Annotated in this window: 57 protein-coding genes and 1 other annotated feature; of the genes, 31 read left to right on the forward strand and 26 right to left on the reverse strand. The window is 70.4% G+C overall.

Features of this window, described 5'->3' with window-relative positions:
• Window positions 1-427 precede the first annotated feature (427 nt).
• Genes RISW2_RS07365 through RISW2_RS07375 form a run of 3 tightly spaced genes read right to left on the reverse strand, consistent with a single transcriptional unit; the run spans window position 428 to window position 3,371 of the window.
• Window positions 428-1,930 (reverse strand): tripartite tricarboxylate transporter permease, encoded by a 1,503-nt coding sequence (locus tag RISW2_RS07365; RefSeq protein WP_043768635.1) that lies wholly within the window; start codon window positions 1,928-1,930, stop codon window positions 428-430.
• Between the two features lie 6 nt (window positions 1,931-1,936).
• Window positions 1,937-2,383, reverse strand: coding sequence for a tripartite tricarboxylate transporter TctB family protein (locus RISW2_RS07370; RefSeq protein ID WP_043768637.1), 447 nt, complete (start codon window positions 2,381-2,383; stop codon window positions 1,937-1,939).
• Window positions 2,384-2,390: 7 nt separating this feature from the next.
• The gene (locus RISW2_RS07375; RefSeq protein ID WP_043768640.1) at window positions 2,391-3,371 is read right to left on the reverse strand and encodes a Bug family tripartite tricarboxylate transporter substrate binding protein; all 981 of its coding nucleotides are present in this window, start codon (window positions 3,369-3,371) and stop codon (window positions 2,391-2,393) included.
• Between the two features lie 265 nt (window positions 3,372-3,636).
• On the opposite strand from RISW2_RS07375, the gene RISW2_RS07380 reads away from it, so the two are divergent.
• Complete coding sequence (locus tag RISW2_RS07380; RefSeq protein ID WP_043768643.1) at window positions 3,637-4,137, forward strand: GNAT family N-acetyltransferase; 501 nt, start codon at window positions 3,637-3,639, stop codon at window positions 4,135-4,137.
• Window positions 4,138-4,636: 499 nt separating this feature from the next.
• Here RISW2_RS07380 and RISW2_RS07385 read toward each other — a convergent pair whose 3' ends face one another.
• On the reverse strand, window positions 4,637-4,972 hold the full coding sequence (locus RISW2_RS07385; RefSeq protein WP_043768646.1) for a DnaJ family domain-containing protein: 336 nt from the start codon (window positions 4,970-4,972) through the stop codon (window positions 4,637-4,639).
• Between the two features lie 292 nt (window positions 4,973-5,264).
• Window positions 5,265-5,324 (forward strand) — a sequence feature (sul1 is cis-regulatory element that is thought to sense ions involved in sulfur or methionine metabolism; They are found in Alphaproteobacteria).
• Between the two features lie 69 nt (window positions 5,325-5,393).
• Here RISW2_RS07385 and RISW2_RS07390 point away from each other — a divergent pair.
• From RISW2_RS07390 to RISW2_RS07405, 4 genes are all read left to right on the forward strand, one after another.
• The gene (locus tag RISW2_RS07390; RefSeq protein WP_043768649.1) at window positions 5,394-6,875 is read left to right on the forward strand and encodes a SulP family inorganic anion transporter; all 1,482 of its coding nucleotides are present in this window, start codon (window positions 5,394-5,396) and stop codon (window positions 6,873-6,875) included.
• 13 nt (window positions 6,876-6,888) lie between these two features.
• Window positions 6,889-7,740 carry a universal stress protein gene (locus RISW2_RS07395; RefSeq protein ID WP_043768651.1) on the forward strand — a complete coding sequence of 284 codons (852 nt, stop codon included), beginning with the start codon at window positions 6,889-6,891 and terminating at the stop codon, window positions 7,738-7,740.
• 208 nt (window positions 7,741-7,948) lie between these two features.
• Entirely contained in the window at window positions 7,949-9,400 is a 1,452-nt protein-coding gene (locus tag RISW2_RS23440) for a sensor histidine kinase (RefSeq protein WP_084615285.1), read from the forward strand.
• A complete protein-coding gene (locus tag RISW2_RS07405; RefSeq protein WP_051491853.1) occupies window positions 9,397-9,783 on the forward strand; it encodes a response regulator in 387 nt (128 codons plus the stop codon). Before RISW2_RS23440 ends, RISW2_RS07405 begins: the two co-directional genes overlap by 4 nt.
• A 54-nt stretch (window positions 9,784-9,837) precedes the next feature.
• Here RISW2_RS07405 and RISW2_RS07410 read toward each other — a convergent pair whose 3' ends face one another.
• The 6 genes from RISW2_RS07410 to RISW2_RS07435 form a co-directional block, all read right to left on the reverse strand.
• Window positions 9,838-10,614: a sulfite exporter TauE/SafE family protein gene (locus tag RISW2_RS07410; protein ID WP_043768905.1), complete on the reverse strand. Its 777-nt coding sequence runs from the start codon at window positions 10,612-10,614 to the stop codon at window positions 9,838-9,840.
• A gap of 402 nt (window positions 10,615-11,016) precedes the next feature.
• Window positions 11,017-11,298, reverse strand: a complete 282-nt coding sequence (locus RISW2_RS07415) for a hypothetical protein (protein ID WP_043768653.1) — start codon at window positions 11,296-11,298, stop codon at window positions 11,017-11,019.
• A gap of 140 nt (window positions 11,299-11,438) precedes the next feature.
• A complete protein-coding gene (locus tag RISW2_RS07420) occupies window positions 11,439-11,702 on the reverse strand; it encodes a hypothetical protein (RefSeq protein WP_043768655.1) in 264 nt (87 codons plus the stop codon).
• Window positions 11,703-12,268: 566 nt separating this feature from the next.
• On the reverse strand, window positions 12,269-12,643 hold the full coding sequence (locus RISW2_RS07425) for a DUF983 domain-containing protein (RefSeq protein ID WP_043768657.1): 375 nt from the start codon (window positions 12,641-12,643) through the stop codon (window positions 12,269-12,271).
• Between the two features lie 82 nt (window positions 12,644-12,725).
• Window positions 12,726-13,337 (reverse strand): exopolysaccharide biosynthesis protein, encoded by a 612-nt coding sequence (locus tag RISW2_RS07430; RefSeq protein WP_043768659.1) that lies wholly within the window; start codon window positions 13,335-13,337, stop codon window positions 12,726-12,728.
• Between the two features lie 97 nt (window positions 13,338-13,434).
• Window positions 13,435-13,734: a hypothetical protein gene (locus RISW2_RS07435; protein ID WP_043768661.1), complete on the reverse strand. Its 300-nt coding sequence runs from the start codon at window positions 13,732-13,734 to the stop codon at window positions 13,435-13,437.
• A gap of 267 nt (window positions 13,735-14,001) precedes the next feature.
• On the opposite strand from RISW2_RS07435, the gene RISW2_RS07440 reads away from it, so the two are divergent.
• Together RISW2_RS07440 and RISW2_RS07445 are read left to right on the forward strand one after the other, a co-directional pair.
• Window positions 14,002-14,190, forward strand: a complete 189-nt coding sequence (locus RISW2_RS07440) for a hypothetical protein (protein WP_043768664.1) — start codon at window positions 14,002-14,004, stop codon at window positions 14,188-14,190.
• A gap of 224 nt (window positions 14,191-14,414) precedes the next feature.
• On the forward strand, window positions 14,415-15,260 hold the full coding sequence (locus RISW2_RS07445; RefSeq protein WP_043768666.1) for a calcium-binding protein: 846 nt from the start codon (window positions 14,415-14,417) through the stop codon (window positions 15,258-15,260).
• Window positions 15,261-15,841: 581 nt separating this feature from the next.
• On the opposite strand, the gene RISW2_RS07450 is transcribed toward RISW2_RS07445, so the two are convergent.
• Both RISW2_RS07450 and tkt read right to left on the reverse strand, forming a co-directional pair.
• Complete coding sequence (locus RISW2_RS07450) at window positions 15,842-17,056, reverse strand: PQQ-dependent sugar dehydrogenase (RefSeq protein WP_425277786.1); 1,215 nt, start codon at window positions 17,054-17,056, stop codon at window positions 15,842-15,844.
• A gap of 111 nt (window positions 17,057-17,167) precedes the next feature.
• Complete coding sequence (tkt, locus tag RISW2_RS07455) at window positions 17,168-19,183, reverse strand: transketolase (protein WP_043768671.1); 2,016 nt, start codon at window positions 19,181-19,183, stop codon at window positions 17,168-17,170.
• 282 nt (window positions 19,184-19,465) lie between these two features.
• On the opposite strand from tkt, the gene RISW2_RS07460 reads away from it, so the two are divergent.
• Together RISW2_RS07460 and RISW2_RS07465 are read left to right on the forward strand one after the other, a co-directional pair.
• Entirely contained in the window at window positions 19,466-20,002 is a 537-nt protein-coding gene (locus tag RISW2_RS07460) for a hypothetical protein (protein ID WP_043768674.1), read from the forward strand.
• Complete coding sequence (locus RISW2_RS07465) at window positions 20,002-20,418, forward strand: cell division protein ZapA (RefSeq protein ID WP_043768676.1); 417 nt, start codon at window positions 20,002-20,004, stop codon at window positions 20,416-20,418. Before RISW2_RS07460 ends, RISW2_RS07465 begins: the two co-directional genes overlap by 1 nt.
• A 90-nt stretch (window positions 20,419-20,508) precedes the next feature.
• Here the strand turns inward: RISW2_RS07465 and grxD are convergent, their stop codons facing one another.
• The 4 genes from grxD to RISW2_RS07485 form a co-directional block, all read right to left on the reverse strand.
• On the reverse strand, window positions 20,509-20,877 hold the full coding sequence (gene grxD, locus RISW2_RS07470) for a Grx4 family monothiol glutaredoxin (RefSeq protein ID WP_043768682.1): 369 nt from the start codon (window positions 20,875-20,877) through the stop codon (window positions 20,509-20,511).
• A gap of 112 nt (window positions 20,878-20,989) precedes the next feature.
• Window positions 20,990-21,232 carry a BolA/IbaG family iron-sulfur metabolism protein gene (locus RISW2_RS07475; protein WP_043768684.1) on the reverse strand — a complete coding sequence of 81 codons (243 nt, stop codon included), beginning with the start codon at window positions 21,230-21,232 and terminating at the stop codon, window positions 20,990-20,992.
• Window positions 21,233-21,316: 84 nt separating this feature from the next.
• On the reverse strand, window positions 21,317-22,126 hold the full coding sequence (gene xth / locus RISW2_RS07480) for an exodeoxyribonuclease III (protein ID WP_043768686.1): 810 nt from the start codon (window positions 22,124-22,126) through the stop codon (window positions 21,317-21,319).
• A gap of 92 nt (window positions 22,127-22,218) precedes the next feature.
• Complete coding sequence (locus tag RISW2_RS07485; protein ID WP_043768688.1) at window positions 22,219-22,542, reverse strand: HesB/IscA family protein; 324 nt, start codon at window positions 22,540-22,542, stop codon at window positions 22,219-22,221.
• Between the two features lie 127 nt (window positions 22,543-22,669).
• Here RISW2_RS07485 and RISW2_RS07490 point away from each other — a divergent pair, with 127 nt between their 5' ends.
• Together RISW2_RS07490 and RISW2_RS07495 are read left to right on the forward strand one after the other, a co-directional pair.
• A complete protein-coding gene (locus RISW2_RS07490; protein ID WP_043768689.1) occupies window positions 22,670-23,830 on the forward strand; it encodes a deoxyguanosinetriphosphate triphosphohydrolase in 1,161 nt (386 codons plus the stop codon).
• A 125-nt stretch (window positions 23,831-23,955) separates the two neighbouring features.
• On the forward strand, window positions 23,956-25,794 hold the full coding sequence (locus RISW2_RS07495) for a cation:proton antiporter (RefSeq protein ID WP_043768691.1): 1,839 nt from the start codon (window positions 23,956-23,958) through the stop codon (window positions 25,792-25,794).
• 7 nt (window positions 25,795-25,801) lie between these two features.
• Here the strand turns inward: RISW2_RS07495 and scpB are convergent, their stop codons facing one another.
• The 6 genes from scpB to moaA all read right to left on the reverse strand — a co-directional run bounded on the left by scpB (window position 25,802) and on the right by moaA (window position 32,235).
• Window positions 25,802-26,482, reverse strand: a complete 681-nt coding sequence (gene scpB, locus RISW2_RS07500; RefSeq protein WP_043768693.1) for an SMC-Scp complex subunit ScpB — start codon at window positions 26,480-26,482, stop codon at window positions 25,802-25,804.
• Window positions 26,479-27,282 (reverse strand): segregation and condensation protein A, encoded by an 804-nt coding sequence (locus tag RISW2_RS07505; RefSeq protein ID WP_043768695.1) that lies wholly within the window; start codon window positions 27,280-27,282, stop codon window positions 26,479-26,481. The genes scpB and RISW2_RS07505 overlap by 4 nt, the downstream gene beginning before the upstream one ends.
• A complete protein-coding gene (locus RISW2_RS07510) occupies window positions 27,282-28,292 on the reverse strand; it encodes a glycoside hydrolase family 3 N-terminal domain-containing protein (protein WP_043768697.1) in 1,011 nt (336 codons plus the stop codon). The genes RISW2_RS07505 and RISW2_RS07510 overlap by 1 nt, the downstream gene beginning before the upstream one ends.
• Window positions 28,289-29,302 (reverse strand): SPOR domain-containing protein, encoded by a 1,014-nt coding sequence (locus tag RISW2_RS07515; RefSeq protein ID WP_244437525.1) that lies wholly within the window; start codon window positions 29,300-29,302, stop codon window positions 28,289-28,291. The genes RISW2_RS07510 and RISW2_RS07515 overlap by 4 nt, the downstream gene beginning before the upstream one ends.
• Window positions 29,303-29,390: 88 nt before the next feature.
• Window positions 29,391-31,136 (reverse strand): arginine--tRNA ligase, encoded by a 1,746-nt coding sequence (gene argS / locus RISW2_RS07520; RefSeq protein WP_043768701.1) that lies wholly within the window; start codon window positions 31,134-31,136, stop codon window positions 29,391-29,393.
• 91 nt (window positions 31,137-31,227) lie between these two features.
• Window positions 31,228-32,235, reverse strand: a complete 1,008-nt coding sequence (gene moaA / locus RISW2_RS07525) for a GTP 3',8-cyclase MoaA (RefSeq protein WP_043768703.1) — start codon at window positions 32,233-32,235, stop codon at window positions 31,228-31,230.
• Window positions 32,236-32,313: 78 nt separating this feature from the next.
• On the opposite strand from moaA, the gene RISW2_RS07530 reads away from it, so the two are divergent.
• Complete coding sequence (locus RISW2_RS07530; protein ID WP_043768706.1) at window positions 32,314-32,808, forward strand: hypothetical protein; 495 nt, start codon at window positions 32,314-32,316, stop codon at window positions 32,806-32,808.
• 13 nt (window positions 32,809-32,821) lie between these two features.
• Here the strand turns inward: RISW2_RS07530 and glmS are convergent, their stop codons facing one another.
• Window positions 32,822-34,636, reverse strand: coding sequence for a glutamine--fructose-6-phosphate transaminase (isomerizing) (gene glmS, locus RISW2_RS07535; protein ID WP_043768707.1), 1,815 nt, complete (start codon window positions 34,634-34,636; stop codon window positions 32,822-32,824).
• A gap of 2 nt (window positions 34,637-34,638) precedes the next feature.
• Complete coding sequence (gene glmU / locus RISW2_RS07540; RefSeq protein WP_043768709.1) at window positions 34,639-35,991, reverse strand: bifunctional UDP-N-acetylglucosamine diphosphorylase/glucosamine-1-phosphate N-acetyltransferase GlmU; 1,353 nt, start codon at window positions 35,989-35,991, stop codon at window positions 34,639-34,641.
• 113 nt (window positions 35,992-36,104) lie between these two features.
• On the opposite strand from glmU, the gene RISW2_RS07545 reads away from it, so the two are divergent.
• Window positions 36,105-36,785 carry an HAD-IA family hydrolase gene (locus tag RISW2_RS07545; RefSeq protein ID WP_043768711.1) on the forward strand — a complete coding sequence of 227 codons (681 nt, stop codon included), beginning with the start codon at window positions 36,105-36,107 and terminating at the stop codon, window positions 36,783-36,785.
• Complete coding sequence (locus RISW2_RS07550; RefSeq protein ID WP_043768712.1) at window positions 36,782-37,999, forward strand: DegT/DnrJ/EryC1/StrS family aminotransferase; 1,218 nt, start codon at window positions 36,782-36,784, stop codon at window positions 37,997-37,999. Before RISW2_RS07545 ends, RISW2_RS07550 begins: the two co-directional genes overlap by 4 nt.
• A 28-nt stretch (window positions 38,000-38,027) precedes the next feature.
• On the opposite strand, the gene RISW2_RS07555 is transcribed toward RISW2_RS07550, so the two are convergent.
• Entirely contained in the window at window positions 38,028-38,495 is a 468-nt protein-coding gene (locus tag RISW2_RS07555) for a pyridoxamine 5'-phosphate oxidase family protein (RefSeq protein WP_043768714.1), read from the reverse strand.
• Between the two features lie 157 nt (window positions 38,496-38,652).
• Here RISW2_RS07555 and RISW2_RS07560 point away from each other — a divergent pair, with 157 nt between their 5' ends.
• The 8 genes from RISW2_RS07560 (at window position 38,653) to RISW2_RS07595 (ending at window position 47,821) form a co-directional block, all read left to right on the forward strand.
• Complete coding sequence (locus RISW2_RS07560; protein WP_043768716.1) at window positions 38,653-39,816, forward strand: isovaleryl-CoA dehydrogenase; 1,164 nt, start codon at window positions 38,653-38,655, stop codon at window positions 39,814-39,816.
• Window positions 39,817-39,895: 79 nt separating this feature from the next.
• Window positions 39,896-40,378: a lysozyme inhibitor LprI family protein gene (locus RISW2_RS25625; RefSeq protein WP_043768718.1), complete on the forward strand. Its 483-nt coding sequence runs from the start codon at window positions 39,896-39,898 to the stop codon at window positions 40,376-40,378.
• 64 nt (window positions 40,379-40,442) lie between these two features.
• On the forward strand, window positions 40,443-40,769 hold the full coding sequence (locus RISW2_RS07570) for a hypothetical protein (protein WP_043768719.1): 327 nt from the start codon (window positions 40,443-40,445) through the stop codon (window positions 40,767-40,769).
• 7 nt (window positions 40,770-40,776) lie between these two features.
• On the forward strand, window positions 40,777-42,348 hold the full coding sequence (locus RISW2_RS07575) for an AMP-binding protein (protein ID WP_043768721.1): 1,572 nt from the start codon (window positions 40,777-40,779) through the stop codon (window positions 42,346-42,348).
• 31 nt (window positions 42,349-42,379) lie between these two features.
• The gene (locus RISW2_RS07580; protein ID WP_043768722.1) at window positions 42,380-43,984 is read left to right on the forward strand and encodes a carboxyl transferase domain-containing protein; all 1,605 of its coding nucleotides are present in this window, start codon (window positions 42,380-42,382) and stop codon (window positions 43,982-43,984) included.
• A gap of 136 nt (window positions 43,985-44,120) precedes the next feature.
• Window positions 44,121-46,067, forward strand: coding sequence for an ATP-binding protein (locus RISW2_RS07585; protein ID WP_043768912.1), 1,947 nt, complete (start codon window positions 44,121-44,123; stop codon window positions 46,065-46,067).
• A gap of 90 nt (window positions 46,068-46,157) precedes the next feature.
• Window positions 46,158-47,033, forward strand: coding sequence for a hydroxymethylglutaryl-CoA lyase (locus RISW2_RS07590; protein WP_043768724.1), 876 nt, complete (start codon window positions 46,158-46,160; stop codon window positions 47,031-47,033).
• Window positions 47,030-47,821: a crotonase/enoyl-CoA hydratase family protein gene (locus tag RISW2_RS07595; RefSeq protein ID WP_043768726.1), complete on the forward strand. Its 792-nt coding sequence runs from the start codon at window positions 47,030-47,032 to the stop codon at window positions 47,819-47,821. The genes RISW2_RS07590 and RISW2_RS07595 overlap by 4 nt, the downstream gene beginning before the upstream one ends.
• 636 nt (window positions 47,822-48,457) lie before the next feature.
• On the opposite strand, the gene RISW2_RS25460 is transcribed toward RISW2_RS07595, so the two are convergent.
• A complete protein-coding gene (locus RISW2_RS25460) occupies window positions 48,458-48,652 on the reverse strand; it encodes a hypothetical protein (protein WP_051491854.1) in 195 nt (64 codons plus the stop codon).
• Between the two features lie 166 nt (window positions 48,653-48,818).
• On the opposite strand from RISW2_RS25460, the gene RISW2_RS07605 reads away from it, so the two are divergent.
• The 9 genes from RISW2_RS07605 (at window position 48,819) to RISW2_RS07640 (ending at window position 54,509) form a co-directional block, all read left to right on the forward strand.
• Window positions 48,819-49,184, forward strand: coding sequence for an NADH-quinone oxidoreductase subunit A (locus RISW2_RS07605; protein WP_043768727.1), 366 nt, complete (start codon window positions 48,819-48,821; stop codon window positions 49,182-49,184).
• Window positions 49,184-49,708, forward strand: coding sequence for a NuoB/complex I 20 kDa subunit family protein (locus RISW2_RS07610; protein ID WP_043768916.1), 525 nt, complete (start codon window positions 49,184-49,186; stop codon window positions 49,706-49,708). Before RISW2_RS07605 ends, RISW2_RS07610 begins: the two co-directional genes overlap by 1 nt.
• A gap of 10 nt (window positions 49,709-49,718) precedes the next feature.
• Window positions 49,719-50,327: an NADH-quinone oxidoreductase subunit C gene (locus tag RISW2_RS07615; RefSeq protein ID WP_043768729.1), complete on the forward strand. Its 609-nt coding sequence runs from the start codon at window positions 49,719-49,721 to the stop codon at window positions 50,325-50,327.
• Entirely contained in the window at window positions 50,328-50,486 is a 159-nt protein-coding gene (locus RISW2_RS24510) for a hypothetical protein (RefSeq protein WP_156943792.1), read from the forward strand.
• Window positions 50,486-51,706, forward strand: a complete 1,221-nt coding sequence (locus RISW2_RS07620; protein ID WP_043768918.1) for an NADH-quinone oxidoreductase subunit D — start codon at window positions 50,486-50,488, stop codon at window positions 51,704-51,706. The genes RISW2_RS24510 and RISW2_RS07620 overlap by 1 nt, the downstream gene beginning before the upstream one ends.
• A gap of 61 nt (window positions 51,707-51,767) precedes the next feature.
• On the forward strand, window positions 51,768-52,118 hold the full coding sequence (locus RISW2_RS07625; protein ID WP_156943793.1) for a hypothetical protein: 351 nt from the start codon (window positions 51,768-51,770) through the stop codon (window positions 52,116-52,118).
• Between the two features lie 39 nt (window positions 52,119-52,157).
• Complete coding sequence (gene nuoE, locus RISW2_RS07630; RefSeq protein WP_043768731.1) at window positions 52,158-53,282, forward strand: NADH-quinone oxidoreductase subunit NuoE; 1,125 nt, start codon at window positions 52,158-52,160, stop codon at window positions 53,280-53,282.
• Between the two features lie 128 nt (window positions 53,283-53,410).
• Window positions 53,411-54,199: an endonuclease gene (locus RISW2_RS25465; protein WP_211238682.1), complete on the forward strand. Its 789-nt coding sequence runs from the start codon at window positions 53,411-53,413 to the stop codon at window positions 54,197-54,199.
• A gap of 49 nt (window positions 54,200-54,248) precedes the next feature.
• Window positions 54,249-54,509, forward strand: coding sequence for a DUF5337 domain-containing protein (locus RISW2_RS07640; protein ID WP_043768733.1), 261 nt, complete (start codon window positions 54,249-54,251; stop codon window positions 54,507-54,509).
• Window positions 54,510-54,513: the final 4 nt, after the last annotated feature.

Below are 54,513 nucleotides of genomic sequence, written 5' to 3' on the forward strand. Positions count from 1 at the left end.
GGCACCAATGACTTAGCCGGTTCAGTTTGGTTCCCGGCGTCGGTTAAGCCCGCACCCGCAGCTCACTTTCACGCTCCGTGCTCGTTCCCTTCCCAGCGATTCCCGGATGCGGATTAGGTTCGGCATTCATGCGCCGATCGTGTGAGGGTCAGGCAGAGCTCCGCCGTCTTCGCATTGGCTTCCTGCTCCCGCAGGATGCCAATGATCTGTTCCTCGATGAACTCCAATCACTTCACAATTCGGTCCTCTCCTTGGGCCGGACTTCAGTAGTACGATGGAGGAGCTATCGCGGGGCAGAGCGCGACGAGTGCATTGAGCGTACGGAGATCAAGGAATGTGACGTCTGATTTTGGGCGTATTGGTCATTCGCTGCTGTCGCCGAAAAAAGCCGAGCCACAAGCGTCCGGACGGGCAGGGCGCTGGCAAGTTACGCCCCAGGCGCTTCCTTGCGACGGCGTCGAACCGCCTGCGCCGCAGACAGGATGAGCAGACCGGCGATCGCCGCCACGAACGCAGCCGAGATCGGGCGTTCGAGGAACACCATGGGATCGCCGCGGCTGATCAGGAGGGCGCGGCGCAGGTTGGTCTCGATCAACGGTCCTAGCACGAACCCGAGCAGGAGGAGCGCGGGGCTGAAGCGCGCGAGCGCCAGGAGATGGCCGGCCAGACCGATCGCCGCGACGGCCACGATGTCGTAGGTTAGACCCCGCACGGAATAGACGCCGAGGCAGATGAAGATCAGGATCGCCGGGTAGAGCCAGCGGAAGGGGAGCCGCAGAAGCGAGACCCAGATGCCGATGAGCGGCAGGTTCAGGACCAGTAGGAGCAGGTTGCCGATCCCGAAGCTGGCGACGAGGCCCCAGAACATCTCGGGCCGCGCGTCGAGCATCATGGGTCCCGGCTGCACCCCGTGGATGACCAGCGCGCCCAGCATCAGCGCCATGATCGGATCCCCGGGAATGCCCAGCGTCAGGGTGGGCACGAAGGCGGTGATCGCGGCCGAGTTGTTGGCGGCCTCCGGCCCGGCCACGCCCTCGATCGCGCCCTGGCCGAAGCGTTCGGGCCGGCGCGCGATGCGCCGCTCCATGGCGTAGCTCAGGAAGGACGACAGCGTCGATCCGGTGCCCGGCAGCGCGCCGAAGAAGCTGCCCATGCCGCTGCCGCGCAGGGTCGGGAAGAGCATGCGCGACAGGTCGTCTCGCGTAGGGGCCATCTGGCGGAAGCTAATCCGCCCGGTCACCGCCTGGCGCTCGGGATCGCGGACGTTGCCGATGACCTCGGCCACGCCGAACAGGCCCATCGCCAGCGCCACGAGGTTCACTCCGTCCAGCAGCTCGGTCTGTCCGAACGTGTAGCGCATGGCCCCCGAATTCACGTCCGTGCCGATGCAGCCCAGCAGCATGCCGAGGACGATCATGGCGAAGCCCTTGGCCGGCCTCGCACTGCCGATCGTCGATGCCGCGACCAGCCCCAGCACCATCATGGCGGCGTAGTCCGCGGCGCCAAACGCCACCGCCGCGCGCGAGAGCCAGCCGGCCAGCATCACCAGCACCACGATGCCGATGATCGAGCCGGCGAAGGACGACACCATCGCGGCGAAGAGCGCAGGCCCCGCACGCCCGTCGCGCGCCATCGGGTAGCCGTCGAGGGCCGTCACGGCCGATTGCGGGGTGCCGGGCAGGCGCATCAGGATCGACGCGACCGCGCCGCCGTACTGCGCGCCGTAATAGACCCCCGCCAGCATGATGAGCGCGGCCTCGGCCGAGATGTAGTAGGTGATCGGCAGGAGCAGCGAAATCGCGGCCATCGCCCCGATCCCGGGCAGGACGCCGACGAAGGTCCCAAGAAGGACGCCCAGCAGGCAGTAAACCAGAACGCCCGGCTGCAGGGCAAAGGCCAGCCCGGTCAGAAGTCCGTCCCACGTCCCCATGCGCGCTCAGACCCCGCGCGGCCAGAGGGGCAGCGACATCTGCAGCCCCGCGCGGAACACGAGAAGGGTGAGCAGGGTGACGATCCCCGCGAGGCAGAGCCGCCATGTCCAGCCGCGCTGCGGCGCGGCCAGGGACGCGATCAGCACGGCCGCGAAGGATGCCGCCACGATTCCGAGCGGCCGCATCCCCAGTCCGAAGACAAGGATCGACGACAGCACTGCGATGGCGGCCGCGGGCTCGAAGGATATCGCGTCGCCCGCCCGGCGCAGGCCCGGCAGCGCCACGACCAGCCCGAAGGCCGCCAGCAGGAGGCCCAGCGCAACGGGAAAGGCGCCGGGTCCCATCTGCCTGAGCGAGCCCAGGTCGTAATGGAGCCACGCCCAGCCCGCTGCCGCCGCGCCGATCGCAGCGAGAGCGAAGCCACCGCAGATGTCGGCCCAGTCACGCCGCATCGCCGGATTACTGCGCCTCGATCCGGTCGATCACGCCACCCCACATCTCGGTATCCGCGGCGATGCGCTCCTGCATCTCCTCCGCCGTGCCGGGGGCCGCCTGCCAGCCGATCGCCAGGAGCTGCTCCTGAACGGACGGGGTCGCGAGGATCTCGGCGATCTCGGTGGTCAGGCGCTCGATCACCGCGGGATCGGTGCCCGCCGGCGCGATGAACCCGTTCCAGAGCTCGGCCCGGAAGTCCTCCGGCATGCCCGCCCGGCCCGCGATCGGGGCGACGTCTGGCGCCTGGGCAAAGGGGTCGGACGAGGTGATGCCGAGCATCCGCATGTTGCCGCCCTCGACATGCGGCATCGCGGCCGAGGGCGCCATGAAGCCCGCGTCGATCTCGCCGCCCATGATCGAGGTCGTGACCTCGGCATAGCTTGCGAACGGGACATGCAGCATGTCGACGCCCGCCTCGTCGGCGAACAGCTCCGCCGTCAGGTGTGCGCCCGACCCCTGGCCCACCGAGCCGTAGGCGATGGCCTCGGGATCCGCGCCGGCCGCCTCGACGAAGCCGTCCAGATCCTCGATCCCGGACGCGGTCGAGACGGCGAGGACCAGCGGCGACGTGGCGATCAGGGTGACGGGCGCGATGTCGGAGGCCACGTCGAACCCGGTATCCCCCATCATCCGGGGCGCCGTGGTCAGCGGTCCGTTGATCGTCGTGCCGAACGTGAGATCATCGTCACCGGCATTGGCCAGCATCTGCTGGATGCCGATCACACCCCCCGCACCCGGACGGTTCTCGATCACGACGGGCTGCCCCAGGCGCTCGGCCAGCGGGTCGGTGATGATGCGCGCAAGCGTGTCAGGTGACGAGCCCGCGGGGAAGCCGACATAGACATGCAGAGGCCCCGAGGGCCAGCCGTCCTGGGCGAAGGCGGGCGCGGCAGCAAGGGCCAGCGCACAGCCGAGGACGGCGCGGCTTGTGATGCGAATGGTCATCGGCGGGTCTCCTCATCTTGGTGCGCGCAACGAACACCACTTCCGCGCCCAGGGCAATGGCTGCAGGTGCGGCGCCTCGAGATGCCCGCCCGGCTGCGCGCGGATCGCAGCCGGGGCCCCGGGACCGGCCGGGCCCCGGGCAGGGGGACGGCCCGATTTGTCCGGCCGGCCGGACCCCGCGCCGCACCGCGCCGGGCCGCATCGCAGCCGACGCAGGCATTGATCCGGGACGCGGATGATGTAGGCAGACGCAAAAGGCTCGCCGATGACAGAGATCCCGACGCTCACCACGTCTCGCCTGACCCTCCGGCCCATGCGGGCGGAGGATTGGACCGGCTACCACCGCCTGATGGCCTCGGAGCGTTCGATCCACATGGGCGGGCCGTTCTCCCTGGCCCGATCCTGGGGAATGTTCTGCGCGGACCACGCCCAATGGAGCCTGTTCGGATGCGGCGCCCTCATGATCGAGGATGCGGTCAGCGGCGACTGCCTCGGACAGGTCGCGATCAATTCGGGGCCGCTGTTCCCCGAATGCGAGCTCGGATGGTTCGTCTATCCCGAGGCCGAGGGGCACGGCTACGCCTACGAGGCGGCCATGGCCTTGCGGGCATGGAGCCGTGACGTCCGGCACCTCGAGACGCTGGTGAGTTACGTCGATCCCGACAACACCAGATCGGCCAGGCTCGCGGAACGGCTCGGCGCGACGCTGGATGCGGCCGCACGGCGGCCTGACCCGTCGGATCTGGTCTACAGGCACTACGGCTAGGGACCGCTTAGGGCTCGGACCCGAGCATCACCGGCTCGTCGCACCGGGCGTCAGCCGCGTCCGCATGCCCTCTAGTCCCGCATTCCTCCGCAAGCCATCGCATCGCGGACCCCGTGTCGACGATCCGTCATGTCGGGTCGCTGCGGCAGGTCCGCTTCGGTCCCAGTTTACATCGTCGACGGGCTGCAGCGACGGGCCCTCGCGCCAGCTGTCCAAAGACGAACCTCAACTTCACAGATCTTGCCCTAGGAATTCGTCCGCGCTGAGTGCCTGAGGTGACGGAAGGCCGAGGGTAGGGGCAATTCTACCGTTTCCGTCCCGACCTGTGCGCGACGAGTCTTTGCAGGTCGTCAAAGTCCGCTGTGCCGACCTCTGGCATTCTTGTCAAAGATGTCTGGCTGCTGACAGCCCGAACCGGTCGTTAACTTTTGGCGTGGGAAAGGAGCCGGTCCACGCGGTGTGTCTAATGCCCCGCTGCGGAAGAGCGGAAGCCATCCGGTCAAGTGGACATGAAACGGCGTCTCGCCTCCACGGCCATGTTGTAGCGTTGTTGAATGTCAGCGATCAGCGCCATTGCAACGCGTCTGGCGTCATCGCCCTCGGCATCTCGATAGCTCTGCTTCGCCGCATCCAGCAGTTTCTTTAGCCTGAACTCTTCGGGCAGTGCGCCTGCTTCCGCCATGATCCGGACCGCAACAGCCGTTGCCATGTCTGTGAAGGCCTGGCCGGAACGGTCAGGCAGCGGCTTCCCCTCGCCCTCGAGGTTTCGAAGCTTGCCCTCCGCCAGGGCCTTTTGGATTTGCCGTTCAACAAGGCGTTCAAGGGTTTGAGCCATGCCGCATTCTCGCTTTACCACCGGTCGACGCCGTTCGGACGAACATGCGCCAACGCTCTGATCCTGTCGATCATACACCGCACAGGCCCAACTTGCAGCGCCGGGCCGCAGTTTCGATTGCCGGCGCCACGCGGGCCGCGGCGCGCGGTCTGCAGGCAGGGTGCCGCAGTAGTCCGCCCGAGAAACGGGCGTCCTCGATCCGGGGCGCTGTGCAATGCGCGGATCGGATACCCGGCATGCCGTGCGCGGACTTGTGCTTTCTGTTTGGGGTGGCTACGGGGCGGGCAGATCATCTGGACCTGGGGTGAAACTCCCCGGGTGGCTCTCCCGGCCGCCGATCCGCCGGGCTAACCAAGACACTCTGAAAAGATGACCGGTGGGGCAGGACTGCTGAGCCGGACAGGAACGGGACATCTCGACCATGAATCTCACCGCCTACCGGCGCCAGTGGCTCGGTAACGTGCGCGGCGACCTGCTTTCGGGTCTCGTCGTCGCGCTCGCCCTCATCCCCGAGGCGATCGCCTTCTCGATCATCGCCGGCGTGGATCCGAAGATCGGACTCTACGCCTCGTTCTCCATCGCCGTGGTCACCGCCATCGCCGGCGGCCGGCCCGGCATGATCTCGGCCGCGACCGCGGCCACGGCCGTGCTGATGGTGACGCTCGTGGCCGAGCACGGGCTGCAATACCTCCTCGCGACCACGGTGCTCGCCGGTCTCCTGCAGATCGCCGCGGGCTTCGCGCGGCTCGGCCACCTGATGCGCTTCGTCTCGCGCTCGGTGATGACGGGCTTCGTCAACGCGCTCGCGATCCTCATCTTCATGGCGCAGATCCCCGAGCTCACGGGGGTGCCGTGGCTGACCTATCCGCTGGTCGCGGCCGGCCTTGCGATCATCTACCTCTTCCCCTACCTGACCCGCGCGGTGCCGTCGCCGCTGGTGACGATCATCGTCCTGACCGTGGTCGTGTTGGTGATGGGCTGGGACGTGCGCACCGTGGGCGACATGGGCGCGCTGCCCGACACGCTGCCGGTCTTCCTGATCCCGGACATCCCGCTCACCTTCGAGACGCTGACGATCATCCTGCCCTACGCGGCGGCCGTCGCCGTCGTGGGCCTGCTCGAGAGCCTGATGACTGCGAACATCGTGGACGACCTGACCGACACGAAATCCGACCGGAACCAGGAATGCGTGGGCCAGGGCCTGGCCAACACGGCGACAGGCTTCATCGGGGGCATGGCGGGCTGCGCGATGATCGGCCAGTCGATCATCAACATCAAGTCGGGCGGCCGCGGCCGGCTGTCCTGCTTCGCGGCGGGTGTCTTCCTGCTCTTCATGGTGGTGGCGCTCGGCGATCTCGTGGCGCGGATCCCCATGGCGGCGCTGGTGGCGATCATGATCATGGTCTCGATCGGCACGTTCTCGTGGTCCTCGATCAAGCAGCTCAGGACCCACCCGCGGTCGTCCTCGATCGTGATGATCGCGACCGTCGCGGTGGTGGTCTACACCCACAACCTCGCCATCGGGGTGCTGGTGGGCGTGCTGCTGTCAGGCCTGTTCTTCGCCGCCAAGATCGCGCAGCTCTTCCGGGTCACGTCGTCCCTGTCCGAGGACGGGCGCGTGCGGACCTACCACATCGAGGGGCAGCTCTTCTTCGCCTCGGCGGAGGATTTCATGGACGCCTTCGACTTCAGGGAGGCCGCCGACCGCGTGGTGATCGACGTGAGCCGCGCGCATATCTGGGACATCTCCTCGGTTGCCGCGCTCGACATGGCCGTGCTCAAGTTCCGCAGGGACGGCTCCGAGGTCGAGATCGTCGGCATGAACGCGGCGTCCGAGACCATCGTCGACCGGCTTGCGGTGCACGACAAGCCCGGCGCGATGGACAAGCTGATGGCGCATTGAGGGAGGAGACGTCATGACCAAGAAGATCATCGCCCTGGTGGACGGGTCCGTCTATGCACGCAGCGTCTGCGACCATGCCGCCTGGATTGCCGGTCGCGGCGTCCACGCCGTCGAGCTGATGCACGTCCTCGGGCGGCGCGAGGGCGGCGCGGGGTCGGACCTGTCGGGCGCGATCTCGCTCGGAGCGCGCAGCGCGCTGCTGGAGGAGCTCTCCAATCTCGACGCGCAGCGGGCGAAGCTGGCGATCACGCGCGGCCGGGCCATCCTCGAGGACGCCAAGGCGCTTCTCGACGATGCGGGCATCCGCGCGAGCGAGCATCTGCGCCACGGCGACCTGATCGAGGCGATCTCCGAGAAGGAGGGCGACGCCGAGATGATCCTGATCGGCAAGCGCGGCGAGGCCGCGGATTTCGCCAAGGGGCACCTCGGCTCGAACCTGGAGCGGGTCGTCCGCGCGGCGTCGAAGCCCCTCTTCATCGCGTCTCGGGCGTTCCGCCCGATCGGCAAGGTGCTGATCGCCTATGACGGCAGCGCGAGCGCCATGCGCGCGGTCGATCACGTGGCGCGCTCGCCGCTCTATGCGGGGCTCGGGATCCGGATCGTCACGGTCGGGTCGGCGACGGACGCCGCGCGGAAGGGCCTCGAGGACGCCAAGGCCATGCTGTCGGCTGCGGGGCTCGACGCCGAGACCGGCATCCTCCCCGGCCAGCCGGAGGAGGCGCTCGGCAAGCTCATCGAGGAGGCCCGGTTCGATCACCTGGTGATGGGCGCCTCCGGGCATTCGCGGCTAAGGTCGCTTTTCGTGGGCTCGACGAGCCTCGAGATGATCCGCACCTGCAAGGTCCCGATCCTGCTGGTGCGGTGACGTGGCGGAAGACCCGCGGGCGCGGCCCCGGCCGCGCCTGCACGCCCGGGGCCCTCCGTCCAAGCAAGTGACGCCCGGCACGGGAACAATGCGCGGAGGCGCCGGTTACCGTGGGCCAAGGACGGCCGAGTGGCTGGTCCCGCCTGCTGACCTATGATCTGGAACCAGCATTGTCGGACAGAGCGGATGCGGGGGATGGACGGTCACCATGGTTGGCGCAGTTGAAACCTTGGGGGGGCATCCCCTGCGCGACGCGGTCTTCGACGCCGCGCCGCATGCCTATCTGGTCCTCGATCCGGACTTCGTCATCGTCGACGTCAACCAGCAGTACCTTGACCTGACCGGGACCCGGCGGGTGGACCTGGTGGGCGCGGTGATGTTCGATGCGTTCCCGGACAATCCCGACGACCCGACGGCCGACGGCGTGCGCAACCTCCGGCTATCGCTGGAGACGGCGCGCTCCACCGGGCGCCCGCACGCGATGGCCGTGCAGAAATACGACATCCCCCTCCGCGGGCCCGGCGGCGGCTTCGAGGAGCGGTACTGGAAGCCCCTGAACACGCCGGTCCTGCGGGCGGACCGGGTCGTGGCGCTGATCCACCACGTGGTCGACGTCACCGACGAGACGATCTTCCACCGCGACCAGGCGATCCGCCTGCGCTCGGCCCAGCGGCTCGACGATCTCGCGTTCTGGGAATACGACCCGCGCACCGGGACCATCTTTGCCTCGCGCGCCTTCGCGAGCATGCTGGAGCTGGCCGAGCGCGAGGGGACGCTGCCGGCGCACGACTGCTTCGCCCGGATCCACGCGGACGACCGGGCCGGCGTCCACGACGTGTTCGACCAGGTCATGGACGCGCCGGAACACACGAGCGTCGCCTTCACGAACCGCCTCGTGCTGCCGGGGGGCGGTGCGCGCTGGATCTCCTCGCAGGGCGAACTCGTCCGGGACCATCGTGACGCCCTGCCGCGCTTCGTGGTCGTGACGCTGGACATCACCGCGTCCAAGCAACGCGAGGAGCAGCTGTCCGAGGCGCTGGAGGATCGGGACCGCCTGCTCGCCCAGAAGGAGGCGCTGCTCGGCGAGGTGAACCACCGCATCAAGAACAGCCTGCAGCTGGTGGCCAGCATCCTGAACACCGACGCGCACCGCTCCGGCCATGGCGAGGTGCGCGAGCGGCTCGAGCGGGCAGCGGCGCGGGTGCGGGCGGTCACCTCGGTGCACGAGATGCTCTACCGCTCGAACGAGGTGACGACGGTCGCGTTCGGAACCTATCTCCGCGAACTCTGCAAGAACCTCGCCGATGGCGACGCGGGCACGGCGAGCGTCGAGATGCAGTGCGATGCGGCCGACCTGCACCTGCCGACCGACAAGGCGATCCCGCTCGCGCTGATCGTCAACGAACTGGTCTCGAACGCGATCAAGCACGGGCTCGCGGGCACGCCGGACGGGACCATTCACGTTTCCACCTGGGTGACGGGGGACGGCATTGCGCTGGAGGTTGCCGACAACGGCCGCGGCAAGCTCGAGGGCGCCGAGCAGGGCCTCGGGACGCGGATCATCGAGGGCCTCGTCCGGCAGCTCGACGCGTCCATGAATACGGGCGATGCCGGGCCGGGCCACCGCGTGACCATCCACGTGCCGCTCCGGACCGGATGAGCCTGCGCGTCCTGATCTGCGAAGACGAGTTCTTCATCGCGCTCGATCTGCAGGACCAGGTGGAATCCCTGGGGCACAGGGTGACCGGGGTGGCGCGGGACGTGGAGACCTGCAAGGCGGAAGCGCGCCGCGAACGGCCGGACCTCGCGTTGATGGACCTGCGGCTCGCGGGCGGCACGTCCGGCATCGACGCGTCCCGCTGGCTCTACGAGACCTTGGACGTGCGCTGCATATTCATCAGCGGCAATCTCGACGCCGCGACCCGCGAGATCCTCGCGGCGGTGAAGCCGCACGCCTTTCTCGGCAAGCCGATCCTGAAACACCAGCTGGCGCGGGAGCTCCGGGTCTGTTGCGGTGAGACCGGCGCGGCCGCGGACGAATGACCAAGCCGCGGATGGCGCCGCGTCCCGGTCGCGGTCACGCGCCGCGAAGCCGCCTCAGGTGACGAAGTACCATGCCGACAGCGCGGCCCCGATGGCGACCACGGTCCAGCGCATGACCGGGACCGGGACGCGGCGCGCGACGACCACTCCGAGGAAGCCCCCGGTGACGCTGGACAGCGTGATCACGATCGCCTCGGACCAGTGCACCAGTCCGGAAAAGACGAACAGCAAGACGGCGAAGCCCTGCATGCACACCGCCAGGATGTTCTTGGCGGCGTTGGCATCGTGGAACCGGTCGCCGAACACGATCGACAGGGACGCGAGCATCATGATCCCCATGCCGGCCCCGAAATAGCCGCCGTATATCGCGACGACGCCCTGCAGTGCGAGGGCGCCGGTCGTCGCCCTGGCCGCGGCGGGCAGGGGCGTTCCTGCCGCCCCCCTGAGGCGCTGCATCAGCGCGGGGATGCGCGGCGACAGCGCGAACAGCACCGTCGCGAACAGCAGGAGCCACGGCACGAGGCCCCGGAACGTGGTGTCGTCGGTATTCAGGAGCAGCCAGCCTCCGAACAGTCCGCCGATCGCCGAGACCGCGCAGAGCGGCACGAGGACCCGGGACAGCGCGAGGATCTCGCCCCTGTAGGCAAGGGCGGAGGCGATCTGGCCGGGCACGACCGAGACTGCGCTGGTCGCGTTGGCCGCCACCGGCGGCAGTCCGATCGCCATCAGCGTCGCGAAGGTGAAGAACGTGCCGCCGCCCGCGATGGCGTTGATGATGCCCGCAAGCGTACCGGCACCCGCGAGGGCCACGAGGTCGAGAAGGGACGTCATGCCGCCCGCGTGATCCGGAAGCCGCCCGTGCGGGTCGCCCAACCTGTCATCGTGATCCCCTTGCCACCGTCCCGCGCGCCCCGCGGGACCTGCGCCGGATCGCCTATCATGGCCCCCCGGGCGGGGAAACCGGCGCCGGGCAGCGTTCCGGTCGCGACGCGGGCGTTATCGTCGGACGGGCCGATCCGCGCCGTCGCAATCTTCTGGACAAAGGCCGGCGGCCAGAGCAGTGATGGACATGCGCGCTACACGACGTGCCATGTCGGGTGACCTTACGGACAAATCTGTCTCTCGCATTTCCGGGATGCGTAGAAGGGCAACAGCCGAGCGTGGGCTTTCAAGCGACACGCTGCTCCGGTTGCGGTTTGCCCCGCGCCGGAGCAATTTTTCCGCCACCGGGCGTCAGGCCGGCACCACGTCCCGCCTGCGGGCTGCGCGGGTGGCCGTGTCCCCCCGATCATCCGACCATACGCGGTAGCGCACGATCCGCGCCACGCGGCAGCCGTCCGGCGCCGACTTGCGCCACCACGTCCAGTCCCAGCTGTAGCCGCCGGTCGCGCCGGCGACGCCCTCGATCTCGCCGGAGAACTCGCCCGGCTCGTCCTCGAAGACGGCTCGCGTGCGGGTCCCGTGGGGAAGCGGGCACCCCTTGCCGTCGTGGCGGATGGATGGACCCCAGCTCATGTCATTCACCTCGCGTTCTGCCTGCTTGCGCGGGACCAACGACCGACGGGCGCGGATCGACCCCGGACCGGCGGCGGAAATCGCAAGGTGGCGTCGCCGCTCCGCCCGGGTCCGGTCGCGCGCGCCTGCCGGCGGGACCGTCACGAGCCGTCGCCGACGGCGCGGGCGCGGTCCTGGTCGCGGCTGCGCGAGCGCAGCATGGCCGCCTTTTCCGACAGGAGCGTCGTCACCCCGGGCCGCGTCTCGCGTTCGGCCTCGGCCAGGGTTTCCATGGCCGTGGCAAGCGTCTCGGTCATCGCGGGCGAGAGGTTCCCGACGGCGCGCATCATCAGGCTGCTCATGTATTCGACGGCGACGACGCGCTCGGTCAGCGTCGGTTCGATGGCGGGTTCGCGGTTCTTCATGCGGCCTGTTCCTGTGTCCTGGGTCGGTGTCGAGAGGGCGGGTTCGCCGAAGGGGCCGAGCCGGCGAGCCGATATCTTGCGCAGGCGGTCGCGGCAACGTCGACATGATGCCGCGATGAAACCTACGCGGGTGTGTCATGTCCCACCCTCGCGCCAAAGTTCAAGGGCTCATGCGCAGAGCAGACCTCCCGAGGTTGCGTGTGACCGGTCGCTGCAGCATGGGACGCATCGCGCCAGCGCTTCAACCGAAAGGTGTCGTGGTCCGGAAGACCTGACACTCGGGAGGGCCATTGAGGCAGGCGCATGGCCCGGCTGCGGGCGTTTCCTGTACCTGACCTGAGGTCATCCGGAAACGCGTTTGTAATCCGATGCTTCGTCCCCTAGGCACGAAGGTATTGGGTCGGCGCTCGTACCCGGCCCCAACTGGCGCGCAGGACAGACGGCGGGTCGTCCGCGCGCTCTTTCACCGTTTTGCGCGGCGTGCCGGAGCGGGGCCGCCTGGTCCTGCCGGTACCGCGCAAGGAGAGCGCTCGGCGGGTCCGGCCTGGGTCGCTGCCTGACGCGCCTCACGACCCCCGGTCGCGTTCCTTCTGGGCCCAGAAATACCCGACCGTTGCGCCCTTGATGAGGCGCAGGAGGGCGAAGGTCAGCACCAGCGTGATCCCCGTGATCCAGAGGAGCAGGACCACTGGCTCGGGTCGGAAGACCGCGAAGCCGATCCCGAAGAGGGGGATGAGCAGCAGTCCCACGATGGAGATCGTGAAGAAGGCCGGCGCGTCGGCCGTCTTGTACGCACCGAGCGGCTCGCCGCATGCGGCGCAGCGCGCGGCCACGCCCAGATAGCCTTCGAACAGCCGGCCCGTGCCGCAATTCGGGCACCGGCCGAGCAGCCCGCGGCGCATGGCAAGCCGGGCGTCGCGCGGATCGTCGTCGGTCGTCATCCGGGCACCATCGACCCTTGGGGGCCATGCATCAACCCGTGGTCCCGTGTCCGGCGCGATCCCGGGGTCGGTCGCGCGCCCCTCACGACGCGGACCCCCCCGACGAGATCAGCCAGGCCGCGCCGCCCGCCACGGCGATGGCGGCGCCGATGAAGCCGAGCAGCATCAGGAGGCCATCGCCGAAGAGCATGGCGAGCCCGAAGAGCGCGATCACGATCATCGGTCCCGACGTGGCGAAGGGCACGATCTCCAGGGGCGGCACGGTCAGCAACAGGCCCAGGATCACGATGCAGGCGGCCCGCCGCCCGGCGGGACCGGCGAAGCGCGACATCCGGCGGTGCAGCCGTGCGTCGATCCGCGAGGAAACGGGCTTCAGCCATTCCATCGACGTGATCACGCGGTTCGAGTTCAGGCTGCGCCGCCTGAGCCAGCGCGGGGCCCACAGGTGCTCGTAGCCGAGAAGCAGGCGCACGGTGATGATGGCGAGGGTCAGCGCAAGCAGCGTAGGGAAGCCCGGGATGCCGCCCAGCGGAGACAGCTCGATGAGCGGCAACACCGCCAGCGCCGCGCCGTAGCCGCGTTCGTCGAGGGCGTCGATCAGCTCTCCGACGCGGACGCTGTGGTCGTCCGACTGCCTGGCCGAGCGTTCGAGTTCGCTGATGACCTCGGTCAGCGCGCCGCCACGTTCGTTCATCGGGCACCTCCATGCCGCGCCAACCATCGGGGGGCCGCGGTGTTCCCGGGCGCGTGCAGACCGAGGGACGGTTCCGGAGCCCCGCGGGCGCGCGGGTTCACCCGGCCACCTTGCGCGTGGACGGGGAAGGTCCGTTCCGGTCGTCGTTCTGCGACATCACCCAGTTCCGGATGGCGATCTTCAACCTGGCATGGGCGAGAAGGCGGTCGAGAAGCCACGCCTCCACCTCGGCCTGCGACCGGCAGGGGCGCGGGCTGGCGATCGCCTCCTTGAGGACCGCCTCGACGAGGCGATCCGCGACGTCGTGATCGTCCACATAGAGACGCGCCCGCAGGCGCAGCAGCGGCACGGCCGCGGTGACGTCGATGTCCGAGATGAGGCCGGTGGGGTCAGTCACGTCGCCTCCTGTGACCGGGATGTGGGTTCGGCGTTGTGACCTCCAACAACGGCGGGCTGCAGGCTTCGTTCCCGTGCGCGTGCCCGCTCGGCGGGAAGGTGCCGAGCGGGCCCGCTGCCGGTAAGGGCGGAGGCGGCCGGTTCCCGCGGCGTCCGGGACCTTCTTCGCAGGCTGCAATGCGGAAAATAAGCCGAGCCGAGGCTAAGAATCCCGGGTCCGGATCGCCACGTGTTGTCGCAGCACGATAGCGGCAGGAACGGACACGGAATGAACAGCACGCGGAGCTCCGGGAGCCCGATCGAAGCGGGCTACTTCGAGCTCTCGGACAGGTCGAACATCCGCCTCCTGGCGGCGGTCCTCGATGCCTGCGAGAAGAACAACGTGGACAGGGCGACCGCCGAAGCGGTGGCCGTCGACAGCCTCTCCATCTTCAAGCGCGGGTCCCGAGGGCCCTGAGCGGCGCCGGCGGCGCGCGCCCGTCTGTCATGGCCGCCGTTAACGGAATGTTATCCTGCGCCCGTATCTAGTCGGTCGCGGGCACACGGACCGCGACGTCGATGAAATGCCCGTCGAAGAGGCTTGTGCCTCGCAAAAATGCTCAACTTCTGATTGATATGATCCGGGCTGCGGGTCCATCCTCGTGACCATCGTGCAAGGACCCGGCATCCGAGGAGGACGACATGGTGACGACGACGGTGGGGACGGACGAGGCTGACATCCTGCGCGGACGGGGCATCGATGTCATCGATGGCGCAGGCGGCGACGACACGATCCGCGGCTACGCGCACCGCGACACGCTGCTCGGCGGCGAGGGCGACGACTACATCGTGACGGGTGCCGGTCCGGACGTGGCCCATGGCGGGCCCGGCAACGACCGGATCATCGACGACTACACCTCGGGCGTCGAGATCCTCCGCGGCGGCACGGGCGACGACCTGATCCGCTCGCTCAGCGGCGCGGCCCTGGGCCCGTTCGGGGAGCGCACCGAGTGGTGGATGTTCGGCGATGACGGCGACGACACGGTGATGGCCGGCGAGGGCGGGATCGGCCACCTCTTCGGCGGGGCGGGCGAGGACACGCTCGTGCTGAATTCCTACGGCGCCGGCGAGGCGCACGGCGGCGCGGGCGACGACCGCATCTATTCCGACGAACGCCACCGCGTCAACGGCGAGGCGGACATCGAGGGCAAGTACGCCCCCGGGGGCGAGGCGATCATCGACGGCGGCACCGGCAACGACCGCATGTGGGGTTCCTACCCGAACCGCGACGTCTTCGTCTTCGAGGAGGGGGACGGGCGCGACGTGATCCGCAATTTCGGCGACCGAAACATCGTCGGCGACGTGATCGACCTGCGGTCCTTCAACCTCGGCATGACCGCAGAGGAGGTGTTCGACACCTATGGTCACGACCAGGGCGACCGCGTGGTGCTGAACCTCGGCCCGGAGAACACGATCATCATCTACGCCGCGCCCTACGACGACGGCTCGAACCTGGTGGCCTCGATCATCGACGGGCTTTGGGTCTAGCGGGACCGCGTCCCGGCGGTCCGCGCGCGGGCCGCCGGGGCGTCTCGCCGCGACAGCGGAAGCGTCGGGTGTGGACACGGGCCGGGCGCTACTCCGGCTTCCGGCAGAGGGGACACTATGCCATCCCCGGCGTCCCTCTCGGCTGGCAGGTTAGGATGGTCTCCCTGGGTGTCTGCTTTCCACGCCGCCGTGCCCAATGGCGATTCTAACACACACCATTATTCGCAACCAAGTCGCGCTTGGGTTGAGTGGCGCAAAGTTTACCGGTTCCGGGCGGGCCGGGTGTGCAAGGGGGCAGAACCCGATGTCCCTCTGCGGGTGAGGACGACCATGGGCGCGGGCGTGGCGTCGTTCTGCGTCTCGTGCTGCACCGAGGTCCGGCCGAAGATTTCGGTGCCGCGAAGGCCGGACCCGTAAACGCAGCCATGACGGTGGTCCACGGCGTCGCGTTCCATGTCGTGGTGGACATGACCTTGCCGAACGCCGAGGCGGGCGAGGCGCTCCGAGGGACCCAGAAGCCCACCATCAGGATGTCGCCGGGACGCCCGCCGGCCACCGGGGCCCGGCGGGCGCCCTTGGGATCAGCTCGATCCTTCGGGCGTGATGCGTACCAGCTGGCCGTTCTCGAAGTCGGTGATCGCCAGCACGCTGCCGTCCGCGTCGACCGCCACGTCGCGCACGCGGCCGAGCTCGAACAGCAGGCGTTCCTCGGCCGCGACGCGGCCATCCTCGAGCTCGAGCCGGACGATGCCGCCGGGCGTCAGCGATCCGACCAGCAGGTCGCCCTGCCATTCGGGGAAGGCATCGCCTTCGTAGCGGACCATCCCGGCCGGTGCGATGACCGGGTCCCAGAAGTAGACGGGCTGTTCCATGCCTTCCTGCTGCGCGGCGCCGTCGGCCACGGTGGAGCCGTCGTAGTTCTCGCCGTAGGTAATGACGGGCCAGCCGTAGTTCGCGCCGGGCTCGACCATGTTCAGCTCGTCGCCGCCCGCGGGCCCGTGCTCGATGACCCAAAGCGTGCCGTCGATCATCTCGGCGCCCTGGATGTTGCGGTGGCCATAGGACCAGATCGACTCGACCGCGCCGTCCTCGCCGACGAAGGGATTGTCCTGCGGCACCTCGCCGTCCAGCGTCAGCCGGATGGTCTTTCCGTAAGTCTTGTCGAGATCCTGCGCGTACTGGCGGTAGCGCTCGGTGAAGTGCTCGCCCGTGGTGACGTAGACGTGCCCGTCATCGTCGAAAAGGACGCGGCTGCCGAAATGCATGGGCGCGGTCGCGCCAGGTTCCTGCACGAAGATGTCGGTGACGTCCTCGATGGCGCCCATGTCCTCGGAGAGCGTCGCGTAGGCCGCAGCGGTGGCCGACTGGCCGTCGCCCACGGGCTTGGCATAGGTCATGTAGATGCGGCGGCTCTCGGCGAAGTCGGGCGACAGCGCCACGTCGAGCAGACCGCCCTGCCGTTCGGCCACAACCTCGGGCACGCCCGAGATCGGGTCGGAGAGCGTTCCGTCCATGGCGACATGGCGCAGCCGCCCGGGCCGCTCGGTCACCAGGTAGCCGGCCTCGTCCGGCAGCACGGCGATGCCCCACGGGTGCACCAGATCGCCGGCGAGAACCTCGTCGGCGGGATCGACGCCGCTGTCCTCGAGCGGCGCGCGGAACTGCCACGGATGGGCGGGGGGAATGTCGGTGTTGCGCGGGCCGCGCTCGAAATCCTGCGCGAAAGCCGCGCCGCCGCACAGCGTGGTCGCTGCGGCGAGAAGCGTCGTCGTCGGGCGGTGCATCGATCGGTGCATGGGGTCTCCCTCTCGGTCGGTGTCGAGAGACTAACGAGCCCGCCCCGCGGGACGTTTCATCACAAGGTGGTCAGTCCCGGGCGCGCACGTGCGGCGCCCGGGACGGCAGCGTCAGAGCAGCGCCTTGACCTTTTCCGCGATCGCCTCGGCGGTGATGCCGAAATGCGCGTAGAGGTCGCCCTCGGGGGCCGAGGCGCCGAAGCTGTCCATGCCGACGAAGTCGGCCTTGTTCGGCCGGCCGCGCTCGCCCGTGAGCCAGCGGTCCCAGCCCATGCGGCAGCCCGCCTCGATGGCGACCCGCACCGGACCCGCGGGCAGCACGCGCTTGCGGTAGGCCTCGTCCTGCGCCGCGAAGAGCTCCATGCACGGCATCGACACGACCCGCGTGCCCACGCCCCACTTCTGCAGCGCCTCGCGGGCGGCGAGGGCGATCGCCACCTCCGAGCCCGTGGCCATCAGGATCGCCTGCCTCTTGCCCTCGGCCTCGGCCAGCACGTAGGCGCCCTGTTCCACGAGGTTCTTCGACTTGTGGGTGGTGCGCACGGTGGGCAGGCCCTGCCGGCTCAGTGCCAGCACAGAGGGCCGCGTGGTCTGTGTCGCCGCGATTTCCCAGGCCTCGGCGGTCTCGACGGTGTCCGCGGGACGGAAGACCAGCATGTTGGGCGTCGCGCGGCTGATCGCCAGGTGCTCGACCGGCTGGTGCGTCGGCCCGTCCTCGCCGAGCCCGATCGAATCGTGCGTCATCACGAAGACGGTCGGCACCTTCTGCAGCGCCGCGAGCCGCATGGCGGGGCGGGCATAGTCGGTGAAGCACATGAACGTGCCGCCATAGGGACGGATGCCGCCGTGCAGCGCCATGCCGTTCATCGCCGCGGCCATGCCGTGCTCGCGGATCCCGTAGTAGAGGTAGCGGCCCTTGCGGTTCTCGATGTCGAAGACGCCGAGATCGGGCGTCAGCGTGTTGTTCGACCCGGTCAGGTCGGCCGAGCCGCCGAAGGTCTCGGGCAGGATCGGGTTCAGAACCTCGAGCACCATCTCGGACGATTTCCGCGTGGCGACCTTGGGCGCGGTCTCGGCCACCTGCTTCTTCAGCGCCTTGATGGTGGCCGGCAGCTTCTTGGGCGCGGTCCCGTCCATGGTGCGCGTGAACTCGGCCTGCCGCGTCGCGGAGGCCTCGGCCAGCCGCGATTCCCAGGCCTCGCGTTCGGCCGCGCCGCGCTGTCCGGCCTCTTCCCACCAGGACTTGATCTCTGCGGGCACCTCGAACGGGCCCCAGGTCCAGCCATAGGCGGCCTTGGCGTCCTTGAGCTGCTGCGCGTCGGTCAGCGCGCCGTGACCCTTGGAGGTGTCCTGCGCGGCATGCCCGAGCGCGATGTGCGTGCGGCACGCGATCATCGAGGGCCGGGGATCGGCCTTGGCGGCGACGATCGCGGCGTCGATGGCCTCGGGGTCGTGGCCGTCGATTTCCTGCACGTGCCAGCCCGCCGCCTCGAAGCGCTTGGGCTGGTCGGTGCGGTCGGCGATGTCGACCTTGCCGTCGATGGTGATGGCATTGTTGTCCCAGAACGCGATGAGGCGCGACAGCTTCTGCCGCCCGGCGAGGGTGATCGCCTCCTGGCTCACGCCTTCCATCAGGCAGCCGTCACCGGCGATCACGTAGGTGAAGTGATCGACCAGCTTGCGACCGAAGCGCGCGCGCAGCGATTCCTCGGCGATGGCGAACCCCACCGACATGGCGATTCCCTGTCCGAGCGGGCCGGTCGTGCATTCGATGCCGCGGGCAAGGAAGTTCTCGGGATGGCCCGCGGTCCGCGCGCCGAGCTGCCGGAAGTTGCGGATTTCCTGCAGGGTGATCTCGGGATCGCCCGACAGGTAGAGCAGCGCGTAGAGCAGCATCGAGCCGTGGCCCGCCGACAGGATGAACCGGTCGCGGTCATGCCAGTCGGGATGTGCGGCGTCGTATTTCAGGTGACGCGACCAGAGTACGGTGGCCACGTCCGCCATGCCCATGGGCATGCCGGAATGGCCCGATTTCGCCTCGGCCACGGCATCGAGCGTCAGGGTCCGGATGGCTGCCGCCCGCATCCAGTGGTCGGGTGCGCGGGCTTTCAGGGCTTCGATATCCACGTCCTGCGGTCCTTCCTCGGGGTGATGTCCTGTCCGCTCTTAACAGCGTGCCCGCGAAGATCAAGCGCGGCCCATAAAGCCTTGACAGTCAAGGAGGCGCGCATTTGCATCGGCGCACCGGAATACGGCGCGGAACGGATGCCGGCGATTCGCCGCGGCCGGGGCGGGCAGGCGGCCTGCCGCGGTTGCCAATCGCGGGCGGATCGGGCAGGCACCTGGGGGTGCCGCCGGCCGGCGCCGGGCACGAGGCGACCGTTCGGCGCCGCAACGAAAGGGTGGGCCATGACCGAGATCGACGAGCTTGAACGGCGCATCGCGGCGGCGCTGGACCGCATCGCGCGCGGCGTCGAGGCGATCGAGCGTCCCGCACCCGAGCCTCCGGCCGAACCCGAGGCCGCGACGGCGGACACCGTCGATCCCGAGGCGCACGCGGCGCTCGCCACCGCGCTCGAGGACGAGCGGCTCGCCAATGCGCAACTCGAGGAACGGGTGCGCGCGCTGCACGACCGCCAGGAACGCCAGGTCGCCGACCTGCGCGCGCAGGTGACCGAGGGGCGCGAGAGCCTCGCCGCGCTCGAGGCGGAGCTGCAGCAGATGCGCCGCGCCCACGAGACCCTGCGCGAGGCCAATGCCGAGCTGACCCGCGCGCTGGCCGAGGGCGCGCCCTCGGGCACGCTGATCGACGCGGCGCTCGCCGCCGAGCTCGAGAGCCTGCGCGCCGAGCGCGCGGTCGAGACCGCCGAGACCCGCGCGGTCCTCTCGGCGCTGGAGCCGCTCCTGGCCGAGGCCGCCGCCACTCAGGAAGGGGAGACCGCCTGATGCCAGAAATCGACGTCCGCATCGGCGGCCGCACCTTCACCGTCGCCTGCCACGAGGGCGAGGAGGAGTACCTGCGCACCGCGGCCGGCATGCTCGATGCCGAGGCGCAGGTCCTCGTCGACCAGCTGGGGCGCGTGCCCGAGGCGCGGATGCTGCTCATGGCGGGCCTCATGCTCGCCGACAAGACCGCAGGCCTCGAGGAGCGCCTGCGCGAGGCCGAGACCCGCGAGGCGGAGCTGGGCGCACGGATCGCAGCGGCCGAGGCCGAGACCGAGTCGCTGCGCCAGCGTCCCGAACCCGAGCCGCGCCGCGTCGAGGTGCCGGTGATCCCCGCGGGTGTGACCGAGACGCTGGCCGAGCTCGCCGCGCGGGCCGAGGCCATCGCGGCCGACGTCGAGGACAAGGCGGCCGGCTGAGCCGCACCGCCCCGCCGAAACGAGAAGACGCCGCGCGGCATCCCCGCGCGGCGTCTTTCCGTGTTACGTGTCAGCAGTGGCGCGACGCGATCAGCCGTTCGCTTCGCGGATCTTCTCGGCGGCCTGCTTGTCGTAGGCCACGCCGTTCTGCTCGAAAAGCTGGTCGAGCTCGCCCGACAGCGTCATCTCGGTGATGATGTCGCAGCCGCCCACGAACTCGCCCTTGACGTAGAGCTGCGGGATCGTCGGCCAGTCGGAATAGTCCTTGATGCCCTGCCGGATGTCCTCGTCCGCCAGCACGTTCACGTCGGTGTAGTCCACGCCCATGTAGTTGAGCACGCCCGCGACGCGCGAGGAGAAGCCGCATTGCGGCATCGTCTTCGTGCCCTTCATGTACAGCACGACGTCGGCGGATTTCACGGTCTCTTCGATTCGGGACTTTGCGTCGGTGGTGGTCATGTCTGGTCTCCGTCTTCGGGTCTCGGGCGCGTGGCCGTTCCCGGGATGTGTGCGTGGATGTGTCGCCTCGTCCGGCCCGGGCCACGTGCGCCGGGGCGCGGATGCCGGCGCCTCAGTCGGGCGCCTTGGTGGTCAGGGCCAGCGCGTGCAGTTCGCCTTGCGCGCCGTCCATCTTGCCCTTGAGCGCCGCGTAGACGGCGCGTTGCTGCTGCACGCGGTTCTGGCCGCGAAAGCTCTCGTCGATCACCTCGGCGGCGTAGTGGTTTCCGTCGCCGGCGAGATCGGTGATGGTGATCCGGGCCTGCGGAAAGGCCTCGCGGATCAGCGCCTCGATTTCCTGCGCCTCGATCGCCATGGTGGGAACGCTCCGTCCTGGTCCAGTCGAAGATGTATGACAGCCCCGCCGCGCGCACAAGGGAGTGACCCCCGCGCGGATCCGTCACGCGGCAAGGTCGACCCAGACCGGCACGTGGTCCGACGGCTTCTCCCGGCCGCGCTCGTCGCGCATGATGCCCACGTCCGTCATCAGGTCCGCGGCCTGCGGCGTCAGCAGCAGGTGGTCGATGCGGATGCCGTCGTTCTTGTCCCAGGCGCCCGCCTGGTAATCCCAGAAGCTGTAATGCCCGGGTCCCTCGACGCGGGCGCGGAACGCCTCGGTGAAACCCATGTTCAGGATCCGTCGGAAGGCCGCGCGGCTCTCGGGCAGGAACAGCGCGTCCTTTTCCCACGCGGCGGGGCGGGCGGCATCCTCGCGCTGGGGGATGACATTGTAGTCCCCGGCCATGACCGCCGGCATCTCGGCTGCCAGCAGCGCCGCGGCCCGCGCCGCGAGCCGGTCCATCCAGTCGAGCTTGTAGCCGTACTTGCCGGTCCGCTGGGGCGCGCCGTCGGCGCCGAAATCCACCGGGTTGCCGTTCGGCAGGTAGAGCCCGCAGACCCTGACCGCGTGGCTGTCGCCCATCACGGTGGCCTCGATCCAGCGCGCCTGGTCGTCGCCCTCGCCGCCCGGCAGGCCGCGCACCACGTCCTCGAGCGGGCGCTTCGACAGGATGGCGACGCCGTTGAACCCCTTCTGGCCGTGCGTCTCGACGTTGTAGCCGAGACCCTCGATCGTGTCGCGGGGGAACGCCTCGTCCACCGACTTGATCTCCTGCAGGAGCACCACGTCGGGCGACTCGCGCTCGAGCCAGTCGACAAGCGCGCCGATCCGCGCCTTGACGCCGTTGATGTTCCAGGTGGCGATGCGCATGGCCCTGTCCCCCGCGTGCTGTGCCTCGCCGCTCTATGGCGCGGGGAAGGGGGGCAAGGCAAGGCGGCGTCCCGGACGCCGCCCCGGCCCGATCACATGGAGAAGCTGGTACCGCAGCCGCAGGAACTGGCCACGTTCGGGTTCTCGATCACGAAACGCGCGCCGATCAGTTCTTCGGTGAAGTCGATGACCGCGTTCTCGAGGAAGGGCAGGGACACCTCGTCGACCACGACCTTCTGGCCTTGGCCCTCGAGCACGAGGTCGCCGTCGCCGGGCGCGTCGAGCCGGATGTCGTACTGGAAGCCAGAGCAGCCGCCGCCCTCGACCGCGACGCGCAGCGCCTGGCCCTGGTCGCCCGCGCCGATCTCGGCAAGGCGGGCGAACGCTCGGTCGGTGACTTTCGGCGGCAGTTGCATGGCTGAACACTCCGGATCGCGGGCGATGGTCCGGCGCCGCTGGGGGTCGCGCCGGGGCGCGGGCGGTTTCCATCGCGCCGATCCGAATATATGAAGCTCGCGAAGCGGCGACAAGGACACGAGGCTCATGCGCGCCCCCCATGCCTGCACCCCCGCCGCATCGCGCGGGCGGCGACACCCCGAGGAGGAGAGCGCCTTCCGGTCCTGTTTCCAGCGGGACCGCGACAGGATCATCCACGCCTCTGCCTTCCGGCGGCTAAAGCACAAGACGCAGGTTTTCGTCGAGCACGAAGGCGATTTCTTCCGCACGCGGCTGACCCACTCGATCGAGGTGGCGCAGGTGGCGCGCACGATCTCGAACGCGCTCGGCCTCGACACCGACCTGACCGAGGCGGTGGCGCTGGCCCACGACCTCGGGCACACGCCCTTCGGCCATACCGGCGAGGACGCGCTGAACGCGCTGATGGCGCCCTACGGCGGTTTCGACCACAACGCGCAGACGATCCGCATCGTCACCGCGCTCGAACGCCATTACGCGGACTTCGACGGGCTGAACCTGACCTGGGACACGCTCGAGGGCATCGCAAAGCACAACGGCCCGGTGACCGGCGACGTGCCCTACGCGCTGGCTGAATATGACGCGGTGCACGACCTCGAGCTTTCGACCCATGCGAGCGCCGAGGCGCAGGTGGCGGCGCTGGCCGACGACATCGCCTACAACAACCACGACCTCCATGACGGCCTGCGCGCGGGCCTCTTCACCGAGGACGACATCGCGGGCCTGCCGGTGGTCAGCGCCGCCTATGCCGAGGTGGACGCGACGTGGCCGGGCCTCGATCCGCACCGCCGCCGGCACGAGGCGCTGCGCCGCGTCTTCGGCGCCATGGTGGCCGACGTGATCGACACCTCCCGTGCGCGGCTCGACGCGGCCGGCGCGGAGGGTCCCGACGACATCCGCGGGCTCGGCCGGCCGGTCATCGCCTTCTCGGACGGCATGTGGTCCGACCTGCGCCAGATCCGCCGCTTCCTCTTCGACCGGATGTACCGCGCGCCGAGCGTCATGGCGCAGCGCGCGCGCGTGACCACGGTGGTGAACGAGCTCTTCCCGATCTACCTCGACCAGCCCGAACACCTGCCGCGCCGCTGGCAGGAGGACATCGCAGCCGCTGCCGACCGGCCCGCGCTCGCGCGTCTCGTGGCCGATTACGTGGCCGGCATGACCGACCGCTTCGCGCTGCAATCGCATGCCCGGCTGACCGGGGTGGACGTGCTGGCCGACCTCACCTGACCGCGATCGCGCCCGCGCCGCTGTGCTTTTTGTGGCGCAGCGCCCCGTGCCCGCATCCGGGGGACTAGCAGCCGCCGCGCGGTGTATTAGCTCTCGCGGATCACGATTGCAGGAGTGCGGTAGAGATGGCCACCGGGACGGAGGGCGCGCTGGCGCCGGTGTTGGGTTTTGCTCTGGTCGGAGCGCTTGGCGTCGGGTCGCAATGGCTGGCGTGGCGGCTCCGGATGCCGGCGATCGTGCTGATGCTGGCAGCGGGCCTGATCGTGGGCCCGGGGCTCGGCATCCTCGATCCCGGGCGCGATTTCGGCGACCTCCTGCAGCCCATGGTGGCCATCGCGGTGGCGATCATCCTCTTCGAGGGCGGGCTCTCGCTGCATTGGGGCAGCCTCGCGGGTGCGGCGACCGGGGTCACGCGGCTCGTGGTGATCGGCGCGCCCCTCGGCTGGCTCGCCTCGGCGCTGGCGCTGCACTACGCCGCGGGCCTGTCCTGGGCGACCTCGGCGGTCTTCGGCGGCATCATGATCGTCACCGGCCCCACGGTCATCGCGCCGCTCCTGCGGCAGGCGCGCCTGCGCCGACGACCGGCCGCACTCCTGCAATGGGAGGCGATCGTGAACGACCCGGTGGGCGCGCTCGCGGCGGTGCTGGCCTTCGAGATCGTCATCGTGCTCGAGACCGCGACCGGCGCGGGGACCGCCGCGCTGGACCTCGTGGTGGGCGTGGTGATCGCCTCGGTCCTGGGCCTCGCCGCCGGATGGGGCGCCGCGCGCGCCTTCGCCCGCGGGATGGTGCCCGAATACATGAAGGTGCCGGTGCTCTTCGCGCTCGTGCTGGGCGTCTTCGCGCTGTCCGACGCGGTCCTGCACGAATCGGGGCTGCTCGCCGTGACGCTGATGGGGCTCCTCATCGCGAACGTCGAGCTGCCGTCCTATGTCGAGCTCCGCCGCTTCAAGGAACACGCGACCGTCCTCCTGGTCTCGGGCGTGTTCATCCTGCTGGCCGCCGACATGGACCGCGCGACGCTGGCGAGCCTCGACCTGAACGCGCTGCTCTTCGTGCTGGCGACGGTGCTGCTGGCACGTCCTGCGGCGGTGCTGACCGCGCTTGCCTTCTCGGACGTGCCGTGGCGCGAGCGGCTGCTCGTCGCCTTCACCGGCCCGCGCGGCGTGGTGCTCGTGGCGGTCGCCGGGCTCTTCGGTGCCCGCCTCGCCGAGATCGGCGTCGAGGACGGTGCGGCCATGCCGCCCCTGGCTTTCGCGCTGGTGGCCGCGACCGTGGTGTTGCACGGCTTCACGCTGCGGCCCCTCGCGCAACTCCTCGGCCTGACGGCGGCGGACCGGCCGGGTGTCCTGATCGTCGGCGGCTCGCCCTGGTCGGTGGCGCTGGCGCAGGCGCTGACGCGGCTCGACCTGCCGGTGATGATCGCCGATCCCAACCACGCCCACCTCCGCAGCGCGCGCGAGGCGGGCATCGAGACGTTCTTCGGCGATGTCCTGTCCGAGGAGGCCGAGCACAGGCTCGACCTCGTGCGCTACGAGCAGGTGATCGCGGCGACCGACAACGACGCCTACAACACGCTCGTGACCACCGACCTCGCCCCCGAATTCGGCCGCGAGAAGGTGTTCCAGCTCAAGCGGGTGCGCGACGGGTCGAGCCGCCACGCGCTGCCCGCGACGCTTGGCGGACGCGGGCTCGGCCCCGACGACAGCTTCGGCGAGGCGGTGGCCCGGATCGAGAGCGGCTGGGAATTCCGGGCGACGCGGCTGTCGTCCGAGTTCTCGCTGAAGGACTGGCGCGAGGCCAACCCTGAGGCCATCCCGGTGGCGGACCTGTCCGAGGGAGGCACCCTGCGGTTCCTCGAGCCGCGCGACGAGCCGCGCGACGTCGAGGGGCTGCGGCTCGTCGCGCTGACGCCCAAGCGGCCGGAGCGGCGCGAGCGCGGGGAAAGGCGTCCGACCGCCTGAGCCGCGTTCAGTCTTCGAAAAGCTCGCTCTGGCCGCTGTCGGGTTCCTCGGCGGCGTCCTCGTCGGGCCCGGTCGGCGCGCCGAGGCCGGGCGCCGGGCGGCTTTCCAGCAGGCCCGCGGCGCGCAGCTCCTTGAGCCCCGGCAGGTCGCGCGCGCTCTCGAGCCCGAAATGGTCGAGGAAGGTCTCGGTCACGACGAAGGTCACCGGCCGGCCCGGCGTCATCTTGCGGCGGCCGAACCGGATCCACTCCATCTCGATCAGCTGGTCGACGGTGCCGCGGCTCACGCTCACGCCGCGGATCTCCTCGATCTCGGCGCGCGTCACGGGCTGGTGGTAGGCGATGATGGCGAGCGTCTCGATCGCCGCGCGGCTGAGCTTGCGGGTCTCGACGGTTTCCTCGCGCATGAGGAAGCCGAGGTCGGGCGCCGTGCGGATCGCCCAGCCGTCGCCCACGCGCACAACCCGTACGCCGCGGCCCTCGTAACGCTTCTGCAGGTGCACCAGCGCCTCGGCCGCGTCGCAGCCATGCGGCATCCGGTCGTTGAGCGCGCGCGCGGTCATCGGCGTGGCCGAGGCAAAGAGCATCGCCTCGACCATGCGCTCCTGTTCCGCCATCACGGGCGCGGCAAAGAGGCTCTCGCGCGGGCGTTCCGTGCCCGCGTCGCCGGTGTCTTCGGGGTCGCTCACGTCGGCCGCTCCCGGTCGGTGCGCCGGATCTCGATGGGCGCGAAGGTCTCGGACTGCCGGATCTGCGCGCGGCCCTCCTTCACCAGCTCGAGCGATGCGGCAAAGGTCGCGGCGGTGGCCGAGCGGCGCATCACCGGGTCGCCGCCCCAGCCCTCGGGCAGGTAGGAGGCGATGTCGGTCCACATGCCGGCAAAGCCGATCATGCCCCGCATCCGTTCGAGCGCCTGTTCCATGGTGTAGACCCGGTCGCGGTCCATCACGAAGGGCCGGAACTCGTCGCGCGTGCGGATGCGCGCATAGGCCTGCATGAGGTCGAGCAGCGTCGCTGTGTAGCTGACGCGCTTCACCCGCTCCATGCGTTCGGGCAGTCCGCGGGCAAAGATGTCGCGCCCGAGCCGGTCCCGTCCCATGAGCCGCGCCGCCACCTCGCGCATGGCCTGCAGCCGCTCGAGCTGGAAGGCGAGGTGCGCCGCCATCTCCTCGCCCGAGGGGCCTTCCTCCTCGGGGTCGGGGGGCAGCAGGAGCCGCGACTTGAGGAACGCGAGCCATGCCGCCATCACGAGGTAGTCGGCGGCGAGCTCGATCCGCAGGTCGCGCGCCTTTTCCACGAAGTCGAGATATTGCCGGGCAAGGTGCAGGACCGAGATCCTGCGCAGGTCCACCTTCTGGGTGCGCGAGAGCGTCAGGAGAAGGTCGAGCGGCCCCTCGAAGCCGTCGACGTCGACGATCAGCGCCTCGGCTTCGAGACGCTCGGCCACGCTCGGATGCGCGACCACCCTGTCCTGATCCGGTTTGGTCATCACGCGGGCCCGCGGGGAAGCCCTTTCAACTGGGCAGCCAGCGCGTCGATGTCAACCTCCGGGGCAGGGCGGCGCGCCGCCAGCGCGGCCAGCGCGCGCACATGTGCCTCGGGCGTCATGGCGCCCACGCGGTCGGTCAGCGCCTGCATCTCCGCGAGGTCGCCGTTGCAGTGCAGGACCGCGTCGCAACCCGCCGCCAGGCTCGCCGCGCCGCGGTCGGCCACGTCGCCCGACAGCGCCTGCATCGAGATGTCGTCGGTCATCACGAGGCCGGTGAACCCGATGTCCTGCCGGATCGCGCGCATCATGCGCGCCGACACGGTGGCGGCCGCCTCGGGATCGAAGGCCTCGAAGACGAGATGCGCGGTCATCCCGAGCGGCAGGCCGGCAAACGGCCGGAACGCGGCGAAATCGACCCGCTGCAGCTCCTCGGCCGCGGCGGATATGCGCGGCAGGTCGTGGTGGCTGTCGAGATCGGCGAGCCCGTGTCCCGGCATGTGCTTCACCACCGGCAGGACGCCGCCTTCGGTCAGACCCGCCGCGACGGCTCGGCCGATCTCGACCACCCGCGCCACGTCCTCGCCGTAGCAGCGGTTGCGCAGGAAGCGGTGCGTGCCCGGCCGCGCAACGTCGAGCATCGGCGCGCAGTTGCCGTCGATCCCGTAGGACCTGAGTTCCGCCGCGATGATGCGGTAGCGCAGCTGCATGGCGCGGGGCGCCGCGGCGCCGTATTCCGCCACCTGGTCGAGCGGCGCCGGCCAGTCCCGCGCGAGCGGCGGGCGCAGGCGCTGCACCCGGCCGCCTTCCTGGTCGACGAAGATCGGCGCGTCGCGCCCGACGCTGGCGCGCAGCTCGGCCGTCAGCGCGCGCAGCTGGTCCCCGTCCGCGATGTTGCGCGCGAAGAGGATGAAGCCGAAGGGATTGGCCGACGCAAAGAGCCGCTTCTCGTCGTCCGAAAGCGCAGGGCCCGCGCAGCCGAGGATGGTGGCGCCGAACCGGTCCCCGGTCACCGGGTCACCACCGGGATGCAGTCGGCCTTTTCGGCGACGAAGGCCGCGCAGAACCGCCGCGCGTCCGACAGGTCGTCGAAGCCGTGCGCCCGCAGCCGGTAGAAGGTCTTGCCCCCCGACGACGCGCGCTCGATCACCCGCGCCTTGTCCTCGAGGTAGTCGCCGAACCGCGTGTCGAGCCGTGCCCACTCGGCGCGCGCCGTCTCGGGGCTGTCGAAGGCGCCGAGCTGCACGAGCCGGGTCCCGCCCTCGAGCGTGTCGGCCGCGATCTCGCGGGTCTCGGGTGCGGGCGGCATGGGGGCGGCGGCCGCACGGGCGGGCCGGCTCAGCGTCGCCGGGCGCACCGAGGGACGGCGCGAGACCGCGACACCCGGGACGCTCGCGGGGATCACCTCGAAGGCGGGCGTCGCCGCGTTCTGCACGTCGGCCAGGACCGCGTTGATGACATCGTCGGTATCGGTCGGGAGGTCCGCAGCATCCTCCTCCGTCTCGGCCAGGTCGGACAGGGGGGCGGTTCCGGCGGCCAGCTGGTCGGCGAGCGCATGCAGCGCGGCCTCGGCATCGCCGGTCTCCTCGGTCAGTTCGGCGAGCGAGGGCAGGGGGGCCTGGACCACCGGGCGCGGCACGGTCTCGACCGGCACGATCTCCGAACGGGCCACGTCCTCGTCGGAAAGCTCGGTCACGAGCGGCGCGAGCCTCAGTGTGTCGGCAGGGGCCGCGGCCAGCCCGGTGCCCGGCACCGCGTTCACCGACAGACCCTGGTGGTCGGCCAGTTCGCCGCCCGGCTGTTCGGGCGCGATGCGCATCGGGCCCTCGGCGGCAACCACGACCGGCACCCCCGAGACGTCGCGCAGCACGAGCTTGGTGCCCCAGACGCCCACGCCGATCAGCAGCGCGAGCGACATCGCCGCGCCGGCATAGTTCGTCCACGTCGCGATCGTCCGCGCGTGCCCGGACTCCGGACCGGATCCGTCGTAATAGGTTTCCGCCATGCCTGCCTCGCCTGTCATCGGCCGGGGCGGGTCCTTCGGGGACCGTCGTCCGCGCCGCCGGTGGTCTGCTCTGCTCGTCTCGACACCGGCGGACGCATTTTATGAGTCAGCGCATCTCTTCGACCGGTGCGACGCCAAGGATACCAAGACCGGCCGAAATGACAACCGACACGGCGCGCGCCAGCGCGATTTTCGCCGCGCTCGTGGCAGGCTGGTCCTCCTGCAGGAAGCGCAGCTCCGGCTGGTCGTTGCCGCGGTTCCACAGCGCGTGGAAGTCTGAGGCGAGGTCGTAGAGGAAGAACGCGACACGGTGCGGCTCGTGGCCCTTGGCGGCGATCTCGACGAGGCGCGGCCATTCGGCGAGCTTCTTGGCCACCGCCAGTTCCGCCTCGTGGTCGAGTTGGGCGACATCGGCCCCGGCGAGGGCCGTGTCCGACACGTCGAGCCCTGCGTCGCGGGCCTTGCGCAGGACCGAATGTACCCGTGCATGCGCGTATTGCACGTAGAAGACCGGGTTCTCCTTCGACTGCTCCAGCACCTTGCCGAAGTCGAAGTCGAGCGGCGCGTCGTTCTTGCGCGTCAGCATGACGAAGCGCGTGACGTCGGGCCCGACCTCGTCGACCACGTCGCGCAGCGTGACGAAGGTGCCCGCGCGCTTCGACATCTTGAACGGCTCGCCGTCCTTGTAGAGCTTCACCAGCTGGCAGAGCTTGATGTCGAGCGGCACGCGGCCGTCCGACAGCGCCGACACCGCCGCCTTCATCCGCTTGACGTATCCGCCGTGGTCGGCGCCGAACACGTCGATGAGCGCGTCGTAGCCGCGGCTGACCTTGTCCCAGTGATAGGCGATGTCGGGGGCGAAATAGGTCCAGGCGCCGTCCGACTTCATGATCGGCCGGTCCACGTCGTCGCCGTGCGCGGTCGAGCGGAACAGCGTCTGCTCGCGCGGCTCCCAGTCCTCGGGCGTCTTGCCCTTGGGCGGCTCGAGCGTGCCGCGATAGATCAGGTCCTTGGATTTCAGCGTGTCGATGGCGCTCTCGATGCGGCCCGTGCCGTAGAGCGACTTCTCGGAAAAGAAGTGGTCCATCCGCACGCCGAGGAGCTTCAGGTCCTCGCGGATCAGTTCCATCATCGCGTCGGTGGCGAAGCTGCGCACCGCCTCGAGCCATTCGGCCTCGGGCTTGCCCATGTAGGCGTCGCCGACCTCGGCCTTGAGCGCCTCGCCGACCGCGATCAGGTACTCGCCCGGATAGGTCCCGTCGGCGAACTCCACCTCCTGGCCGTGGGCCTCGAGGTAGCGCAGGTAGACCGACCGCGCGAGCACGTCGACCTGCGCACCGCCGTCGTTGATGTAGTATTCGCGCGTCACGTCCCAGCCGGCGAAGTCGAGCAGGCTCGCAAGCGCGTCGCCGAAGACCGCGCCGCGGGTGTGGCCCACGTGCAAAGGCCCCGTCGGGTTCGCCGAGACGTATTCGACGTTGACCTTGCGGCCGCCCCCCATGGTCGAGCGCCCGTAGCCGGTGCCCGCCGCGATCACCGCGCGCGGTACCTCCTGCCAGACCGACGTCTCGAGCCGCAGGTTGATGAAGCCCGGGCCCGCCACCTCGGCCGAGGCCACGCGCGGGTCGGCCGCAAGCCGCGGCGCCAGCGCCTCGGCGATGTCGCGGGGTTTCTTGCCCGCGGGTTTCGCGAGCACCATGGCGGCGTTCGTCGCCATGTCGCCGTGCCCCGCGTCGCGGGGCGGCTCGACCGTCACCGGCCCGAGGTCAAGCCCTCCGGGCAGGATCCCGTCCGCCTGCATCCCGCCGATGGCGGACGCCACCAGCGCACCGATATCGGTGAAGAGAGTCATGCTGTCACCTGTCGCTTGTCGACCGGCCTCTTACCACTCGGGTGGCCGGGGTCAATTCCGGCCGGCCGGGACAGGCGGGCAGGGAGCGGCCTCAGCCGCCGGTGTGGCTCATGTGGCGCGACACCCGCCCGTCGACCGACTGGCGCGAATAGTCGAAGTCGTGGCCCTTGGGCTTGCGCGCGATCGCCGCGCGGATCGCCTGCTCGAGCGGCACGTTGCTGCCCGGGTTGTTGCGCAGCGGCGCACGCAGGTCGGCATTGTCCTCCTGCCCGAGGCACATGAACAGCTCGCCCGTGCAGGTCAGCCGCACGCGGTTGCAGCTTTCGCAGAAATTGTGGGTCAGCGGCGTGATGAAGCCGATCTTCTGCCCGGTCTCCTCGATCCGGACATAGCGGGCGGGTCCACCCGTGCGCTCGGCGAGGTCGGTCAGCGTGTAGTGCTGCCCGAGCCGTGCGCGCAGGTCCGAGAGTTTCCAGTACTGGCCCAGCCGATCCTCGTTGCCGATGTCGCCCATGGGCATGACCTCGATCCAGGTCAGGTCCATGCCGCGCTCGGCGCACCATTCGGTGAGCGTGAACAGCTCGTCCTCGTTGAAGCCCTTCAGCGCCACGGTGTTGATCTTGATCCGGAGGCCCGCGCGCTGCGCCGCGTCGATGCCGCGCATCACCTGCGGCAGCCGGCCCCAGCGGGTGATGTCCGCGAACTTCTTCTCGTCGAGCGTGTCGAGCGAGACGTTCACCCGGCGCACGCCCGCGGCATAGAGGTCGTCCGCGAACTTCTCGAGCTGCGAGCCGTTCGTGGTCAGCGTCAGCTCCTCGAGATCGCCCGCCTCGAGATGGCGGGTCATGGCGCGGAAAAAGGTCATGATCTCGCGGCGCACCAGTGGCTCGCCCCCGGTGATGCGCAGCTTGCGCACCCCGAGCCCCACGAAGGTCGAGCACATCCGGTCGAGCTCCTCGAGCGTCAGCAGCTCCTTCTTGGGCAGGAACGACATGTTTTCTGACATGCAGTAGACGCAGCGGAAGTCGCACCGGTCGGTGACCGATACCCTGAGATAGCTGATCGGGCGCTGGAACGGGTCGATGAGCGGCGTGTTCATTCCGAGAAGCTAGTAATTCCCGGGCCGAGGGGCAAGTATCGGGACGAGGAACGAGACAGGACAAAGGTCTGAACAGACATGCGCCTTACGAACGCCGGCCTGATGGTCGCCGCCCTATCGCTCGCCGCCTGCGCCGACATGCGCGACCGCTTCGGCGGACAGCAGGAACCCGCCGCGACCGCGACCGCCCCCGAGGCCGGCACCGCCGCCACGCCCGACACGCGCTTCCCGTCGCCCACCGCGCGCACGGTCGAGGATTTCGACGTCACCACGGCGGAGGAACGGCAAGAGGCCGCCGCGGCCCCGGCGCCGGGCGGCGAGCGGAACCTTGGCAGCACCGTCGCCTCGCTGGGCGATCCGGCGCAGGGAGGTTTCTGGCTCGAGACACCGCTCGTCACCACCGCGACGCAGGGCCGGGTCGTGTATCCGGCGACGGGGAAGTCCGCGCAGGTGGAGCTTCGCCCGATCGAGGGCGCGGCCACCGCCGGCAGCCGCATCTCGCTGGCCGCCATGCGGCTGATCGAGGCGCCGCTCACGGACCTTCCGACCGTCGAGGTCTACGCCGGCGGCTGAGCGCCGCGACGGCTCACTCGACGGTGACCGACTTGGCGAGGTTGCGCGGCTGGTCCACGTCCGTGCCCTTCGCCACCGCCGCGTGGTAGGCCAGCAGCTGCGCCGGCAGGGCGTAGAGGATCGGCGTCAGGACCGGCGCCACCTCGGGCAGGACGATCGTCCGCCAGACGTCGCCGCCGGCCTCGGCCGCACCCGCCGCGTCGGTGATCAGCAGCACCCGCCCGCCGCGCGCCATGACCTCCTGCATGTTCGACACGGTCTTGTCGAACAGCCGGTCGCGCGGCGCCATCACCACCACCGGCACGGTCTTGTCGATGAGCGCGATGGGGCCGTGCTTCAGCTCTCCTGATGCATAAGCTTCAGCGTGCACATAGCTGATTTCCTTTAGTTTCAGCGCGCCTTCCAGGGCCAGCGGGTACATCAGTCCGCGGCCGAGGAACAGCACGTCGCGCGCCTCGGCGATGGCGCGGGCGGCCATCGCCACCGTCTCGTCGCGGTCGAGCGCGGCGTTGATCACGCCCGGCAGGCCGCGCAGCTCCCCCAGCGTCGCCGCGAGCTCGGCCTCGGTCATGCGGCCACGGTCCACCGCCGCCTTGAGCGCGAGCAGCAGCAACACGTTCAGCTGGCAGGTGAAGGCCTTGGTCGAGGCGACGCCGATCTCCACGCCCGCGTGGATCGGCAGCGCCACGTCGGATTCCCGCGCGATGGAGCTTTCGGCGACGTTCACCACCGACAGCACCCGGTCGGCCCGCCCCTTGCAGTAGCGCAGCGCCGCCAGCGTGTCTGCCGTCTCGCCCGACTGGCTGACGAACAGCGCCGCGGTTCCCGGCGTCAGCGGCGGTTCGCGGTAGCGGAATTCCGACGCGATGTCGGCCTCCACCGGCAGGCCGGCCAGCGTCTCGAACCAGTATTTCGCCGTGAGGCAGGCGTAGTAGGCGGTCCCGCAGGCCACCATGGTCAGCCGCTCGATCCTGGCGAAGTCGATGTCGGCGCCGAGCCGGATCGTGTCGCCGTCCAGGTAGGCCCGCAGCGCGTCGGCCAGAACCGACGGCTGCTCGGCGATCTCCTTGGCCATGAAGTGCTTGTAGCCCGACTTGTCGACGCGCGCGGCGTCGATCGAGACGCGCTTCGCGTGCCGCTGCACGATCTGTCCGGCCTCGTCCCGAATCTCGATGCTCGTGCGGGTCAGCACGGCGCGGTCGCCTTCCTCGAGATATGTGATCGTGTCGGTGAGCGGTGCGAGCGCGATCGCGTCCGAGCCGACGTAGACCTCGCCCTCGCCGTGGCCGATGGCGAGCGGGCTGCCCTTGCGCGCCGCGACCATCAGGTCCTCCTCGCCGTCGAAGAGGAAGGCCAGGGCGAACGCGCCCTCGAGCCGGTCGATGGTCTTCATCGCCGCCGCGACCGGCGCCAGCCCTTCGGCCATGTGCCGCTCGGTCAGAAGCGCCACGGTCTCGGTGTCGGTCTCGGTCGCGAAGCGCGCACCCGATGCGTGAAGTTCCTCGCGCAAGGCCCTGTAATTCTCGATGATCCCGTTGTGCACGACCGCGACCGGCCCGGCCTTGTGCGGGTGCGCGTTGCCGGTGGTCGGCGCGCCGTGCGTGGCCCAGCGGGTGTGACCGATGCCCGACTTGCCCGGCAGCGGCTCGTGCACCAGCAGGTCCGAGAGGTTCACGAGCTTGCCCACCGCGCGTCGCCGGTCGAGGTGGCCGTCGTTCACCGTGGCGATCCCCGCGCTGTCGTAGCCGCGATATTCGAGCCGCCGCAGCGCCTCCAGCAGGACGGGAGAGACTTCGTGAGTGCCCAGCACCCCGACGATACCGCACATGTTCAGGCCTCCTTGCGGGCGGCGGCCTTGCGCGCGCGCAGCATGTCCATCAGGCGACGGCCGTGGCCGTCCTTCGTCACCTGCCGCGCGCGCCCGAGCGCGAGCGCGCCGTCCGGCACGTCCGAGGTGATCACTGACCCCGACCCGGTCAGGGCCCCGGCACCGACCTTCACCGGCGCCACCAGCATCGTGTTCGACCCGATGAAGGCGCCCGCGCCGATCTCGGTGCGGTGCTTGAAGACACCGTCGTAATTGCAGGTGATCGTGCCCGCCCCGATGTTGGTGCCCTCGCCGATCTCGGCATCTCCGATATATGTCAGGTGGTTGGCCTTCACGCCTGCAGCAAGCTGCGCGTTCTTCACCTCGACGAAGTTGCCCACGTGCACGTCCTCGGCCAGCTCCGCCCCGGGCCGGAGCCGCGCGAAGGGACCGACCACCGACCCGCGGCTCACGTGGCAGCCCTCGAGGTGGCTGAAGGCACGGATGCGCGCGCCGCTCTCGATGGTGACGCCGGGGCCGAAGACGACGTTGGGCTCGATCTCGGTGTCGCGCCCGATCGCCGTGTCGTAACTCAGGAACACGGTGTCGGGCGCCTGCAGCGACACGCCGTCCTCGAGCAGCGCCGCCCGTGCCTGCGCCTGGAACGCGGCCTCGGCCGCGGCCAGCTCGGCCCGGCTGTTGATGCCGCGCGTCTCGGCCTCGTCGCAGGCGACCGCGGTCGCCGTCAGACCCTCGGCACGCGCCAGCGCCACCACGTCGGTCAGGTAGTACTCGCCCGCCGCATTGTCGTTGCCCACCGCCGCGACCAGCCGGAAAAGCGTCCGGGCGTCCGCGCAGATCACGCCGGAATTACAGAAGGTTATGGCCCGTTCCTCGTCCGTCGCATCCTTCCACTCGACGATCCGCGCAAGGTCTTCGCCCGCCATCACCAGCCGCCCGTAGCGGCCGGGATCGTCGGCCTCGAAGCCCAGGACGACCACGTCGTGCTGCGCGCGCGCCACCGCCATCGCCTCGAGCGTCTCGTGGCTGACGAAGGGCGTGTCGCCGTAGAGCACGATCACGTCGCCCTCGAAATTCCCGAGCACGGGGGCGGCCTGGGCGACCGCGTGCGCGGTACCCTTCTGCTCGGCCTGCAGCACGGTCTCGATCTCGGGGTCGTAGTCCTGCGCGGCGGCCGTCACGGCGTCCGCCCCGTGGCCCGCCACCACCACGATGCGCTCGGGTCCGAGCGCGGACCCTGCCTGCAGCGCGTGCAGCAGCATCGGCGCCCCCCCGATCCGGTGCAGGACCTTGGGCAAGTCCGATTCCATCCGCGTGCCTTTGCCGGCCGCGAGGACCACGAGGGCGATGCTCATGCCAATTACTCTTTGTGTTTCCGCCGCGCTCGTTTTAACGACCTTGCGATGCAGGACAAGCAGGCGTCGGATCACGTTGGATTTCCGCCTGCAACAGGAAAGGCGGGTGCCCGGTGCGCACGGTGATCTTCGACCTCGACGGCACGCTGGCGGACACGAGCGGCGACCTGATCGCCGCCGCGAATGTCTGCTTCTCCCAGATGGGGGCGGGCGCCATGCTGCATCCGGACACCGACGCGCCGACCGCGCTGCGGGGCGGGCGGGCGATGCTGCGGCTCGGCCTGTCGCGCATGGGCGGGATCGATGAGGCCGAGGTGGACCGCTGGTATCCCGTCCTGCTCGAGGCCTACGGCGCGGCGATCGACGTGCACACGCGGCTCTATCCCGGCGTGGTCGAGGCGGTCGACCTCCTGGTGAGCGGCGGCACCCGCGTCGGCATCTGCACCAACAAGCCCGAGGGCCTCGCCGAGACGCTGCTGACCCGGCTCGGGGTGCGCGACCTCTTCGGCTCGCTCGTGGGCGCCGACACGCTGCCGGTGCGCAAGCCCGACCCCGCGCCCTTCCGCGCGGCGGTGGAGCGCGCGGGCGGCGCCGTCGATGCCTCGCTCCTCGTGGGGGACACCGAGACCGACCGCGAGACCGCGCGGGCCGCGGGCGTGCCCTGCATCCTCGTGCGCTTCGGCCCCGAGGGCGCGGGCGTCGCGCGGCTCGAGCCCGAGGCGACCATGGGCCATTTCGCCGAGCTGCCCGACCTCGCGGCGCGGCTCCTGGGGCAGGGACGCGCGGCGGAATGACCGACGCGGCCCCGCGGTTCACCGGCAGCTTCACGCAGCAGGAACCGATTCCCGAGGACGCGATCGAGGCGGCGGTCGCCGTGATGCGGCACGGTCGGCTCCACCGCTACAACCTCGCGGGCGACGAGCAGGGCGAGACCGCGCTTCTCGAACAGGACTTCGCCGCCATGACCGGCGCGCGCCACTGTCTCGCCGTGGCCTCGGGCGGCTACGCGCTCGCCACCGCTTTGCGCGCGGTGGGCGTCGGGCCCGGCGATCCGGTGCTCACCAACGCCTTCACGCTCGCCCCGGTGCCGGGCGCCATCGCGGGGCTCGGCGCGCGGCCGGTCTTCGTGGGTGTGACCGAGGCCCTCGTCATCGACCTCGACGACCTCGCGGCGAAGCTGCAAGAGGCGCGGGTGCTGCTCCTCAGCCACATGCGCGGGCATGTCTGCGACATGGACCGGCTGATGGCGCTCTGCCGCGACGCGGACGTGACGGTGATCGAGGATTGCGCCCACACCATGGGGGCCGCGTGGCGCGGCGTGCCGTCCGGGCGGCACGGGCTGGTCGGCTGCTATTCGACGCAGACCTACAAGCACGTGAATTCCGGCGAGGGCGGGTTCCTCGTGACGGACGACGACGACATCGCGGCGCGCGCGATCCTCCTGTCGGGCTCCTACATGCTCTATCCCCGGCACCTCGCGGCGCCCGGCGCCGAGGCGTTCGAGACGTTGCGCTACGACATGCCGAACATCTCGGGGCGCATGGACAACCTGCGCGCGGCCATCCTGCGCCCGCAGCTGAGCACGCTCGCGGACCGGGTCGAGCGCTGGAACGCACGCTACCGCGAGATGGAGCGCGGGCTCTGGCAGGTGCCGGGTCTGACGCTGATCGAACGCCCCGAAGCCGAAGCCTTCGTCGGCTCGTCCTTCCAGTTCCTGCTGCTCGACTGGTCCGAGGCGCGGATCGCCCGGGTCATCGCGGCCTGCGCGGAACGGGGGGTGGAGCTGAAATGGTTCGGGCCGGAGGAGCCCGTGGGCTTCACCTCGCGCTACGGCGCGTGGCGCTACGCGCCGTCGGTACCCATGCCCGCCACCGACCGGGTGCTGGCGGGCCTGATCGACATGCGCCTGCCGCTGACCTTCAGCCTCGAGGATTGCGCGCTCGTCGCGCGGATCGTGCGGGAAGAGGTCACGGCGGCGGCGCCGTCGCCGGAGGCGGGCCGCGGCTGACGCGCCGCGGCCCAGCCTGTCACGCGGTTCAGAACGCCAGGCGTCCGTGCTCGCCACCCTCGGGCGTCGCGTCCGTGAGGTTGGACTTCGCCACTTCCCACAGGAACGAGGCCGAATTCTCGGTCGCCCAGACCTCCGCCTTGTGCGGCGTCATCTTGACGAGCCGCACCGAGTCGTCGTCGCGGCCGTCCTTCAACCAGGCCGCCGCGAAGGCGTTCCAAACGTCGTCGAGCTTGTCGCCGCTGCCGTGGTCGAGCTTGCCCTCGATCACCGCGTAGAGGCCGGCCTTCGGATCCGCGACGTCGAATCGTGCCTCGCCGCCCGACTGCGATGCGCGGTCCGCCGCCGACCCGGCCGCGGTGATGAACCAGATCGCGTTCTCGCCGCGATCGGCCTGCGGCGCCATCGGCACGGGACGCTCGCTGTCGGTGGACAGAAGGCCCGCCGTCACGTTGTCGAGCCGTTTCCAGAAGGTGTCTTTGAGGTCTTGTGCCATGAGGCAATCCTTTCCATCGTGTCTCTGCGGGTTCGGCGTCGGAACGCAGGGCACGCGACGGCGGTTCCTGCGCGGCTGCGCCTTGCCAGGACCGGGGCCGACGGGTAGGACGAGATATGAACGCTCGTTCAATAACGCAGCCGGAGGAGGGCCGCGCATGTTCGACGCCGTCATGAAGTTCGACCTGGGCGAGGACGTCGGCGCGCTGCGCGACATGGTGCACCGCTGGGCGCAGGACCGGCTGAAGCCGATGGCGGCCGAGATCGACCGCGAGAATGCCTTTCCGCACGCGCTCTGGCGCGAGATGGGCGACCTCGGGCTGCTCGGGATCACCGTGGGGGAACAGTACGGCGGCTCCGACATGGGCTACCTCGCCCACGTGGTCGCGATCGAGGAGGTGGCGCGCGCCTCGGCCTCGGTGTCGCTGTCCTACGGCGCCCATTCCAACCTCTGCGTGAACCAGATCAGGCTGAACGGCACCGATGCCCAGCGCGCGCGCTACCTGCCGGGCCTCGTCTCTGGCGAACGGGTCGGCGCGCTCGCCATGTCCGAGGCGGGCGCGGGGTCGGACGTGGTGTCGATGAAGCTCCGTGCGGACAAGCGCAACGACCGCTACGTGCTGAACGGCACCAAGTACTGGATCACCAACGGCCCCGATGCCGACACGCTCGTGGTCTACGCCAAGACCGATCCCGAGGCCGGGTCGAAGGGCATCACCGCCTTCCTGATCGAGAAGACCATGGCCGGCTTCTCCGCCAGCCCGCATTTCGACAAGCTCGGCATGCGCGGCTCGAACACGGCCGAACTGGTGTTCGAGGATGTCGAGGTGCCCTTCGACAACGTGCTGGGCGAGGAGGGGCGCGGCGTGCGCGTGCTCATGTCCGGGCTCGACTACGAACGCGTGGTGCTCGCGGGAATCGGGCTCGGGATCATGGCCGCCTGCCTCGACGAGGTCATGCCCTACCTCGCCGAGCGCCGGCAATTCGGCCGGCCCATCGGGTCGTTCCAGCTGATGCAGGGCAAGATCGCCGACATGTACACCGCCATGAACTCGGCCCGTGCCTACGTCTACGAGGTGGCCAAGGCCTGCGACCGCGGCGAGGTCACGCGCCAGGACGCCGCCGCCTGCTGCCTCTACGCCTCGGAACAGGCCATGGTGCAGGCGCACCAGGCGGTGCAGGCCATGGGCGGCGCGGGCTTCATGGCCGACGCGCCGGTCGCGCGGCTCTTCCGCGACGCCAAGCTGATGGAGATCGGTGCTGGCACCTCCGAGATCCGGCGCATGCTGGTCGGGCGCGAGCTCATGGCGGCGATGGACTGAGCGATGGGCTTCGCGGGTCGAACCTGGTCTGCTACCGTGCCGCGAGTGCCGCCGTGCCGCCGCACCATGGAGATGTCCGATGCGCCGCTTTCTCGTCCTTCTCGCAGTCGCGCCGCTTGCGGTGGTCCAGCCGACCCTCGCGGGTGCACAGACCGCCGACCCGCGGGACGTGGTGGCGCTCGAGACCTGTGTCGCGGACGTCGCCCGTTCGAACCCGTTCGAGGCGACGGTCGCGGAATGTACCGGGGCCCTCAGCGCGACCTGCGGTGCCGAGATGTCGACGACGAACGCGATCGCGGGATGCATCATGGACGAGGGACGCGCGTGGGACGCGCTCCTGAACCGCTGGTGGGAACCGATGAAGGCCAGCGCACAGGCGGCCGGGACCTGGGACACGCTGCTCGGCCAGCAGCGCCGCTGGATCGCCGAGAAGGAGGCCGCCTGCCAGCGGGCCTACGACCGGGCCGGTGGCGGCAGCATCCGGGTGATCTACGGGGCGGAGTGTTTCCGCGACTGGACGGCGCGGAAGGCGGTCGAATTCTACTACGCGCTCTACCGCTGAACGTGCGGTTCCGGGCGCCCCGGGCCGCGCGCGCCGCCCCGATGCCGACGGCGGGGCGTGCCTGATGCCCCGCTGGGCGTGGTTCCTGCCGGTGGGATGCCTCGTGGCGCTGGCGGCGGTTCTCGGCTGGCGGCAGGGTTGGATCCACGCCAACGTCACCGAGACGCAGGTGATCGCCGCCTATGCCGAACGCTACCTTTCCGACCGCGCCGCGGCGGGCACGGCCGAGAGTGCGCGGCCCTCGGACTGCCGGGCGCGGCCCGGCACCGCGGCGGGGGTCTGGCTCGTGGTGATCTGCGGGCCCGAGCCCTACGACCCCGCGCGCCACTACACCTATTACGTCACCCGCGCGGGCGGGCTCAGCCGGGTCGTGGGCCCGCAGGACACGTGAGGCCGGCATGGGACTCCTGAGACCGCGCGCCTACGACCAGCTTTACGGCCGCTTCCGCTGGGACCTGCCGGACGTGCTGAACATGGCCGAACAGGTCCTCGACGGCTGGGCCGCGGTCGAACCCGACCGGATCGCCGTCATCGACCTGTCGCACGGGCGGCGCACCGACTGGACCTACGGCATGCTCTGGCAGCTCTCGCGCCGGGTCGAGGCCGCGCTGATCGAGAAGGGCGTCGAACGCGGCGACCGCGTCGGCGTGCTCCTGAGCCAGGAACCGCTCTGCCTTGCCGCCCATGCCGCCGCCTGGCGGCTCGGCGCGATCTCGGTGCCGCTCTTCACGCTCTTCCGCCGCGATGCGCTCGAGGCCCGGATCGACGATTCGGGCCTCGGCGTCGTCGTCTCGGACGCGGAGGGGCGCGAGACGCTGGCCGGCATGGGACTCGCCGTGCTGACCGAACGCGACCTCCCGCAGGGCCGCAGCGCGCGTCCGTCTGCGGCCGGCGTCGAGACCGGGCCCGACGATGCGGCGGTCCTGATCTACACCTCGGGCACCACCGGCGCGCCCAAGGGCGCGCTGCACGGCCACCGCATGCTGACGGGGCATCTGCCGGGGGTGGAGATCAGCCACGACTTCCTCGGCGACCGCGGCGACGTGCTCTGGACGCCGGCGGACTGGGCGTGGATCGGCGGGCTCTTCGACGTGGCGATGCCGGGGCTCGCGCTCGGTGTCCCGGTGGTGGCCGCGCGGCTGCCCAAGTTCGGCGCCGAGGAATGCCTGCGGGTCTGCCACGACGCGGGCGTGCGCAACGCCTTCCTGCCGCCCACCGCGCTGCGGATGCTGCGGGCCGAGGGGGCGAACCTGCGCGGGTTGCGCTCCGTCGCCTCGGGGGGCGAGCCGCTCGGCCCCGAGATGCTGGCCTGGGGCCGTGGCGCGCTCGGCGTCTCGATCAACGAGTTCTATGGCCAGACCGAATGCAACATGGTCGCCGCGTCCTGCGGGCGCCTCTTCGACGCCTGGCCGGGCTTCGTCGGGCGCGCGGTGCCGGGCCATCACCTCGCCGTGCTTGACGCCTCGGGCCGGCCCACCAGCGGCGAGGGCGAGATCGCGGTCAAGCGCGGCTCGGCCTCCATGATGCTCGAATACTGGCGCAAGCCCGAAGAGACGGCGGCCAAGTTCGCCGGCCGCTGGATGCTGACCGGCGACCGCGGCGTGCTCGAGGGCGGCTACCTGCGCTTTGTCGGGCGCGAGGACGACGTGATCTCCTCGGCGGGCTACCGCATCGGCCCCGCCGAGATCGAGGATTGCCTGATGACCCACGCCTCCGTCGCGACCGTGGGCGTGGTGGGCAAGCCCGACGCCCTGCGCGGCGCCATCGTCAAGGCCTACGTCGTGCCGCGCGCTGGGATCGAACCCTCGGACGCGCTGGTCGCGGAACTTCAGGCCTGGGTCAGGGATCGGCTCGCAAGCCATTGCTATCCGAGGGAGATCGCGTTTCTCGACGCGCTGCCCATGACCGTCACCGGCAAAGTGGTGCGCCGCGAGCTGCGCGCCCGCGCCGAACGCGAGGCCGGCGCATGACCAGGTCGGCCCCCATCGGAACGGACACCAGATGAAACTCCAGTCACAGGCCATCCCCGCCTCCGAGGCGTTCCGCGCCAACCGCGCCGCCCATCTCGACGCGCTCCGCACGGTCGAGGCGGCGGCGGCCGAGGCCGCGGCGGGCGGCGGCGCCCGGGCGCGCGAGCGGCATCTCGCGCGCGGAAAGATGCTGCCCCGCGACCGGGTCGCGAACCTGCTCGATCCCGGCACGCCCTTCCTCGAGATCGGCGCCACGGCGGCGCACGGCATGTACGACGGCGCGGCGCCCTGCGCCGGCGTCATCGCCGGCATCGGCCGCGTGCACGGCCAGGAGGTCATGGTGATCTGCAACGACGCCACCGTGAAGGGCGGCACGTACTATCCCATGACGGTCAAGAAGCACCTGCGCGCCCAGGAGATCGCCGCCGAGAACGCGCTGCCCTGCCTCTATCTCGTGGATTCGGGCGGGGCGAACCTGCCGAACCAGGACGAGGTCTTTCCCGACCGCGACCATTTCGGGCGCATCTTCTACAACCAGGCGCGCATGAGCGCCGCCAACATCCCGCAGATCGCCGTTGTCATGGGATCGTGCACCGCGGGCGGCGCCTACGTGCCCGCCATGTCGGACGTCACCATCATCGTGAAGGACCAGGGCACGATCTTCCTTGCGGGCCCGCCGCTCGTGCAGGCGGCGACGGGCGAGGTCGTCTCGGCCGAGGACCTGGGTGGCGGCGACGTTCATACCCGGCTCTCGGGCGTCGCCGACTACCTGGCCGAGGACGACGCGCACGCGCTCGCCCTCGCGCGCCGCGCGGTCGAGAGCCTGAACCGAACGAAGCCCGCGGGCGTGCGGATGCAGGCGCCCGAGCCGCCCGCCTACGATCCCGACGAGATCCTGGGCGTCGTGCCGGCCGACCTGCGCACGCCCTACGACATCCACGAGGTGATCGCCCGGCTGGTGGACGGCTCGCGTTTCGACGCGTTCAAGCCGCGCTTCGGCGAGACGCTGGTCTGCGGCTTCGCCCATCTCCAGGGCTGCCCGGTGGGGATCGTGGCGAACAACGGCGTGCTCTTTTCCGAGAGCGCGCAGAAGGGCGCGCATTTCGTCGAGCTCTGCTCGCAGCGTGGCATCCCGCTGGTGTTCCTGCAGAACATCACGGGCTTCATGGTGGGACGGAAATACGAGAACGAGGGCATCGCCCGCCACGGCGCCAAGATGGTCACCGCCGTCGCCACCACCGCCGTGCCGAAGATCACCATGATCGTCGGCGGCAGCTTCGGCGCGGGGAACTACGGCATGGCGGGCCGCGCCTACCAGCCGCGCTTCCTGTGGACCTGGCCCAATTCGCGCATCTCGGTCATGGGCGGCGAACAGGCGGCGGGTGTCCTCGCCACGGTCCGGCGGCAGGCGATGGAGAAGGCGGGCGAAACCTGGTCGGCCGAGGACGAGGCCGATTTCAAGCGTCCCACCATCGAGATGTTCGCGCGCCAGTCGCACCCGCTCTACGCGTCCGCGCGGCTCTGGGACGACGGCGTGATCGACCCGCGCAAGGCGCGCGACGTGCTGGCGCTGTCGCTCTCCGCCGCGCTCAACGCCCTCATCGGGGAGACGCGCTTCGGCGTGTTCCGGATGTGAGGGTGCGGGGGGGCGCATCGCGGACGCGATCCGGACGGACCGGAGGCTCGGCGGAGGACAGGATGCAGGCATGCGAACGGGGCCGACGGGCCGGGGACCGCGCGTCCGGCGCGGGCAGGGGGCGGCGGTGAGCGGCATGTTCGGGCGCATCCTCGTCGCCAACCGGGGCGAGATCGCGGTGCGGGTGATCCGCACCGCGCGCGCCATGGGCATCGACTGCGTCGCGGTCCATTCCGACGCCGATGCCGCGGCGTTGCACGTGGCCCTGGCGGACCGCGCGGTGGCGATCGGCGGCGCGGCCCCCGCCGACAGCTACCTGCGCATCGACCGCATCGTCGCGGCCGCGCGCGAGACCGGGGCGGAGGCGATCCACCCGGGCTACGGCTTCCTGTCCGAGAACCCGGAGTTCGTCGAGGCGGTCGAGGCGGCGGGCCTCACCTTCATCGGCCCCTCCGCCGACGCGATCCGCGCCATGGGGCTCAAGGACGCGGCCAAGCGGCTGATGGCGGAGGCCGGCGTGCCGGTGGTGCCGGGCTACATGGGCACGGACCAGTCGCCCGACCGCCTCGCGGCCGAGGCCGAGGCGGTGGGCTACCCGGTCCTGATCAAGGCGGTGGCGGGCGGCGGCGGCAAGGGCATGCGGCTCGTCACCCGCGCGGCCGAGTTCGCCGACGCGCTCGTCGCGGCGCAGGGCGAGGCGCGCACGGCCTTCGGCAACGCCGCCGTGCTGATCGAGAAGTTCGTGGAGACGCCGCGCCACATCGAGGTGCAGGTCTTCGGCGACGGCACCCGCGCGGTGCACCTCTTCGAGCGCGACTGCTCGCTCCAGCGCCGGCACCAGAAGGTGATCGAGGAGGCGCCCGCGCCCGGCATGACCGCCGGGATGCGCGCCGCCATGGGCGCCGCCGCGGTGCGCGCGGCCGAGGCGATCGGCTATCGCGGCGCGGGCACGGTCGAGTTCATCGTCGACGGCTCGGACGGGCTGCGCCCCGACCGCTTCTGGTTCATGGAGATGAACACCCGCCTGCAGGTCGAGCACCCGGTGACCGAGATGGTGACCGGCATCGACCTCGTGGAATGGCAACTGCGCGTCGCCGCCGGCGAGGACCTGCCCGCGCGGCAGGAGGACCTGTCGCTCGACGGCCACGCCTTCGAGGCGCGGCTCTATGCCGAGGACGTGCCGGCGGGCTTCCTGCCGGCCACGGGGCGGCTCGCGGCGCTTGCGTTCCCGGACGGCGTCCGGGCCGAGACGGGCGTGCGCGCGGGCGACACGATCAGCCCGCATTACGACCCGATGATCGCGAAGCTCGTGGTGCACGGGCCGACCCGCGCGGTGGCGCTGCGCCGGCTCGCCCGCGGCCTCGCTCAGACCCGCGTCGCGGGCACGGTCACGAACCTCGCCTTCCTGGGCGCGCTGGCGCGGCACCCGGGCTTTGCCGCGGGCGACGTGGACACGGGCCTCATCGCGCGCGACCTCGCCGTGCTGACCGCCGCGCCCGGGATCGACCCCGTGACCGTGGCCGAGGCGGCGCTGTCGGCGGCGGACCTCCTCGGGCCCGCGGACCCGCAGCAGGGCTTCGCGCTGTGGCAGCCGCTCGCACGGCGCATCGTGCTGCGGCACGAGGGCCGGGACCTGGCCTGCACGCTCGAGGTCCGGGGGCCGGACGCGGTGCGCGTGCACGTGGGCGAGGGGAATCCGGTCGAGGCGGCGCGGCTCGGCGGCGCCTGGCGGCTCGACGGCGCGCCCGCCGCCGGCGTCCACGTGGCGGGCGGCCGCGTGCAGGTCTTCGCCGCGCCCGGGCGCGTCTTCGAGATCGTTGACCCGCTCGACCGGGCGCAGGCGATCACGGGCGAGAACGTGATCGAGGCGCCGATGCCCGGCCGCGTGGTGCGCGTGCTGGTCGAGGCCGGCGTTGCCGTCGCCGCCGGTGCGCGGCTGGCCGTGCTCGAGGCCATGAAGATGGAACACGCGCTCACCGCCTGGCGCGACGGGGTGGTCGAGGAGGTGCTGGTGGAAGAGGGCGCGCAGGTCGAGGCGGGCGCCGCGCTGGTGCGGCTGGCGCCGGAGGAGGCCGCGGAATGACGGACCGGGCACGGGCGGCGCGTGCGGACCGGGGCGCTGCCCCGGACCCCGGGATATTTCCGCCAAGAAGAAGCCGGGGCGGCGCTTGAGATGACGGGAGAGGTCGAGATCTTCGAGGTGGGGCCGCGCGACGGGCTGCAGAACGAGGCGCGGCCGATCGCCGTCGCGGACAAGGTCGCGCTGGTCGACGCGCTGAGCGCCGCGGGCTTCCGGCGGATCGAGGTCGCCTCCTTCGTGAGCCCGAAGCGGGTGCCGCAGATGGCCGCCTCGGGCGAGGTGCTGGCGCGCATCGCGCGGGCGCCGGGTGTCTCCTACGCCGCGCTCACGCCCAACCTGCAGGGGTTCGAGGCGGCGCGCGTCGCGCGCGCCGACGAGGTGGCGATCTTCGCCTCGGCCTCGGAAGGGTTCTCGAGGGCCAACATCAACGCCACCATCGCCGAGAGCCTCGCGCGGTTCGGGCCCGTGGCCGCGGCGGCGCGGGCGGCGGGCATCCCCGTGCGCGGCTATGTCTCCTGCGTGGTCGCGTGCCCCTATGACGGCGCCGTCGCGCCGGCGGCGGTGGCGCGCGTCGCGTCCGCCCTCGACGCGCTCGGGGTCTACGAGGTGAGCCTCGGCGACACGATCGGCCGCGGCACCCCCGAGGCGGTGGACGCCATGCTCGCCGCGGTTCTGGATGTGCTGCCGGCCGACCGGCTCGCCGGGCATTTCCACGACACGGACGGGCGCGCGCTCGCCAACGTGGAGGCGGCGCTCGCGCGCGGCCTGCGGGTCTTCGACGCGGCGGCGGGCGGTCTCGGCGGCTGCCCCTTCGCGCCGGGCGCCGCCGGCAACGTGGCGACCGAGGCGCTGGCCGACCGGCTCGAGGCCCTGGGCTGGCGCACCGGGCTCGACCGCGAGGCGCTCGCGCGGGCGGCGGGGATGGCGCGCGCGCTGAGACCGGGCGGCGGCGGACGGGAGGGACCATGACCGGCACGCTGATCCGCACGCAGACCGATGCCCGCGGGGTCGCCACGCTGACCCTCGCGCGGCCCGAGAAGCACAACGCGCTCTCGGCCGACATGATGACCGAGCTCGAGGTGGCGGCCCGCGCGCTCGGGCGCGATCCGGCGGTGCGCGTGGTGGTGCTGGCGGCCGAGGGGCCGACCTTCTGCGCGGGCGGCGACCTCGCCTGGATGCGGGCGCAGGCGGGCATGGACCCGGCGACGCGCCGGGGCGAAAGCGCGCGCATCGCCCGGGTGCTCGCCGCGCTCGCGGACCTGCCGCAGCCGCTGATCGGGCGTCTCCAGGGCAACGCGTTCGGCGGCGGGGTGGGACTGGCCTCGGTCTGCGACGTGGCGATCGGCGCGGAAGGCCTGAGGATGGGCCTGACCGAGACGCGGCTCGGGCTCATTCCGGCGAATATCGGGCCCTACGTGATCGCGCGCATGGGGCCCGCCCGCGCGCGCGAGGTCTTCATGTCGGCGCGCGTCTTCGACGCGGCGGAGGCGGTGCGTCTCATGCTCCTGACGCGCGCCGTCCCGGCGGCCGATCTCGATGCCGCCGTCGAGGCCGAGATCGCCCCCTACCTCGCCTGCGCGCCCGGCGCCGTGGCCGAGGCGAAGGCGCTCCTCGGCGCGCTGTCGGGGCAGGTGACGCAGGCCCAGGTCGACCTCGCCGTCGACGCGCTTGCCCGCCGCTGGGAGACCGCGGAGGCCGAGGAGGGGCTCGCCGCGTTCTTCGACAGGCGCGCGCCGTCCTGGCGCGCGGACGGCTGATCGCGGTCCTATCCGTTCGGATAGGATCCCCCGACCATTGCGCCGCCGGCCTATCCCGAGCGGGGCGTGCAAGCGGGGGATGCATCCCCTAAGTTCACCTCAACACGGGATCGGCAGGTACGCCGGCCGGTGTGAACGGCGCCAGAAGGCGCCGGGGAACGGAACCTGACCGGCACCTTCCGGATCGGCCGACGGGACCCCTCGGGGGACCGCGCGGTGGGCGGTGCAGGCGACGCGAGGACCGGCTTCGGCCGCACCCCTGTCCGGACGTCGTGCTGCGCCGTGATCGTGAACGGAGGTGTCCCGGAAGGGATCCCGACCCGGGCGCCGGGGCGCAGGAGCGTTTCGTCCCGTTCGGACGAAAGGCGGGGGACGGGGCGGCTGTGTCGCCCCGGCTTCGGAAGGGGAACGGCGGTGCAATCCGCCGGAAGACATGTGGGACGGCCGGGGCGTTGTTTTCTTGTGCCCGCAGTTAAAGGTTTTTGCGGTCCGGACGTCCGCATGGTGACGAGTGCTACGGTGAACGACAAAAATTCTAGGTGAATTGGATGCGCCTGCGGGTTCGGGCGCATCTTTTTTTTTGTCGGGACGAGGCGCGTCGCTCCGCGACGCGGCCGCCCGCCGGACGCGGACCCCTCAGCCCGTCAGCGTCTCCATCGCCTGCCGCCCTGTCAGGGGCCGGCGGCCGCCCGGGCCGACGCCGAACCCGTTTCCGCCGCCGCCCGGCCCCCGGTCGACGCGGCGGTCGATCGGCAGACCCGACAGCGCACGGACAAGGAGCGTCCCGACGCCGCCATGGCCGACGAAGAGGACGTCGCCGTCCTGCAGCACGTGCGTGACCGCGGCGCGCGCACCGGCGCGGCCTGCGGCCTCATACCGCCCCGGCCTCGGTTGACCGTGCCGGATGCCGGGAGTAGATGAGGTCCAATCGCCCCGGGACCGTGACGGGGCAGGTGCGCCGCGTCCCGCGCAGCGCCGGAAAGAGGAGCTTCACTCCGTGGAAGATCTGTTGCGCGAATACCTTCCGATCCTCGTCTTCCTGGGCATCGCCATCGGCCTCGGGATCGTCCTGATCCTCGCCGCCGTGGTGCTGGCGGTGCGCCGGCCGGATCCCGAGAAGGTGTCGGCCTACGAATGCGGCTTCAACGCCTTCGACGACGCCCGCATGAAGTTCGACGTGCGCTTCTATCTCGTGTCGATCCTGTTCATCATCTTCGACCTCGAGATCGCGTTCCTGTTCCCCTGGGCCGTGGGCTTCGCCGAGCTCTCGGACGTGGCGTTCTGGTCGATGATGGTCTTCCTCGGCGTGCTCACCATCGGCTTTGCCTACGAATGGAAGAAGGGAGCACTCGAATGGGAGTGATGACCGGAGCCAACACCGCCGGCGCCGACCGCGAGGTTGCCGTCCAGGACCTGAACCGCGAGCTCACCGACAAGGGCTTCCTGCTGACCTCGACCGAGGACATCATCAACTGGGCGCGCACCGGCTCGCTGCACTGGATGACCTTCGGGCTGGCCTGCTGCGCGGTCGAGATGATGCACACCTCGATGCCGCGCTACGACGCCGAACGCTTCGGCGTGGCGCCGCGCGCCTCCCCGCGCCAGTCGGACCTGATGATCGTGGCGGGCACGCTGACCAACAAGATGGCGCCGGCGCTGCGCAAGGTCTACGACCAGATGCCCGAGCCGCGCTACGTGATCTCGATGGGCTCCTGCGCGAATGGCGGCGGCTACTACCACTACAGCTATTCGGTGGTGCGCGGCTGCGACCGCATCGTGCCGGTCGACGTCTACGTGCCGGGCTGCCCGCCGACCGCAGAGGCGCTGCTCTACGGCATCCTCGCGCTGCAGCGGAAGATCCGCCGCACCGGAACGCTGACCCGCTGAGGGAGACCCCATGAGCCAGGCATTGAAGGAACTGGGCGGCCTGATCGCGGCCAAGCGTGCGGATTGCGTCGTGACGTGGTCCGTGGCCCATGGCGAACTGACCGTCGAGGTGGCGCCCGCCAACATCCGCGGCCTCGTCGACTTCCTGAAGACCGAGCCGACCTGCCGCTTCACCTCGCTGGTCGACATCACGGCGGTGGACCATCCCGAGCGCGCCAAGCGCTTCGACGTGGTCTACCACTTCCTGTCGATGTACCAGAACCACCGCATCCGGCTGAAAGCCGCGGTGCGCGAGGACGAGAGCGTGCCGTCGATCGTGTCGGTGCACCCCTCGGCCAACTGGTTCGAGCGCGAGGTGTTCGACATGTTCGGGATCCTGTTCTCGGGCCACCCGGACCTGCGGCGCATCCTCACCGATTACGGCTTCCGCGGCTACCCGCTGCGCAAGGACTTCCCGACCACGGGCTATACCGAGGTGCGCTACGACGAGGCGCAGAAGCGCGTGGTCTACGAACCGGTGAGCCTCGTGCAGGAATACCGGCAGTTCGACTTCATGAGCCCCTGGGAAGGCGCGCATTACGTGCTGCCCGGCGACGAGAAGACGGACGAGGCCAAGTAGATGGCGGCGGCGAACGCCCTGACGTTCCTGCCTGGCACGGGCGTCGCCGCGTCGATGCGGCGGCCGGCGATGCGCGCCTGGCTGCGCGCCGCGGTCGCTACTCTATTCTCCGTGATCGCCATCCGGCGCGATCCGCATGCCATGGGAGCAGTTCGATGATGGACGGCACGAACCAGTTCGGCGACGCCCAGACGGGCGAACAGAAGATCCGCAACTTCAACATCAACTTCGGCCCGCAGCACCCGGCGGCGCACGGCGTGCTGCGGCTGGTGCTGGAACTCGACGGCGAGATCGTGGACCGCTGCGACCCGCATATCGGGCTCCTGCACCGCGGCACCGAGAAGCTGATGGAGAGCCGGACCTACCTACAGAACCTGCCCTATTTCGACCGTCTCGATTACGTGGCGCCGATGAACCAGGAACATGCCTGGTGCCTCGCCATCGAGAAGCTGACGGGGGTCGAGGTGCCGCGGCGCGCCTCGCTGATCCGCGTGCTGTTCTGCGAGATCGGGCGCGTGCTGAACCACCTGCTGAACGTGACCACGCAGGCCATGGACGTGGGCGCGCTGACGCCGCCGCTCTGGGGCTTCGAGGAACGCGAGAAACTCATGATCTTCTACGAGCGGGCCTGCGGCGCGCGGCTCCATGCCGCGTATTTCCGCCCGGGCGGCGTCCACCAGGACCTGCCGGCGGACCTGCTCGACGACATCGACGCCTGGGCCGATGCCTTCCCGGCGGTGCTCGACGACATCGACGGGCTCCTGACCGAGAACCGCATCTTCAAGCAGCGCAACTGCGACATCGGCGTGGTGACGGAGGAGGAGATCCAGCAATGGGGCTTCTCGGGCGTCATGGTGCGCGGCTCGGGGCTCGCCTGGGACCTGCGCCGCGCGCAGCCCTACGAATGCTACGACGAGTTCGATTTCCGCATCCCCGTCGGCAAGAACGGCGACTGCTACGACCGCTACCTCGTCCGCATGGAGGAGATGCGCCAGTCGGTCTCGATCATCCGGCAGGCCATCGCCAAGCTGAAGATGCCCGAAAACAAGGGCGACGTGCTGGCGCGCGGCAAGATCACGCCGCCGCCGCGGGGCGAGATGAAGACCTCGATGGAGGCGCTCATCCACCACTTCAAGCTCTACACCGAGGGCTTCCGCGTGCCCGAGGGCGAGGTCTACGCCGCCGTCGAGGCGCCCAAGGGCGAGTTCGGCGTCTACCTCGTGGCGGACGGCACCAACCGTCCCTACCGGGCCAAGCTGCGGGCGCCGGGCTACCTGCACCTGCAGGCGATGGACCACGTGGCCTCGGGCCACCAGCTCGCCGACGTGGCGGCGATCATCGGCACCATGGACATCGTGTTCGGCGAGGTCGACCGCTGAGGCGTTCCAAGGCGGACCGGCCATGCCCGGACGCGCAACGACAACGAAAGGAGGCTGCGTCTTGCGGCTGATCCCCATCGCGACCCTTCTGGCGTTCGGCGCCGCCCTTTCCGCCTGTGACGAGGCCGCGCTGCAGGCCATGGGCGGCGGCGACACGTTCCCGACCCAGGCCGATCTCGCGTCCTACGACACCGCGGTGGCCTCCATCGGCTGCCAGATGGAGACCGAGGCCGACTACCTCCCGGTCGAGTTCCAGACCGGCCTCACGCGCGAGCAGGTGCTGCAGATCACCTCGCGCAAGCTGTCGCGGGACGAGGCGGTGCGCCTGGACTCGGGCGGCGTGCGCCTGACCACGGGGCCGTGCACGCCCGCCGTCACGCCGCCCGCGGCCGAAACCCCGACAGCCGCCTGAGGCCCGCGCCCCGCGCGCGCCGCGACAACAGGACATCCCATGCTGAGACGACTGCATCCCGAGCAACCCGAAAGCTTCGCCTTCACGCCCGACAACCGGGCCTGGGCCGAGGCGCAGATCACCAAGTATCCCGAGGGCCGGCAGGCCAGCGCCATCATCCCGCTCCTGTGGCGCGCGCAGGAACAGGAAGGCTGGCTCTCGCGTCCCGCGATCGAGCACGTGGCCGAGATGCTCGGGATGCCCTACATGCGGGCACTCGAGGTGGCGACCTTCTACTTCATGTTCCAGCTGCAGCCCACGGGATCCATCGCGCACGTGCAGGTCTGCGGCACCACCTCCTGCATGATCTGCGGCGCCGAGGACCTGATCGCCGTCTGCCGCGACAAGATCGCGCCCAAGCCGCATGTCGTGTCCGATGACGGCAAGTTCTCCTGGGAAGAGGTCGAATGCCTCGGGGCCTGCGCGAACGCGCCCATGGCCCAGATCGGCAAGGACTATTACGAGGACCTCACCGTCGAGAGCTTCTCGCGGCTCCTCGACGATCTCTCTGCGGGCAAGGTCCCGACGCCCGGTCCGCAGAACGGCCGCTTCGCCTCGGAACCCGCAGGCGGGCTGACCTCGCTCGCGATCGAGGAGGGCGCGCGCGAGGACGGCAACGCCTCCGTGGCGCTCGCCACCCGCATCGGGGATACCGTGCGCCGCATCGACGGAACCGAGGTGCCGCTGCGCACCCCCTGGCAGGACCGTTCGCACGAGCGCGGCGATGCCGAACCCTCCCGCGGGCCCGAGCTGTCGGGCGACCACCCGGCGGACGAGACCGGCGTCGACAAGCGCGAGGCGCCCGCCCGGGGAAAGGCGCATCCGGACACCGGCGCGGTGGTCGAGGACGCGCACCGCCCCGAGGGGCTGTCCGCCCCCCGCGCGGGCGGTGCCGACGATCTCACACGGATCAAGGGAATCGGACCCAAGCTGCGGGACCTCTGCCACAGCATGGGCTACTACCATTTCGACCAGATCGCCCGCTGGACCGATGCCGAGGTGGCCTGGGTCGACGACAATCTCGAGGGCTTCAAGGGCCGCGTGACCCGCGACGACTGGGTGTCGCAGGCGCGCGTCCTGTCCGAGGGCGGCGAAACCGAGGAGTCCAAGCGCAAGGACGGCTGAAAACCCCGATTCACGCCGATCCTGGCCAGACTCATCCCAACGTAGACAAGACGCAGTTTCTTTCGCGTGTTAAAACGGGCAACGTGTCCAAAACGTAACCAGAAATGACACGGACGGGGAGAGAGAGGATGACTCAGTCGAATGGCGGGATCAGCTGCCAGGCCGGATGCTGGGCGATGGCGTTTGGGGCGGGGGCGCTCACCACGGTGCTCCTGCTTGTTCTCGGCGGAACCGGGATCGTGGGGTCGGTCTTTCTGGGCGGCGTCGCGTTCCTGTTCCTGGGCTTTCTTCTGAGCGTGGTGTTCTGCACGCCGATGACCAAGCCCGGCGATGCCTCGCTGCTCAAGCCCGGCGCAGGCGCGGGGACACGGCACGGCGCCCAGGCGGGGCCGGCCGCACACGGACATGCTGCGGCCGCGACCGCGCCGGCGCAGACGGCGGCTCCTGCGCCGACCCCGGCGCCCGCACCGGCAGCCCCGGCGCCCGCACCGGCTGCCGCGGCGCCGTCGTCCTCGGCAACCGCCGCGGCCGACGCCGAGACCGGCGCCAAGGTCAAGCCGTCGCGCGAGCTGCCGGGGCAGGCGGACCTGTCCGGCCGCAAGGGCGAGTGGAAATACAGCGGCGCGAACGGCACCGCGAACGGGTCCGGCGCGCATGACGCGGCGGGCCGCAAGCCCGAGACGCTGCCGGCCCCGCGATCGGGCGGAGCCGACGACCTGAAGAAGATCAAGGGCATCGGCCCGAAACTCGAGGAAGTCTGCAACAGCCTCGGGGTCTACCATTTCGACCAGATCGCCAGCTGGTCCGACGAGGAAATCGCCTGGGTCGACGACAACCTCGAAGGCTTCAAGGGCCGCGTGAGCCGCGACAACTGGGTCGAACAGGCCCGCGCGCTTGCATCCGGCAGCGGATCGTGAACACCCCACTGCGTCGCCAGCGGCGGCGCCGATCGACGGAAGGCAGAGGATGCAGCGGCGGGACGACACGGACGAACGGATCGCTCGGCAGGGGCGCATCATCGCTCTCGTGATCGCGGGCACCGGGCTCGTCTGGATCGGCGCGACGGCGCTCGGGGCCGCGCTGGACTGGAGCCAGCGCACCCGGGCGTTCTTCGACCTGGCCGCCCTCGCGGGGTTCGGGACGGCGATCTACATGATCTACCAGCTTTGGCAGGCGCGCCGACGCGGCGCCGGCCGGGGCCACGAGGCCCAGACACGCAAGGACTGAGCAC

Source organism: Roseivivax isoporae LMG 25204 (assembly GCF_000521865.1).
Taxonomy (GTDB): domain Bacteria; phylum Pseudomonadota; class Alphaproteobacteria; order Rhodobacterales; family Rhodobacteraceae; genus Roseivivax; species Roseivivax isoporae.

Coding starts and splice junctions, on each gene's coding strand:
- RISW2_RS07415 (WP_043768653.1), bottom strand. CDS start 11,298: ATGAGCTGGGGTCCATCCATCCGCCACGACGGCAAGGGGTGCCCGCTT.
- RISW2_RS07475 (WP_043768684.1), bottom strand. CDS start 21,232: ATGGCGATCGAGGCGCAGGAAATCGAGGCGCTGATCCGCGAGGCCTTT.
- RISW2_RS07575 (WP_043768721.1), top strand. CDS start 40,777: ATGGGACTCCTGAGACCGCGCGCCTACGACCAGCTTTACGGCCGCTTC.
- RISW2_RS07430 (WP_043768659.1), bottom strand. CDS start 13,337: ATGAACGAACGTGGCGGCGCGCTGACCGAGGTCATCAGCGAACTCGAA.
- argS (WP_043768701.1), bottom strand. CDS start 31,136: ATGACTCTCTTCACCGATATCGGTGCGCTGGTGGCGTCCGCCATCGGC.
- RISW2_RS07405 (WP_051491853.1), top strand. CDS start 9,397: ATGAGCCTGCGCGTCCTGATCTGCGAAGACGAGTTCTTCATCGCGCTC.
- RISW2_RS07620 (WP_043768918.1), top strand. CDS start 50,486: ATGGACGGCACGAACCAGTTCGGCGACGCCCAGACGGGCGAACAGAAG.
- RISW2_RS07445 (WP_043768666.1), top strand. CDS start 14,415: ATGGTGACGACGACGGTGGGGACGGACGAGGCTGACATCCTGCGCGGA.
- glmS (WP_043768707.1), bottom strand. CDS start 34,636: ATGTGCGGTATCGTCGGGGTGCTGGGCACTCACGAAGTCTCTCCCGTC.
- RISW2_RS07450 (WP_425277786.1), bottom strand. CDS start 17,056: ATGCACCGATCGATGCACCGCCCGACGACGACGCTTCTCGCCGCAGCG.
- xth (WP_043768686.1), bottom strand. CDS start 22,126: ATGCGCATCGCCACCTGGAACATCAACGGCGTCAAGGCGCGGATCGGC.
- moaA (WP_043768703.1), bottom strand. CDS start 32,235: ATGAACACGCCGCTCATCGACCCGTTCCAGCGCCCGATCAGCTATCTC.
- RISW2_RS07615 (WP_043768729.1), top strand. CDS start 49,719: ATGAGCCAGGCATTGAAGGAACTGGGCGGCCTGATCGCGGCCAAGCGT.
- RISW2_RS07495 (WP_043768691.1), top strand. CDS start 23,956: ATGGCCACCGGGACGGAGGGCGCGCTGGCGCCGGTGTTGGGTTTTGCT.
- RISW2_RS07555 (WP_043768714.1), bottom strand. CDS start 38,495: ATGGCACAAGACCTCAAAGACACCTTCTGGAAACGGCTCGACAACGTG.
- RISW2_RS07465 (WP_043768676.1), top strand. CDS start 20,002: ATGCCAGAAATCGACGTCCGCATCGGCGGCCGCACCTTCACCGTCGCC.
- RISW2_RS24510 (WP_156943792.1), top strand. CDS start 50,328: ATGGCGGCGGCGAACGCCCTGACGTTCCTGCCTGGCACGGGCGTCGCC.
- RISW2_RS07580 (WP_043768722.1), top strand. CDS start 42,380: ATGAAACTCCAGTCACAGGCCATCCCCGCCTCCGAGGCGTTCCGCGCC.
- RISW2_RS07640 (WP_043768733.1), top strand. CDS start 54,249: ATGCAGCGGCGGGACGACACGGACGAACGGATCGCTCGGCAGGGGCGC.
- RISW2_RS07460 (WP_043768674.1), top strand. CDS start 19,466: ATGACCGAGATCGACGAGCTTGAACGGCGCATCGCGGCGGCGCTGGAC.
- RISW2_RS07365 (WP_043768635.1), bottom strand. CDS start 1,930: ATGGGGACGTGGGACGGACTTCTGACCGGGCTGGCCTTTGCCCTGCAG.
- RISW2_RS07385 (WP_043768646.1), bottom strand. CDS start 4,972: ATGGCTCAAACCCTTGAACGCCTTGTTGAACGGCAAATCCAAAAGGCC.
- RISW2_RS07485 (WP_043768688.1), bottom strand. CDS start 22,542: ATGCAACTGCCGCCGAAAGTCACCGACCGAGCGTTCGCCCGCCTTGCC.
- RISW2_RS07595 (WP_043768726.1), top strand. CDS start 47,030: ATGACCGGCACGCTGATCCGCACGCAGACCGATGCCCGCGGGGTCGCC.
- RISW2_RS07425 (WP_043768657.1), bottom strand. CDS start 12,643: ATGACGACCGACGACGATCCGCGCGACGCCCGGCTTGCCATGCGCCGC.
- RISW2_RS23440 (WP_084615285.1), top strand. CDS start 7,949: ATGGTTGGCGCAGTTGAAACCTTGGGGGGGCATCCCCTGCGCGACGCG.
- grxD (WP_043768682.1), bottom strand. CDS start 20,877: ATGACCACCACCGACGCAAAGTCCCGAATCGAAGAGACCGTGAAATCC.
- RISW2_RS07505 (WP_043768695.1), bottom strand. CDS start 27,282: ATGACCAAACCGGATCAGGACAGGGTGGTCGCGCATCCGAGCGTGGCC.
- RISW2_RS07370 (WP_043768637.1), bottom strand. CDS start 2,383: ATGCGGCGTGACTGGGCCGACATCTGCGGTGGCTTCGCTCTCGCTGCG.
- RISW2_RS07380 (WP_043768643.1), top strand. CDS start 3,637: ATGACAGAGATCCCGACGCTCACCACGTCTCGCCTGACCCTCCGGCCC.
- RISW2_RS25465 (WP_211238682.1), top strand. CDS start 53,411: ATGACTCAGTCGAATGGCGGGATCAGCTGCCAGGCCGGATGCTGGGCG.
- RISW2_RS07515 (WP_244437525.1), bottom strand. CDS start 29,302: ATGACAGGCGAGGCAGGCATGGCGGAAACCTATTACGACGGATCCGGT.
- RISW2_RS07585 (WP_043768912.1), top strand. CDS start 44,121: ATGTTCGGGCGCATCCTCGTCGCCAACCGGGGCGAGATCGCGGTGCGG.
- RISW2_RS07490 (WP_043768689.1), top strand. CDS start 22,670: ATGCGCGCCCCCCATGCCTGCACCCCCGCCGCATCGCGCGGGCGGCGA.
- RISW2_RS07410 (WP_043768905.1), bottom strand. CDS start 10,614: ATGACGTCCCTTCTCGACCTCGTGGCCCTCGCGGGTGCCGGTACGCTT.
- RISW2_RS07590 (WP_043768724.1), top strand. CDS start 46,158: ATGACGGGAGAGGTCGAGATCTTCGAGGTGGGGCCGCGCGACGGGCTG.
- RISW2_RS07530 (WP_043768706.1), top strand. CDS start 32,314: ATGCGCCTTACGAACGCCGGCCTGATGGTCGCCGCCCTATCGCTCGCC.
- RISW2_RS07610 (WP_043768916.1), top strand. CDS start 49,184: ATGACCGGAGCCAACACCGCCGGCGCCGACCGCGAGGTTGCCGTCCAG.
- RISW2_RS07375 (WP_043768640.1), bottom strand. CDS start 3,371: ATGACCATTCGCATCACAAGCCGCGCCGTCCTCGGCTGTGCGCTGGCC.
- RISW2_RS07550 (WP_043768712.1), top strand. CDS start 36,782: ATGACCGACGCGGCCCCGCGGTTCACCGGCAGCTTCACGCAGCAGGAA.
- RISW2_RS07390 (WP_043768649.1), top strand. CDS start 5,394: ATGAATCTCACCGCCTACCGGCGCCAGTGGCTCGGTAACGTGCGCGGC.
- RISW2_RS07570 (WP_043768719.1), top strand. CDS start 40,443: ATGCCCCGCTGGGCGTGGTTCCTGCCGGTGGGATGCCTCGTGGCGCTG.
- RISW2_RS07440 (WP_043768664.1), top strand. CDS start 14,002: ATGAACAGCACGCGGAGCTCCGGGAGCCCGATCGAAGCGGGCTACTTC.
- RISW2_RS07395 (WP_043768651.1), top strand. CDS start 6,889: ATGACCAAGAAGATCATCGCCCTGGTGGACGGGTCCGTCTATGCACGC.
- glmU (WP_043768709.1), bottom strand. CDS start 35,991: ATGAGCATCGCCCTCGTGGTCCTCGCGGCCGGCAAAGGCACGCGGATG.
- RISW2_RS07420 (WP_043768655.1), bottom strand. CDS start 11,702: ATGAAGAACCGCGAACCCGCCATCGAACCGACGCTGACCGAGCGCGTC.
- RISW2_RS07560 (WP_043768716.1), top strand. CDS start 38,653: ATGTTCGACGCCGTCATGAAGTTCGACCTGGGCGAGGACGTCGGCGCG.
- nuoE (WP_043768731.1), top strand. CDS start 52,158: ATGCTGAGACGACTGCATCCCGAGCAACCCGAAAGCTTCGCCTTCACG.
- RISW2_RS25625 (WP_043768718.1), top strand. CDS start 39,896: ATGCGCCGCTTTCTCGTCCTTCTCGCAGTCGCGCCGCTTGCGGTGGTC.